This window comes from Pseudomonas sp. GM49 (genome assembly GCF_000282355.1).
In the GTDB taxonomy this organism is placed as follows: domain Bacteria; phylum Pseudomonadota; class Gammaproteobacteria; order Pseudomonadales; family Pseudomonadaceae; genus Aquipseudomonas.
Window position 1 is genome coordinate 1 of sequence record NZ_AKJL01000337.1, and the last position, 41562, is coordinate 41562.

Here is a 41562-nt window from a genome sequence, read left to right on the forward strand (position 1 = left end):
CCGATCGGCTGGCTGGCCGATCCAGGCCATCCGCTGCGCGGCCGGCGGCAGGCTCCAGTGCGGCGCCCCGGGTGGCGCATGCGGACCGTAACTGGCCGGCGGATTGCTTTGCGCATGGCACGTTGCACAGGGCAACCCGGCCGAACCCTTGCCGTCCATGCCACGCACGACATTCATGGCGTGAGGCACCCCGGCATCGAATTGCAGCGGCGAATCACCGGGAATGTGGCAGTTCTGGCAACGGGGGCTCTGGAAGACTTTCTGCACGGTGTCGAACGCCTGCAAGGCCTCGCGGTCATCGGCGAACACGTGCGATGCGTAGGCTATGAGACAGACCAGGATCACCGCCCCAAGCAACCAATGATGTCGTTTCATCTCACACCCCCGACAACTGCAACGGCAGCTCGCGCAGGCGCTGTCCGGTCAGGGCAAAGACCGCATTGGCCACCGCCGGCGCCGTGGGTGGCACACCGGCTTCGCCGATACCGCCGGGTTTGTCGCTGCTGGGCACGATATGCACTTCGACCACCGGCATTTCGTTGAGCCGCAGCACCTGATAGTCGTGATAGTTGGACTGCACCACCTGCCCGTCCTTGAGCGTCAGTTTGCTGTGCAAGGCGAAGCCGAGGCCAAAGGTGATGCACGATTCCATCTGCGCCGCGATGCTCTGTGGGTTGACTGCAATGCCGCAGTCCACCGCGCACACCACTCGGTGCACACGGATGGCGAGGTTGTCCTGGGACACCTCGGCCACCTGAGCCACATAGCTGCCAAATGACTCATGCACCGCCACACCCAGCGCATGGCCATCCGGCAGAGGCGCCTTCCAGTTGGCCTTCTCCACCGCGAGGTTCAGCACACCGAGGTGGCGCGGATGGTCCTTGAGCAAGGTGCGTCGATAGTCCACTGGATCCTTGCCGGCCGCCGTGGCCAGCTCATCGATCAGCGACTCCATGACAAACGCGGTGTGGGTGTGCCCCACCGAACGCAGCCACAACACGCTGATGCCGGTTTTCGGTGAGTGCAGTTCGATCTGGTGATTGGCCAGTCCTTCGATGTAGGGGCTATCGGCCACGCCTTCGACCGAGGTCTTGTCGATCCCGTCCTTGACCATGGTCGCTTCAAGCGAGGTCCCGGCCATGATCGACTGTCCGACCATCACATGCTTCCAGGCCAGCGGCAGGCCGTCGGCGCCCAGCCCGATACGCGCATGGTGCAGGAACGCCGAGCGGTAATAGCCGCCACGGATGTCATCCTCCCGCGCCCACACGGTTTTCACCGGCCCACCGGCGGCCTTGGCGACATACACCGCTTCGCTGACGAAATCCGACGTCGGATTGGCCCGTCGCCCGAAGCCGCCACCGAGAAACTCGGTATGGATCTCGACCTGTTCCGGCTTGAGCCCGGTGATTGTCCCGGCGACCATCTGGTCCAGGGTCTGGAACTGGGTGCCGGTCCAGATTTCGCATTTGTCCTTGGTGATGCTCACCGTACAGTTCAAAGGTTCCATCGGCGCGTGGGCCAGATAAGGCACGCTGTATTCGGCGTCGATGGTCTTTGCCGCTTTCGCCAGCGCAGCCTGGGTATCGCCCGCCTGACCGGCGTTCAGGCCGGGGGTGGTGGCGAGTTTGCGGAAGGTTTCCAGTAGCGCCTGACTGTCGAGCCCGGCGTTCGGTCCCGGGTTCCACTGGATTTTCAGCGCATCGCGCCCCAGCTTCGCCGCCCAGTAATGATCGGCAATCACCGCGATACCCGTCGGCACTTGCACCACTTTATGCACGCCCGGAATCGCCAGCGCTTCGGCGCCTTCAAAGGATTTGACGCTGCCACCGAAGGTGGGTGAACGGGCGACCATGGCGGTCATCAGGCCGTCGAACTGCACGTCCATACCGAACTTGGCCCGGCCGGTGATTTTTTCCGGGGTGTCCAGGCGCCTGGTGGGCTTGCCGATCAGCCGCCAGTCTTTCGCGTCCTTGAGTTTGATCGAGGCCGGGTCCGGCCGTGGCAATTGCCCCGCGTCATCCGCCAACTCGCCATAGGTGGCACGGTGCTCACCGGCAATGACCACTCCCGACTCTGTATGAATCTCCGATGGCGCAACGTTGAAACGTTTGGCCGCCGCTTCGATCAACATCAAGCGCGCCGCCGCGCCGGCCAGGCGATAGCGGTCGAACTCCATCCAGGTCGAGGTCGAACCACCGGTGATCTGCATCCCGCCAAACCCGGCCATGCCGTAATCGGCGGCCGATGCAGGGGAATGCTCGACGCGGATCTTCGACCAGTCGGCGTCCAGTTCTTCGGCGATCAACATGGTCAGGCCGGTCCAGATGCCCTGGCCCATTTCCGAGTGCCCGAGCAGCACGGTGACGCTGTTGTCGTTGCCAATGCGCAGGAAGGCGTTTGGCGCAAACACGTTGCCCTGGTTTTCCGCGCCCATGGCGAAACGGTGGGCACCGGGCATGACAAACGCGACCACCAGCCCACCGCCCAGCACGGCACTGCCCTTGAGAAAACCACGGCGCGATAACGCATTGATGCTGTTCATGGCACAAGCTCCCTTCAACCCGGCCTCAACCCAGCTCGGCGGCGCGTTTGACCGCTGCGCGAATCCGCGGGTACGTGCCGCAACGGCAGATGTTGCCGGACAGTGCCTGATCGATGTCGCTGTCGGTCGGTTTCGGAATTTTCGCCAGCAACGCCGCCGCCGACATGATCTGCCCGGACTGACAATAGCCACACTGGACCACGTCAAGTTCCGCCCAGGCCTGTTGAACCGGGTGCGAACCGTCCGCAGACAGGCCTTCGATGGTGAGAATTTTCTGCCCTTGGGCCACGGCCGTGGCCGGCGTGATACAGGCGCGCCGCGGAGCGCCGTCGACATGCACGGTGCAGGCCCCGCATTGGGCTATGCCACAGCCGAATTTGGTGCCGGTGAGGTGGGCGACATCGCGCAAGACCCAGAGCAGCGGCATGTCGGCGGGGACATCCAGCTCCTGATCCTGGCCATTGATGTTCAGGGTCAGCATGGCGCAGTTCCTCAGACTCACGGTGACCTGAAGGGGCGTCGCTGCGGCCTTGTAAAGCCTGCGCGCGCCTCGGGCTATCCCTTCAGCTAAGCGCAGATTTGCCGGCAGGCCGTGGTGCATCGACCACCGGTCATGAAAAAGCCGCCTCTAAGGGCGGCCATGGAATCGCTCGCCAGCGCCTCGGCCTCACCACACAGACAGTCTTTTTGACTACGTTTACGCAACACTGGGGCAAATTTGTCGATCTACGGTACGGCCAGACGACCAGAGGCTGACTACGCTGAAAGTCCGGAACATGCGCAATCTGCAGAGGAGTTGGCACCATGCAACGCGTACAAAAACTCACGCCCTGCCTGTGGTTCGACGATCAGGCCGAAGCGGCGGCGAAATTCTATTGCTCGATCTTCGATCATTCGAAAATCACTGCCGTCACCTATTACGGCCACGCCGGTTTCGAGTTCCACGGCCGGCCTGAAGGTTCGGTCATGACCGTCAGCTTCGAGCTTGACGGGCAGAGTTTCACCGGCCTCAACGGCGGGCCGATGTTCAAGTTCAGTGAGGCGGTTTCGTTTCAGGTCAATTGTCTGTCTCAGGAAGAAGTCGACCATTACTGGGGCAACCTGTCGGCCGGTGGTGCGCCCGAGGCCCAGCAATGCGGTTGGCTCAAGGACAAGTTCGGGCTGTCGTGGCAGATCGTCCCCGTCGCGATGATGGACATGATCAAAGACCCCGACACGAAAAAATCCCAACGGGCCATGCAGGCGATGATGCAGATGAAAAAACTCGATATTGCGACGTTGCAACGCGCCTTTGACGGCGAGAGCTAATACACTCGGACGCTGACCTGCCGAGGAGTGAGCATGAAGCACGCCGTTGCCAAAAACGCCGACAAGGCCCCGCGCTTCTGGCGCGATGACGCCCTGCCCTTCATCGAGGCCCGCTCCATCGCCGACGGGCGCGAAGTCTGTTACACCCGGCACGCCCACGAGCACTTTTCCATCGGGGCTATCACTGCCGGGCACAGCACCTATCTCCACGAGCAGTCGGCATACGAGGTCAGCGTCGGCACGGTCGTGCTGATGAACCCCGGCGACGTCCACGCCTGCAACCCGATCGAAGACCAACCCTGGTCGTACCTGATGCTGTACGTCGATACGCCGTGGCTGACCGATTTGCAGCATCAGCTCGGGTTCAGCGATGACGCGGCGTTTCGCCGCTTTTCGCTGACCCACACCCGGGACGCCCAGCTGTTTGCCGGCCTCGCGGGCTTGTATGAGGTACTGGTCGATCCACAGCAAGACGTGCTGCGCAAACACAGCGTGGCCGTGGAATTCTTTACTGAAGTTCAGCTACGACTCAACCCGGTCGATCAGCCGCTGCGCGAACCCAATTTCAAGCTGGAGCGTGCTGCCGATTACATCCGCGAGCACTGCACGCAAACCCTGAAGCTCGAAGACATTTGCGAGGCGGCACAACTGTCACCGTCCTACCTGATCCGCGCCTTCAAACAGCATTACGGCATGACGCCCCACGCGTTCCTGGTGAACCGGCGCATCCAGTTCGCCCAGGATCAATTGCGCAGCGGCAAGCTGATTGCGGACGTGGCACTGGAAGCGGGGTTCGCCGATCAGGCGCATTTTCAACGGGCATTCAAACAGCATTTGGCAGCGACACCGGGGCAGTATCGCGGCTGAATCCGAGGCTTTGGCCAGATCTGTGGCTTTGGTTGAGTCTGTGTCTTTGGCTGAATCTGTGGCGAGGGGGCTTGCCCCCGTTGGGGCTGCGAAGCAGCCCCAGCATTCCTTCAGTCATACTCTGCATGCAGGTTTTACGACGGCTTCGCCGCCGAACGGGGGCAAGCCCCCTCGCCACAATTTCCGTGTTGATTGCAGTTACGGCAACAACAGGTACACCGCACTCACCACCAGCAGCAACGCCATGACGCGATTGAACAGGCGCATGCCGGCCGAGTTGTTCAGGAAGCCACGCAGAAAGGTCCCGGCATAAGCCCAGCAACCGACCGACGCATAGCAGATCACCAGATAAATCGCAGCGAATTGCCAGACCAGGCGCGCCTCGCCATCGGCGACAAACGCGCCCATGCCGGCCACGCAGGCCAGCCAGGCCTTCGGATTGAGCCATTGCATGATGGCGCCATACAGCATCGACGGGGCTTGCGCCGATTCGCTGGCTTGCACCTGCCCATTGTCGGCTGCCAGCTTGAAGGCCATGTACAACAGAAAGGCTACGCCCGCCCATTGCACCCCCTGCGTCAGCGCCGGCCACTGTTGCAACAGCTCATGCAGGCCCAGCCCCATCAGCACCAACAGCAAGACAAACCCCAGCGTGGCCCCGGCCACGTGGCGCTGGCTGGCCCGGAAGCCAAACCGCGCGCCAGAGCTCAACGCCACAATGTTGACCGGCCCCGGCGTGATGGAAGCGACCAGCGCAAACGCCGCCATGGACATCATCAGACTCATTGCACACCTTCTTTCCATCGAGTTGAACAAGGCCCTCAAGGTAAAGAGCCGAGCGGCTCGCGTATTGAATAAAACTGCCCTGCATCGCTATGAGTAGTAACCCACGACACTTTTCACTTTGGTCAACGCAATGCGCAGTGAGTCCATGTCCACCGAGCCCAACGCCAGTCGTATCGCGTGCGGCACATGTGCGGAAATCGCAAAGGGCTCGGCCGGCGACACCGACACCTGCTCACGCATCAGTGCCATGGCGATCTGGTCGGCCCGGGCGTCTTCCGCCAACGGCAACCAGATGAAGTAGGAATTCGGGTGACTGATGGTCCTGAGCCCCGCCAGCACCTCGCGGGCCAGGGCTTGCCGGGCCCGGGCGTCCGCACGTTTTTGCGACTCCAGCTGGATGACGGTGCCGTCGTCGAGCCAGGCCGTGGCGATGGCGGTCATCACGCCGGGGGTGTTCCAGGTGGTCGCCATGATGGTGCGCTCGAAGGCGGCGATCCATTGCTCGGGTGCGGCGATGAAACCGACGCGCAACCCGGTAGCGATATTCTTCGACAGACCGGACACATACACCGTCCTCTCCGGCGCCAGCTCGGCCAACGGTGGCGGTACGTTTTCGGCCAGGAACGCATAGGCGGCGTCCTCGATGATCGTCAGGTCATGCTGGCGTGCTATCGCCACCAGTTGCTCGCGCTGATCGGCGTCCATCACCCAGCCCAGCGGGTTATGCAAGGTTGGCATCGAGTAGACGGCCCGCACCGATCGGCTGCGGCAGAGTTTTGCCAGGGCGGGCAGGTCAGGCCCGGTATCCGTGACCGGAATGGGCAAGACTTCCAGATGCAGGGTTTCGGCCAGCGTCTTGAAACCGGGATAGGTCAGCGCATCAGCGGCAATCACATCGCCGGGCTTGAGCAGCGTCATCATCGTCACCGCCAGGCCATGCTGGGCGCCGCTGACGATCAACACCTGCCCGGCCGGCACGTTCAGCCCGCGATCGAGCAGATGGCGCGCGACCGAGGCCCGCTCATGCAAGCGCCCCGCGTGGGGCTGATAGCGCAGGAGCGCCTCCAGATCTCCGGACAACGCCAGTTGACGCAAGGCAGTGCGCAGCAGGTCGGCCTGACCGGGCAACGACGGGTAGTTGAAGTTCAGGTCAAGCATCCCCGCCGCCACCACGTGCTGCGAGATGCCCTGCCCCGGCGGCAGCGAGGTTTCCCTGACAAAGGTCCCGCGCCCGGTTTCGCCGCTGACCAGGCCCATGCCCTCCAGCTCGGCATACACCCGGCTGGCGGTGACCAGTGCCAACCCGTGCTCAGTGGCCAGTTGCCGGTGAGTCGGCAGGCGCGTGCCGGGCGGTAAACGCCCTGAACGGATGTCGGCGGCAAAGGCATCCACCAGCGTCTTGTAGCGAGATCGAGGCATGTCGAGATGTATCCATGACAATTTTTTGATTGTATCGATAGTCGCTCATACGATGAGTTTCGTGCAATCAGACAATGAGCGTGAGCCAAATGGAACGGACTTCGAACCTGCAACACCGGACACTGGAAAGCAGCACCAGCGGCTGGATCAACGGCCTGATCGGCGTGGTGATTTTCAGCGGCTCGCTGCCGGCAACACGGGTGGCGGTACTGGAGTTCGACCCGGTGTTCCTGACGGTCGCGCGCGCCACCATCGCTGCGGTCCTGGCCCTGTGCCTGCTGGGGTTATTCAAGGAAAAACGTCCGGCGCGCCAGCAACTGATACCGCTGACCATCGTGGCCCTGGGTGTGGTTATCGGGTTCCCCCTGTTGACCGCGCTGGCACTGCAATACGTGACGTCCGCGCACTCCATCGTCTTCGTCGGCCTGTTGCCCCTGGCGACTGCGGTGTTCGGCGTCCTGCGCGGCGGCGAGCGGCCACGGGCGGCGTTCTGGATTTTCTCGGTGCTGGGCAGTCTGCTGGTGGTCGGGTTTGCCCTGTCCCAAGGGCTGACCGCTTCCCCCCAAGGCGACATTCTGATGCTGCTGGCCATCCTCGCCTGCGGCCTGGGTTATGCCGAAGGCGCGAAGCTGTCGCGCACGCTCGGTGGCTGGCAGGTGATCAGCTGGGCGCTGGTGCTGTCGCTGCCGGTCGTGGCGGTGCTCAGCTGGATGCGCATGCCGGCTTCGTTCACCGGCATCAGCACGCCGGCCTGGTTCAGCCTGGCCTACGTCTCGCTGTTCAGCATGCTGATCGGTTTCGTGTTCTGGTATCGCGGGCTGGCCCAAGGAGGCATCGCCGCCGTTGGGCAATTGCAGCTGCTTCAGCCGTTTTTCGGGCTGACCCTGGCCGCCACCCTGCTGCATGAACATGTCAGTGTCGGCATGCTGGGTGTCACCGTTGCCGTGATCCTCTGCGTCGCCGGGGCGAAAAAGTTCGCCAAATAATCCCTGGTACGGTGGTTTAGACCCATGACTGTATGGGTCTGGCCACCCGTGAGCTGTGATAAAAATAGCGCTCTTGCTTCAGGAGCCCACCATGGACCTCGCCACCCTCACCCTGTTTCTGCCGGCCTGCTTCGCCCTCAACATGGCACCCGGCCCCAACAACCTGCTGTCGGTCAGCAATTCGACTCGCTATGGCTACCGCACCGCGTGCGTGGCCGGTATCGGCCGGTTGCTGGCGTTCGCCGGGATGATTGCCCTCGCCTCGGCGGGGCTGGCGGTGGTGTTGCAAACCTCTGAGCTGCTGTTCTACGCCATCAAGATCCTCGGCGCGGCCTACCTGTTCTACCTCGCCTGGCAATTGTGGCGCGCCGATCCCGGCGTCGAAAACCTGGTCAGCACAGCGCCCGTGGGCACGCTGGCACTGGCCCGGCAGGAATTCCTGGTAGCGGCCGGCAACCCCAAGGCGATTCTGATTTTCACCGCGTTCCTGCCACAATTCGTCGACTCGACCCACACCATTGCGCCGCAGTTCGTGGTGTTGGGGGCGTTGTTTCTGGTGCTGGAGTGGATCGCGATTGGTGCCTATGCCTACATGGGTTTGCACATGCGTCGCTGGTTCGCCAGGCCGTCGGGCAAGCGGATATTCAATCGCTGCTGCGCCGGGTTGTTGTCGGCGGCGGCTTCGGTGTTGCTGATGGCGCGCCGCGCCTGAGGGATTTGCACTTACTTAATGTGGGAGCAGGCTTGCTCACACAGGGTGAAATCAATTTCCAGTCCGGAATTCGCTGTCGATTTTCCGGTGGAGGTCGCCCATGACGCGATCTATGCTGCGCCCATGAACCTACAAAAAACGCTGCTTCCGCCCCGTGCCGAGATGGTTCGCGCCATGCTCGAGCGAGACACCTCCTACGAGGGGGTGTTTTTCACGGCGGTCAAGACCACAGGCATTTTCTGCCGCCCCGGTTGCACCGCCCGCAGCCCGAAGCCGGAAAATGTCGAGTTCTTTGCCAACGCCGAACAATGCCTGGCGGCGGGTTACCGCGCCTGCCTGCGCTGCAAACCGCTGGACACCGCCGCCAGCGCACCGGACTGGGTGCAGAAACTGTTCAAGTCGGTAGACGCCGACCCTGAGCAGCGCTGGACCGACGCCCAGCTACTGGCCGAAGGCATCGAGCCACTGAAACTGCGTCGCTGGTTCAAGCAGCATTTCGGCATGACCTTCCACGCCTGGCTGCGCGCCCGACGCCTGGGCATGGCCTTGGGCGGGATCAAGCAGGGCGACTCCATCGACGCTGCCGCATTCGACTCCGGCTACGAGTCCCTGAGCGGTTTTCGCGATGCCTTCCAGAAGTCGTTTCACATCACACCGGGCCGCGCGGCCAACAGCGAGCCGTTGTTGTTCACGCGCCTGACCACGCCGCTGGGGCCGATGATCGCCATGGCCGAACGGCGTGGGCTGGTACTGCTGGAGTTTCTCGATCAGCCATCACTGAATCCGGCGGTCGAAGCGCTGCAAAACCGTTTTGGTTATGCCGTGGCGCCGGGGCACAACGCGCACTTGCAGCAGATCGAAGAGCAATTGTCCGCGTATTTCGCCGGCACACTCACTGAGTTCAGCGTGGCCCTGCACATGCCCGGTAGCGAGTTCTCCCGTCAGGTCTGGGCCGAACTGGCGAAAATCCCCTACGGCCGGACCACCACCTACGGCGCCATCGCGGCGATTCTGGGCAAGCCCGGTGCCAGCCGGGCGGTGGGCCTGGCCAATGGGCATAACCGCTTATCGATTGTCGTGCCGTGCCACCGGGTGATCGGTGCCGACGGTTCGTTGACCGGCTACGCTGGAGGCCAGCCGCGCAAGGCGTTTCTGCTCAGGCTGGAAAACGCAGAGGTACAGCTCACTGAGCAATTGGCGTTCTGATCCCCCACAGGTTTTTCATAAGGAAGGAAACTCGATGGACAGGCTCGACAATCAACTGCACCAACTGCATCACGAGGGTTTGCTGATTCTCACCAACGTCGCCGATGCCGCCGGGGCGCGGCTGGTGGAGCAACTGGGCAACAAGGCCGTGGCCACCAGCAGCGCGGCGGTGGCCTGGGTGCATGGTTACCCCGATGGCAACACCCTGCCCCTTGAGCGTCTGGTCTCGACGGTCGAGTCGATTGCCCGGGTAATTTCGGTGCCGCTGACCGTGGACATCGAGGCCGGTTACTCCGACGACCTGGAGCGGGTGGCACAGGTGGTTGACGCCGTGATCGCCGCAGGCGCTGTCGGGATCAATATCGAGGACGGCTCCTCGCCGCCGGAGCTGCTGGTACGCAAGATTGAAACCGCCCGCCAGGTGGCCGATCGCCGTAACGTGAACCTGTTTATCAATGCGCGCACCGATGTGTACCTGCGGGGCCTGGTGCCTGCCGAAGATCGCGTCGCGGAAACCCTCAGGCGCGCTGCGCTGTATCAGGCGGCTGGTGCCAATGGCCTGTTTGCGGCGGGCGTAACCGCCGAGTACGAGATCAAGGCGCTGTGCCACGGCACCTCGCTGCCGCTGAATGTGCTGGGGTTCCCGGGCCTGCCGTCGCCCGAAGCGCTTGAAGCACTTGGCGTACGCCGCCTGACCGCCGGTTCCGGCATCGCCGAATTCCTCTACGGTGCCATGGCCGGCATTGCCCAAAGCTTTCTGCAAACCGGCAAGTTCGATACCCACAACCTGAAGGCTTTCACCTATGGCGAAATCAACGCCCTGTTGAAACCGTCCGGGAAAGCCTGAGCCCATGTCCGACGGCTATCTGGCGGCCAGTAAGTTCCTGGCCGCCATCGATGACGACTGGCGCCGCCACATCGACGCCATCGGCCCATGCCTGCACCAGCCGCATGCTGCGCGTGATCCGTATGAGTCGCTGGTGCGGGCGATTGCCTATCAGCAACTGCACGCCAAGGCCGGCGATGCGATTGTCGGCCGGCTGCTGGCGCTGTTCGGTTCAGGTTCGTTTCCCAGGCCTGAACAGATCGTCGCGACCGATTTCGACCAACTGCGCAGTTGCGGATTTTCCGCGAGCAAAATCACCACCATTCAAGGCATCGCCCAGGCGTCGCTGGACGGCGTGGTGCCCGATTACGCCACGGCCCTGGCCATGGACGATGAAGCGCTGATCGAGCGTTTGATCACGTTGCGCGGCGTGGGGCGCTGGACCGTGGAGATGTTGCTGATCTATAGCCTGGAGCGCCCGGATATCCTGCCGGCCGACGACTTTGGCGTGCGTGAGGGTTATCGACGGCTCAAGGGGCTCCAGGTGCAGCCGACGCGCAAGCAGATGATCGAGATCGGCTCGGCGTGGAGCCCGTATCGGACGGTGGCCTCCTGGTATTTGTGGCGGGTGCCAAACAAATAGACCGCGTTATCGTTCTTCGCGAGCAAGCCCGCTCCCACAGTGTCCGAGTCGTACACAAAAAATATGTATACCGCTAAACCTGTGGGAGCGGGCTTGCCCGCGAAGACGTCAGTCCAGTCAACACAGCATCACAACCCCGACTTCAACCGACTGAACGCCCGAATCAGCGCCCGGTTGAACGCCTTGCCATTGTCGTTCTTGCTGTAAAGCGAAGCCCTGACCGCGGCCGTCGGGTACGTCCCCGGATCATTGCGGATCGCCGGGTCGATCAAGTCGTCCGCCGCCGTGATCGCATTGGCGTAATGGATGCTGTCGGTGATCGGCGCGATCACTTCCGGGGTCATCAGGTAGTCCATCAAAGCCAGGCCGGCCTTCGGATGCGGCGCATCCCTGGGAATGACCATGGCATCGAACCAGATCAACGTGCCTTCCTTCGGAATGCGATATTTCAGTGAGTACGGTTTGTTCGCCGCCTCTGCCTGGCCCGCCGCGATGCCCACGTTGCCGTTCCACGACATCGCCATGCAGGTATTGCCATTGGCAAGGTCGCTGATGTTCAGGTCGTTGTCGAAGTAGCGAATGTACGGACGAATCTTCGCCAGTTGCTGCTCGGCCAGCTTCAGGTCATCGAGGTTCTGGCGGTTGATGTCCAGGCCCATGTACTTCATGACCGCCGCAAACACTTCATTGGGATCGTTGAGCAGGCTGACCCCGCAATCGGCGAATTTCGAGACCACGGCCGGATCGAAAAGCATTGCCCAACTGTCTGTCGGTGCGTCGGGCAGGCGCTGTTTGACAGCCTGCTCCTGATAGCCCACACCGGTGGTGCCCCAGGCGTAGATCCCGGCATAGCGGTTGCCCGGATCGAACACCGCCATGTGCTGGCGGAACTCCTCGCCGACGCCGGCAAAGTGCGGCAGTTGCTGCTTGTCGACCGCCTGCACCGCGCCACTCTCGATGGCTCGGGACAGATGCTGCCCCGCCGTCAGCACCAGGTCGTAACCACTGCGGCCAGTCAGCAGCTTGGTCTCGACGGTTTCCAGGGAGTCGAAGTGGTCGGCCACCACGTGGATGCCGGTTTTCGCCTCGAAGTTCTTCAAGGTGTCCGGAGCCAGGTACTCGCCCCAGATGTACAGATTGACCACCGGTTTGGCGGTATCGGCGGCCTGCACACACAGGGGTGCAAGCACCAGCAGTATTGCTTGAGTCAGTTTGTGCAGGCCCACTTTCACACTCCTTTGCCAGCGTACTGCGGCATGGTGATGCACGCGACGTTGCCGCCACCGAGGAGGATTTCCCGGGAGTTTTCGATGCCGACGATGTTGTGTTCAGGGAACAGCTCGGCCAGGGTCGCCTGCGCCACTTTGTCGTTACGATCACCAAACAGCGGCACCACGATGGTTCTGTTGCCGGCGTAGTAATTGATGTACGACGCGCAGATTTTCGTCCCGGCCTGACGGGTATGGGTGCTGTCCTGCTGGTCCAGCCCTTCGGCTTCTTCGGCCGTCCACTCCAGCACATCCGGTTGCGGCAGCTTGTGCACGATCAACTCGCGGCCACGACTGTCGCGGGTGCTGCGCAGGATGTCGTAGGCCTCCTGATAGATTTCCCACTGCGGGTCATCGCGATTGTCGGTCCATTGCAACACCACTTCGCCAGGGCGCACGAAGCACGCGAGGTCGTCGACATGACCGTCGGTTTCGTCGAACTTGCAGCCCCGTGGCAGCCAGATCACTTGCTCGGCACCGAGGTAGTCGGTCAGGCGGCGGGTGACTTCGTCCTTGCCCAGATGCTGGTTGCGGTTGCGGTTGAGCAAACACTGTTCGGTGGTCAGGATGCTGCCCTGGCCATCGCTCTGGATGCCGCCCAGTTCGGCAATCAGCGGCGCACGATAGCGGTCGAAGCGTTCGATTTCGAGGATTTTGCTGGCGATCTGGTCATCCTTGTCCCACGGGTAGTAGAGACCACCGTCGAGCCCGCCATAGGCATTGAATTCGAAGTCGACGCCGCGCACTTCGCCACTCCGATCGTTGACCACAAAACACGGGCCGCTGTCGCGGAACCAAGTGTCGTTGCAGGTCATTTCCACCACACGCACTTGCGGCGGCAACTGCCGGCGCGCGGTGGCGAACTGTGCCGCAGAGGCGCACACGGTGACCGGCTCGCTCATGGAAATGGCGGTGACGATCTGCACCCAGACTTTCTGCGCCGGCTTGGCACCGTTGCGCCAGACGTCGGTGCGCTCCGGCCAGCCGAGCCAGCAACCGGACTTGGCTTCGAATTCGCCGGGCAGACGGAAACCGTCCTGTTTGGGAGTGGTGTCGAGCAAACGCGCCATGGTCAAACCTCTTCGGCAGGGATTGGAATGACCACAGGCTAAGGGCGTTGGCGACTGGCTCGCCAACGATGATTATTTCGGAATACTTGAATTCAACTCATCAATCTAGCAACTGATCGTTGAACCATTCCAGCATCTGCGCCACCGCCGGACGCTCCAGCCGCACCCGTTCGCACACCAGCGCGTATTGGCCCAGAGCGGTCATGCTCGAGGTAAACGGCCGTACCAGCCGACCGCTGAGCAAATCTTCCTGGGCCGTCAGGTTGTCCCCCATGGCCACGCCCTGCCCTTGCGCGGCAGCTTCGAGTGCCAGTCCGGCATGAGCAAAATACAGCTGCCGGTCGGGGCGCTGATCGCCGGCATGGCTGGTGAGCCACGCGGTCCAGGTCTTGCCGTCCTGATCGTCGTGCAGCAGGCAGTGACGTGCCAGGTCCTTCGGGGTTTTCAGGGTGCCCTGGTTGAACAGGCCGGGGCTGCACACCGGGAAGAACTGCAACGCCGGCAGCGGCCGGACAAAATACGCGCTGCTGTCCACCGGGCCGGTGCCGTAGGTGATCGCCAGATCTATGTCTTCCCCGGGCGCTGTGGCGTCGATCGGTTGTTCGTACAGATGCAAGGTGATGTGCGGATAGCGCGCGTAGAAATCCGTGAGACGGCTCATCAGCCACTTTTGTGCCAGCTCGGCGGTCACCGCCAGACGCAACACCGCCAGGGATGAAGGGTCGCGCAGTTCGTCGCAGGCATCGCCAATCAGTTCGAACGCCTGCTGCAAGCTCTGCATCAGGCGCCCGGCCGCCAGGGTCGGGCGAATCTGCCGGCCCTCGCGCACGAACAGCGATACACCCAGTTGCTCTTCGAGCTGGCGAATCTGATGGCTGACCGCGCTGTCGGTGACACACAACTCAGCCGCCGCCCGACCGAAATGGGCGTGGCGGGCGGCGCATTCGAAGGTTCGCAGGGCTGCCAGGGAAGGTAGTCGTCGCATCAGGTCATGTCCCGGTTTCGAGAGGGACATGCTGACTTGGCCGTTGGTGGGCGTCCAGTAACACCGCGTTATCGTTCATCGCAGGCAAGCCAGCTCCCACAGTGAGCGGTGGTAAACACAACCTTTTGTATTACCGCAAAACCTGTGGGCGGTGGCGACCGCCGACGTGATTCTGGTCCCTGTCCAATAGCACCGACGGTCTAGGCTGTCTTGGGTACGCTCAAGACAGCTGGAGGCTCCCATGCAACTCGAAGGTTCCTGCCATTGCGGCGCGGTGTCGTTCAGTTTGACTAGCGCCCACCCCTATCCTTACCAGCGTTGCTACTGCTCGATCTGTCGCAAGACCCAAGGGGGTGGCGGTTATGCGATCAACCTCGGTGGTGATGCCGCCAGCCTGAAGGTGCGCGGGCGCAAGCATATTGCGATCTACCACGCACGGCTCAAGGACGAAGGTGACAAGCGCGCCCGCAGCAGCACGGCAGAGCGGCATTTCTGCTCGGTCTGCGGCTCGGGTTTATGGCTGTTCAGCCCACAGTGGCCGGAATTGATTCACCCGTTTGCCTCGGCCATCGACACGCCGCTGCCGGTGCCGCCGGAGCACACGCACCTGATGCTGGGTTCGAAGGCGCCCTGGGTTGAGGTCCAGGCGCAGCCAAGGGATAAACAGTTCGATGTGTACCCCGAAGAGTCCATCGCGCAATGGCATGAACGCCTGGGTTTGAGCCATTAGCTTTTGTGTTGCTAATGGCCCCTTCGCGAGCAAGCCCGCTCCCACAGGGGATTTGTGAGCGACACAGATCGAGTGTGGGAGCGGGCTTGCTCGCGAAGGCGTCCGCAAAAACAACACCGAATAATCAGGCCGCAGCAGGCACACCGCTGTGAAAACGGAATTCCACGTCCGGCGACTCGATCAGTTCCTGCTCGGCGGCGCGGACCTTGTCGATCACCTGGGCGATGTCCTTGGCGTCACCGTATTGATAGGCCAGTTTCAGGTAACCCTGGAAATGCCGGGCCTCGCTCTTGAGCAAACCAAAATAGAACTTGCCCAGTTCTTCGTCCAGATGCGGCACCAGCGCTTCGAAACGCTCGCAACTGCGGGCCTCGATGAACGCCCCTACCACCAATGTGTCCACCAGTTTCACCGGTTCGTGACTGCGTACCACCTTGCGCAACCCCGACGCGTAGCGCCCGGCGGACAGCTGGCGCAGTTCGATCTTGCGGCGTTTCATCAGGCGCATGACCTGTTCGTGGTGAACCAGCTCTTCCCGGGCCAGGCGAGACATCATGTTGATCAGATCGACGTGGGAGTGGTACTTGGCGATCAGGCTCAACGCGGTGCTGGCGGCCTTGAATTCGCAGTTCTTGTGGTCGATCAGCAGAGTTTCCTGATCGGCCAGCGCAGCCTGGATCCAGCCGTCGGGGGTGCGGCAGCCAAGGAACTCGTGAATTTCGGGAAGGATCATGGGGCTCACGGAAAAATAGGTTCAAAACGAAGGGCGCCGATTATACCGGCCTGCCCGCAGACCACCAGTCGCCAACCGTTGATATGCATCAAGTCCCCGAATCGCAGGCAGCAACTATAGTTGTGCAACGCCGTGCTTTTTTTATTTTCAGGAGATCCCGCTCATGCAAGCCGTACGCAGCATTCTGGTGGTCATCGACCCCGAACACTCCGAAAGCCTGGCGCTGAAACGGGCCAAACTGATTGCCGGCGTGACCCAGGCGCAGTTGCACCTGCTGGTGTGCGACCCCAAGCATGATCACAGTGGCATGCTGGGTGTGCTCAAGGCCGCGTTACTTGCCGACGGCTACACCGTCACCACCGAGCAGGCCTGGAATCATAGCCTTCACGAAACCATCGTCGATGTGCAGCAGGCGGAAGGTTGTGGTCTGGTGATCAAGCAACACTTTCCCGACAGCGCACTGAAAAAGGCCCTGCTGACACCCGAGGACTGGAAATTGCTGCGCGAGTGCCCTTCCCCGGTACTGCTGGTGAAAACCGCCGGTTCATGGAGAGACAAAGTGATCCTGGCAGCTATCGACGTCGGCAACAGCGACCTCGAACACCGCCACCTGCACGACACCATCATTGATCATGGCTATGACATCGCCACCCTGGCCAAGGCCCACTTGCACGTGATCAGCGCCCACCCGTCGCCGATGCTGTCGTCGGCCGACCCGACGTTTCAACTCAGCGAAACCATCCAGGCGCGCTACCGCGAGCAATGCAAGTCATTCCAGGCGGAATTCGACATCGACGATGAACACCTGCACATCGAGGAAGGCCCGGCGGACGTGCTGATTCCGTTCATGGTCCACAAGCTGCAGGCGGCAGTGACAGTGATCGGTACCGTGGCCCGTAGCGGGTTGTCAGGGGCGTTGATCGGCAATACCGCGGAAGTGGTGCTCGATTCGGTCGAGAGCGATGTGCTGGTGCTCAAACCGCAGGAGATCGAGGATCAACTGGAGGAGATTGCCGACAAGCATTGAGATTTGTGGTGTTTGGCCGGACGCCATCGCGAGCAAGCTCGCTCCCACAGAGGGTTTGTGAACGACGCAAGTCCCCTGTGGGAGCGAGCTTGCTCGCGATGCTTTTAAGGGCTACCCGCCGAAAGCGTCTTTCAGGAACCCCGGCGCTATGTAGCGCTGATAATGCGCCTCGGAGAGCAGGAAAAATTCCCGATCAATGGCATCGCGCAATTCCGGCAGGTTCCAGTCGCGAAACTCCGGCAGCAACACCATTCCGTAGGCTTCCAGGTTGTTGATCACCCGCGCGCCCCGGGCGATCAACTGATAGGCCCAGCAATATTCCGACTGATGGGGCACGAAGCGAATCTTGCGTTGCTCCAGCTGCATTCTCAGCAGTGCCGGATCGAAAATTTCCACCTTGGCGGCCATCACCTGCGACAGTAACTGCTCAAGACGCAGCCACACCGCGCGCTTTTCCTCCTCGTTGTAACCGTTCCAGTGGATCACTTCGTGGTGGAAACGCTTGCAGCCACGGCACACCAGGTCACCGTAAACAGTGGAGCAAAGGCCGACGCAGGGTGTCTTGATGGTCTGATTGGGCATAAGTAGGCAAAACGCGAAAAAGCAGAACAGGCCGGCATGTTAGCCCTTTGTCCGCCATTGATCACCCCTCAAAGTTAAGGGCCCGGAGTGAATCGGGGTTTGCTGAGCGCCACCAAAGTCCAATAAAACCTGACTTACCTTTAATTTTTTTTTGCCGTAGAATCAGCCTGCCTTTTTAGGCGCCAATGTCCGTTAGAAGCTGTTTTCAAAGCGTCACGAGCACAGTCGTTCCTTCAGAGCGGTGTTGGCGAGGGGTTTTTCCAGCGGGGAAAAGCCCAACGCCAACCCTCATCAGCTCCCGTTCTGCAGGCGTAAAACTTTGAAAGCAGCTTCTGTAAGGAATTGTCGGTAATTCTGGCCAAGTGGCTCACAACGCCATGCAGCGCATGAGTACGGCAATTTCGGGATGAGCGTCCCGGACACCCATTTGGGACCACTGATGAGGGTAATAACTGTGCTTGAAGCCTACCGCAAACATATCGAAGAGCGCGCAGCACTGGGTATCGTTCCCCAGCCGCTAAACGCCGAACAAACTGCAGGCCTGGTCGAGCTGCTGAAAAATCCCCCGGCTGGCGAAGAAGCATTCCTCGTTGACCTGATCACCAATCGCGTTCCGCCAGGCGTGGACGAAGCTGCCTATGTGAAGGCCGGCTTCCTGTCTGCCATCGCCAAAGGCGAAGCCAAATCCCCCCTGATCGACAAGAAGCGCGCTGTTGAACTGCTCGGCACCATGCAGGGCGGCTACAACATCGTGACGCTGGTTAACCTGCTGGACGACGCCGAACTGGCTCCAGTAGCTGCCGAAGAACTCAAGCACACCCTGCTGATGTTCGACGCCTTCCACGACGTCGCTGAAAAAGCCAAGAACGGTAACGTTCACGCCCAAGGCGTGCTGCAATCCTGGGCTGACGGCGAGTGGTTCGTGAAGCGCCCGACCCTGGCCGACAAGATCAGCCTGCGCGTGTTCAAGGTCACCGGCGAAACCAACACCGACGACCTGTCCCCTGCGCCTGATGCCTGGTCCCGTCCGGACATCCCGCTGCACGCCCTGGCCATGCTGAAAATGGCTCGCGACGGCATCGTGCCGGACGCACAAGGCGTCACCGGTCCGATGAAGCAGATCGAAGAAATGCGCAACGCCGGCTTCCCGATCGCCTACGTCGGCGACGTGGTCGGTACCGGTTCTTCGCGTAAATCGGCCACCAACTCCGTACTGTGGTTCTTCGGCGACGACGTTCCTTATGTACCGAACAAGCGTGCCGGCGGTTTCTGCTTCGGCAGCAAGATCGCTCCGATCTTCTACAACACCATGGAAGACGCCGGCGCACTGCCAATCGAATTCGACGTTTCCAACATGCACATGGGCGACGTGATCGACCTGTACCCGCATGCTGGCAAAGTCTGCAAGCACGGCACCGACGAAGTCCTGACCACCTTCGAAATGAAGACCCCGGTCCTGCTGGACGAAGTTCGTGCTGGCGGCCGTATTCCGCTGATCATCGGCCGTGGCCTGACCGAGAAGGCTCGCGCCGAGCTGGGTCTGCCACCTTCGACCCTGTTCAAGAAGCCTGAAGCACCGGCTGAAAGCACCAAGGGTTTCACCCTGGCGCAGAAAATGGTCGGCAAGGCTTGCGGCGTGACCGGCGTTCGTCCGGGCACCTACTGCGAACCGAAGATGACCACCGTGGGTTCCCAGGACACCACAGGTCCCATGACCCGTGACGAGCTGAAAGACCTGGCGTGCCTGGGCTTCTCGACCGATCTGGTGATGCAGTCCTTCTGCCACACCGCGGCTTATCCAAAGCCGATCGACGTGACCACCCACCACACCCTGCCTGACTTCATCATGACCCGCGGCGGCGTTTCCCTGCGTCCGGGCGACGGCATCATCCACTCGTGGCTGAACCGCATGCTGCTGCCGGACACCGTCGGTACCGGTGGTGACTCCCACACCCGTTTCCCGATCGGCATCTCGTTCCCGGCCGGTTCCGGTCTGGTTGCGTTCGCCGCAGCCACTGGCGTCATGCCGCTGGACATGCCTGAGTCGATCCTGGTTCGCTTCAAAGGCGAACTGCAGCCAGGCGTCACCCTGCGTGACCTGGTTCACGCCATTCCTTACTACGCGATCCAGGCTGGCCTGCTGACCGTAGAGAAGAAAGGCAAGAAGAACGCCTTCTCCGGTCGCATCCTGGAGATCGAAGGTCTGCCTAAACTGACCGTAGAACAAGCGTTCGAACTGTCTGACGCCTCGGCTGAACGTTCGGCTGCCGGTTGCACCATCCAGCTGTCCAAAGAGTCGATTGCCGAATACCTGCAGTCCAACATCACCTTGCTGCGCTGGATGATCGGCGAAGGCTATGGCGATGCACGTACTCTGGAACGTCGCGCCCAAGCGATGGAAGCCTGGCTGGCCAACCCTGAGCTGCTGGAAGCGGACAAAGACGCTGAATACGCCGAAGTCATCGAGATCGACCTGGCCGACATCAAGGAGCCTGTGCTCTGCGCGCCGAACGATCCGGACGACGCTCGCCTGCTCTCCAGCGTTGCTGGCGAGAAGATCGACGAAGTGTTCATCGGTTCGTGCATGACCAACATCGGTCACTTCCGCGCTGCCGGTAAACTGCTGGAACAGGTCAAGGGTCAGCTGCCAACCCGTCTGTGGCTGTCGCCGCCGACCAAGATGGACGCTCACCAGCTGACCGAAGAAGGCTACTACGGCATCTACGGCAAGGCCGGCGCTCGCATGGAAATGCCAGGTTGCTCGCTGTGCATGGGTAACCAGGCACGTGTAGAGCCGAACTCGACTGTCGTATCGACTTCGACCCGTAACTTCCCGAACCGTCTGGGTGACGGCGCGAACGTCTACCTGGCTTCGGCTGAGCTTGCGTCCGTGGCTTCCATCCTGGGTCGCCTGCCGACCGTCGAGGAGTACATGGAATACGCTGGCAAGATCGACAGCATGGCGGCCGATGTCTACCGCTACCTGTCCTTCGACCAGATCGCCGAGTTCCGTGAAGCTGCTGCGAACGCCAACATCCCGGTCGTTCAAGCCTAACGCTGCAAAGCAATGAAGAACGCCGCCCATCGTGAGATGAGCGGCGTTTTTTTATGCCTGAAAACTCGCCAGTGAAGTGAGAGCTTTTTGTGGCGAGGGGGCTTGCCCCCGTTGGGTCGCGCAGCGGCCCCAGTATTTCCATGGCTAAACAGTGTTTACCGAATTTACGACTGCTTCGCAGCCGAACGGGGGCAAGCCCCCTCGCCACAAAAGCCCATACCCACCGGTCATGCGCTCAACTTGAGCGCCTGCTGCACCGCCCCATCCACACTCAAACCACTCAGAATCACACCGCTTGATTGCACCTGCGGCAACGCCGCCAACGCCGTTTGTGCGTCGTCCTTGAGACGCGCCAGAATCAGCTGCTTGCCCTCCTGATGCACCCGTACAAAAAACTCCTGCAACGCCTCAATGCTGGTGCCATCCAGATCCGGCGACTCCTCCAGACTGAGAATCACCGTATGAATCGGCGTTTGCGAATGCCGGATCAAGCGCAAGGCAGCGCCGAGAATCCGCTCGACGTTGGCAAAGAACAACGCTTCACCCGGTCGGACAATCAGCACCCCCGGCTCTGTCATCGCCGTTGGATGGCGTTGCAGGTCGACAAAGTCGTGACCGCCATCGATGCGCCCCAGAATCTGGATATCCGCCGCCGACATCTGCTTGAGCATCAGTAACACACTGATCGCCACCGCCACCAGCAAGCCGTCAAGCACCCCCAGCACCAGCACCGCGCCCACGGCGCAGATCACCAACAGACGGTCACGGCGCCAGATGAAATACCGTCCCAGCGGCTGCAGGCTCAAGCCGCGTCCCAGGGCATGGATGACGATGGCGGCGAGGATCGGTTCCGGAGTCAGGGCGATGTAAGGCAGCACCGTCAAGACAATGACCAGCACTACCAGCGCCGCCACGATACCGGCCAGGCGCGAAGTGGCACCCGCCGCCTCGTTCGCCGACGTTGCCGAATACCCGGCTCCCGCCGGCATGCCGTGGAACAGGCCGGACAGCAGATTGGAAGCCCCCAGCGCCAGCAAATCGCGGTTCGAGGTGACTCGGTCACCATGCTTGAGCGCATAAGAACTGATCGAGCCATAAGACTCCGCATACAGAATCATCACCATGGCGAACGCCAATTCACCCAGACGCAGCCAGTCGGTGAACGGCAGCACCGGCAACTTCGGCACCTCCAGACTGAGGTCGATTACACCGATCAGCTTCACGTCATAGGCCGGCAGGTTCAGCCACTGCCCCGCCGCAATGCCGATCACCACCACCAACAAACCGCCCGGCAGGCGCCGAAAACGCGCGAACAGCCATAACAAGGCCAATGCCACGGCGCCGACGCCAGCCGCCACCCAGTTCCATTGCGGCAGTTGCTCCAGCAATTGCGGCAGAAAGCGCACCAGGTTGGCATCGGTCAAATGCACGCCGACCACGCTGGCGACCTGCTTGAGAATGATGGTCAGCGCCAGGCCAAAGGCAAAACCGCGCAGCACCGGTTTGGCGATGAACGACGTCACGCTGCCGAGCTTGAACAGCCCGGCCAGCAAGAAAAACGCCCCAGTCACCAGCACCAGGCCGATGGCCAGCGCCGACCGCAGTTGCGGATCGCCATTGGCCAGGGTGGCGGTCGCGGCCGCCAGCACGGCGGCGGAGGATGAAGTGGCCGAGACAATCGCAAAGCGGCTGGTGCCCAACAACCCATAACACAGCAACCCGGCGAACAAGGCGATCACCCCGGCCTGGGGCGCCAGTGCGGCGATGCTTGAATAGGCAACCGCTTCGGGCAGCAACAGGCCGGCAATCGACAAACCTGCCAGCAGGTCCTGCCAGCGATTGGGTTGTTCAATGGGGTTTGGCGGTGAGGCGCTCGACAATCCGGTGTCTCCAGGCGAAAAAAAACCGCTGCACGTATCACGTGCAGCGGCCACTGTAGCTGTCAATCCGGCACTGCGCGAGCAGGCCGGTCGATCACGCGCTCAAGGAATAGATCAACGCGGTAATCGCCACCAGACCCACCGCCGTCACGAAGACGTTGGACGCCTGACCGCGATAGCGTGCCATCGCCGGTACCTTGCGGATGGCGTACATCGGCATCAGGAACAGGATCGCCGCGATCACCGGGCCACCCAGGGTTTCAATCATGCCGAGGATGCTCGGGTTCAGCGTGGCGACGATCCAGCACACCACCAGCATGAACGCGGCGGTCATGCGATCCAGGGTCTTGGCGGACGGACGCTTGCCGCTCTTGACGATCAGGCCCTTGAGGCCTTCGCTGGCGCCGATGTAGTGCCCCAGGAACGACTTGGAAATGGCCACGAAGGCAATCAACGGCGCCGCGAAGGCGATGGTCGGATTGCTGAAGTGGTTGGCCAGGTACGACAGGATCGACAGGTTCTGCGCCTTGGCTTCAGCCAGTTGCGCTGGCGACAGGGTCAGCACGCAACTGAAGACGAAGAACAGCACCATCACCACCATCAACAAGTGGGCGCGGGACAGGATCTGCGAGCTGCGCTCCTCGGCGTGCTCCCCGTAGCGACGCTTCTGGTCCACGGCGAACGCCGAAATGATTGGCGAGTGGTTGAACGAGAACACCATCACCGGAATCGCCAGCCACAGGGTGTGCAACAGCGCCGACGGTGCCGGCACGCTGCTGGCGGTGGTCAGGATGCCGCCGTTCCAGTGCGGAACCAGGTACACCGCCAGAAACAGCAGCGCGACAATGAACGGGTAGACCATCAGGCTCATGGCCTTGACGATCAATTGCTCACCGCAACGCACCACCGCCAGCAGGCCAAGGATCAGCACCAGCGACAGCACGGCGCGCGGTGGCGGCGTGATGTGCAGTTGATGCTCAAGGAAACTGCCCACAGTGTTGGTCAGGGCCACGCTGTAGATCAGCAGGATCGGGAAAATGGCGAAGAAGTACAGCAAGGTGATCAGTGCACCGGCCTTGATGCCGAAATGCTCTTCCACCACTTCGGTGATGTCGGCGCCTTCGCGACCGGACAGCACGAAACGGGTCAGCCCGCGGTGTGCATAGAACGTCATCGGAAACGCCAGCAACGCCAGGATCAGCAGCGGCCAGAAACCGCCGAGGCCTGCGTTGATCGGCAAAAACAGGGTTCCCGCACCAATCGCCGTGCCAAACAGGCCCAGCATCCAGGTGGTGTCTTGGCGATTCCAGCTCGAGAGCGTCGCTGGTGTCGCTTCTACATAGCGTTTGTTGACGCTATTGGCCTGATCATTCATCCGGTGGGATCTCCACATTCCGGTCACTTGCCACCCGGCCAGGGCGCGTCGGAATACCCGACAGGCGGCGCCTTGGCCGAAACAGGGGCGCGATTCTGGAGGATTAGTGAGCAGAAGCAAAGACTTAGGTGAGGAACGGTGGTACCAGATTGACGAAAATCCCCTTGCAGGAGATCCCCTGTGGGAGCGAGCTTGCTCCCACAAGGATCTGCGGTGCACTGCGCTTCATCGCCAAAGCGCAGTCCGCACTTGATAAAGGTCTATCGTCATGTATTTTTAACCGACCTGCATTCCTTCTGGAGTCTTCCCATGCCATTGGTTCGCGTCGACATCAAAAAACATCAGGACCCCACCCGTGCCAAACGCATCGGCCAACTGATCTACGCCGCCATGCACAGCACCATCGGTGTGCCGGAGAACGATAATTTCCAGATACTCGCCGAACACGATGAGCAGCATTTCATCTTTGACCCCGGTTACCTGGGCATCAGCCGTACGGACCAACTGGTGGTGATCCAGATCACCATGAGCGAAGGACGAACCGTCGAGCAGAAAAAACTCCTCTACAAAACCATCACCGAGAGCCTTCATGCAGAACTCGCGGTGCGTCTGGAGGACGTTTTCATTAATCTGGTGGAAGTGAAAAAAGAGAACTGGTCGTTCGGCAACGGGATTGCCCAATACGCCCTCTGATATTCAACCTGCAGCCCCGAGAGTGACCCATGCCCCGAGTTTCCCGCAAACAAGCCGACCTCAACCGCGAGACCATCGTCGATGCCGCCACGCGGCTGTTTCGCGAACGCGGCCTGCACGGGATCAGTGTTGTCGATGTGATGGCCGCTGCGGGCCTGACCCACGGCGGTTTTTACGGGCATTTCGAATCCAGGGAAGCCCTGGCGCAAGAGGCCAGTGGCCGGGCCTTCGAACAGGCCGCGCAACGCTGGCAAGCAAGGGTGGCTGACAATGACAACAAGGACGCTGCCCGCCGCGCCGTGGTCGAAACGTACCTGTCCAGCGAAAGCCGGGACAATCCGGGTGACAGTTGCCCGGTGGTGGCCTTTGCCGGGGACATGTGCCACGAGGCTGCCGAGAGCGGTTTGCGTCAAACGTATTTGCAGGGCCTGAACAACCTGCTCGATTCCCTCGGCTCGTTTCTGGACACAGAGGACGAAGCCGGCAAACGGCAGCAGGCGTTGGTGCAATATTCGATGATGTTCGGAGCACTGATGCTGTCTCGGGCCACCCGCGGTGATCCGTTGTCGGATGAGTTTCTCGAAGCCGTCCGGGCCGCTCTCATCCCGCCGAAGTAAAGCGACCTCAAGCCGCGCAATAAAGGATCGCAGGCTGCGATCGCTGGCGGTTGCCAAGCTATCCTGAAATCAGCAATCTCAAGAGACATTCGAGCCGATTTTACGATGCCCACAGGAAGCCAAGCATGCCTGTAACCGTTCTGGTACTGGTTGAAACCATCAATGATTACCTGCCCATCCTCGAACATCAGGGTTTCCACCTGATTCTCGCCCCGACGCCCGCCGAGCGCGCCGAAGCCATCGCCCGGCACGCCGGGCAGATCGACGCCGTCCTGACCCGTGGCCCATTGGGGCTGTATGCCGATGAAATCGCCGCGCTGCCCAACCTCAAGATCATCTGTGTGATCGGCGCCGGCTATGAACACGTCGACCTGCAGGCCGCCGCCGACCGGGGCATCACCGTCACCAATGGCGCCGGGGTCAACGCCTCGTCCGTCGCCGACCATGCCATGGCGCTGCTGCTGGCGCTGGTGCGCGACGTGCCCCGCTGTGATGCCGCCGTACGGCGCGGCGAATGGCCGAAAATCATGCGCCCTTCCCTCGCCGGCAAACGCCTGGGCATCCTCGGTCTCGGCGCGGTCGGCATGGCCATCGCCAAACGCGCCGCCAACGGCTTCGACATGAGCGTGTGCTACCACAATCGCCAGCATCGCAGCGATGTGCCCTACACGTTCTGCTCGACGCCAACCGAATTGGCGCGCGCGTCGGACTTCCTGATCGTCGCCACGCCCGGCGGCCTGGGCACCAGGCACCTGATCAATCGCCACGTGCTCGACGCGCTGGGCCCCGACGGGTTTATCGTCAACATCGCCCGGGCCAGCGTGATTGTCACCGCCGACCTGATCGCCGCCCTGGAGCAACGCCGGATCGCCGGTGCCGCGCTGGATGTGTTCGACGCCGAACCAAAGGTACCGGATGTGCTCAAGACCCTGAACAACGTGATCCTCACGCCCCATGTCGCCGGGCTGTCCCCGGAAGCCACCCAGGGCACCGTCGAACTGGTGGGCAAGAACCTCGTGGCGTTTTTCTCCGGCCAACCGGTGCTCACGCCGATTGCCTTGCCGCCGGCCATGAGCCGGGTCGCTCATTGATGGCAATTCAAACAGCTGTATCAAAAACAATGATTGGCCGGCAACACGCTCACCTATAAGAGCCGATCGCGGTTGTGGGTGCGGGGTGTGCGCATTAGATTAGCCAATAGTTTCAGGCCTCCAGAATAAGCAGAAGGGATAAGCATGGCGCTTACTGACCAGTCCACCCGTATCCGCACCGGCGAAGAGCTCGATGCCAGCCTGATCGATCCGTACCTCAAGGCCCATATTCCGGGGCTCAGCGGTTTGCCACGGATCAGCCAGTTTCCGGGCGGCGCTTCAAACCTCACCTACTTGCTGGAATACCCCGAACAGGAATTCGTCCTGCGTCGCCCGCCCTTCGGCCACAAGGCCAAGTCGGCCCACGACATGGGTCGTGAATTCCGCATCCTCAATCAACTGCGCGACGGTTTTCCGTACTGCCCGAAAGCCTACGTGCACTGCACCGACGAATCGGTGATCGGTGCCGAGTTCTATGTCATGGAACGGGTCAACGGCATCATCCTGCGTTCCGACCTGCCGCCGGAGCTCGGGCTGGACTCGGCGAAAACCGAAGCCCTGTGCAAGAGCTTCATCGACAAGTTCGTCGAACTGCACCAGGTCGATTACAACGCTTACGGCCTGGGTGACCTCGGCAAACCCGAAGGTTACGTGGCGCGGCAAATCAAAGGCTGGAGCGATCGTTACGAAAAAGCCCTGACCCCCGATGCGCCACAATGGGAAACGGTCAAGGCCTGGCTCAACGACAAGATGCCGGCCGACCATCCGACCTCCAGCATCGTGCACAACGACTACCGCTTCGACAACGTGATCCTCGACCCGAACAACCCGATGCAGATCATCGGCGTGCTCGACTGGGAACTGACTACCCTCGGCGACCCGCTGATGGACCTGGGCAACACCCTCGCCTACTGGATCGAAGCCGATGATCCGGCGCCAGTGCAGATGATGCGCCGCCAGCCAAGCCACGCGCCGGGCATGTTGACCCGCCGCGAGTTCGTCGATTACTACGCCGAACGTTCGGGCATCCGCATCGACAATTTCGACTTCTACTACACCTACGGCCTGTTCCGCCTGGCCGGCATCGTGCAGCAGATCTACTACCGCTTCTACCACGGCCAAACCCAGGACAAACGCTTCGCGCAGTTCATTCACATGAACAAGCTGCTGGAGCAGATGAGCCTGCAGGTCATCCAGAAATCCAGCCTGTGAGCGATGAACCCTGTAGGAGCGAGCTTGCTCGCGAAGATCTCAAACGATAACGCGCACTGACTGGCCTCAACGGAACAGCATTGGCCGCAACCCGGCATTTGACTCGATAACAAGACTTTTCATAAGGGAATCCCATGTCCAAGACTCAGTTGTTCGACCTCGACGGCAAGATCGCTTTCGTCTCCGGCGCCAGCCGTGGCATTGGTGAAGCCATCGCCAAATTGCTGGCCCAGCAAGGCGCCCACGTGATCGTGTCGAGCCGCAAGCTTGAAGGCTGCCAGCACGTGGCCGACGCTATTATCGCTGCTGGCGGCAAGGCCACCGCCATCGCCTGCCACATCGGCGAAATGGAACAGATCAGCCAGGTCTTCGCCAGCATCAAGGAACAGTTCGGCCGCCTCGACATCCTGGTCAACAACGCCGCGACCAACCCGCAGTTCTGCAACGTGCTGGACACCGACCTCAGTGCTTTTCAGAAAACCGTCGACGTCAACATTCGCGGCTACTTCTTCATGTCCGTGGAAGCCGGCAAGCTGATGCGCGAAAACGGTGGCGGCAGCATCATCAACGTGGCCTCGATCAACGGCGTTTCGCCGGGGATCTTCCAGGGCATTTACTCGGTGACCAAGGCGGCCGTAATCAACATGACCAAGGTGTTTGCCAAGGAATGCGCGCAGTTCGGGATTCGTTGCAATGCCCTGTTGCCAGGCCTCACCGATACTAAATTCGCCTCGGCGCTGGTGAAAAACGAAGCCATTCTGAACACCGCCCTGCAGCAGATCCCGCTCAAGCGGGTGGCGGATCCGAGTGAAATGGCGGGGGCGGTGCTTTACCTCGCCAGCGATGCTTCGAGCTATACCACTGGGGTTTCGTTGAATGTGGATGGTGGTTTCCTGTCCTGATTCTATTTCCGAATAAAAAAGGCAGCCGATCAGGGCGATTGGCTGCCTTTTGTTCACACTGTTACCACCGGTCGCTCGGCAATCAAATCAAGCTGGCCGGCTAATAAACTCAACCTTCTCCCTTGCTGAATATTCTGATGAATAATCAAAGAAAACCGTCTGCTCTGGTTTATGGTTAACTCCCGCCGTCATGAGCCAACGCACCATGCCGCCAGAGGCATCAAACCATTCGTTTAAATATGGCATAAACAAGTACTCTCCCTGCGTACCATCGACATATATGCGGGAGACTCCAGGTGAAACCTCCACGCGAAGGTAATAGGGATTCAACCTTGAAATAGTTTGAACCCCGGAAATTTCTTTATCATCTAAAAAATATTTCGCAATAATTTTTCTGCTAACTGGTAAAGCCAGAATCGTATCAAGCCCTTCCATAGCAAGTCCGAGCTCAAATGTCCCGTGTTTTGCAGAGGGACTACTCACATCCCAATAATAAGTCGCTGTATCTATATTCAGATTCGGTGTCACGCTTAAGTCCTGCTCCACAATACCGTCCCCTCTAATCCAGCGCAAACTCACTAAAGCACCATCCAATGGGCTACCCGGCTTAGGAGTTAACGTAATTACGCGCTTTGAATCTTTCAGATAGGGAACTTCATTATTGGATACGTCAATGCCATCAATTTTAACGACAGCCTCATCCGCCAGATTGTTCGACAGCAACTTGCTGACCGCAATTTTTACTGGAATAGACATTCCCTCCCCTACCACAGAAATCTCGAAGGTGCCGCTTCTGTTATATCCAGTCAACTGCCAACGCCAATTGGGCCCTCCTACCCCCTCAAATGGCGGAGCACTTTGTATATCGCCTTCGGATAGCCCCTGTAAGAGCTTACAACTCAGCGTAATATTGTGTCCGGCGATCGGACTGCCTGGTTTAGGGACCAGCGTAACTTCCTGAGCCTGCCCCCTTATGAATACATTTCCACGGGAAGGGACACTTTTCCCACCAATCTTCACCTCAACCTCATCTGCCAGATTGTTCGACAGCAACTTGCTGACAGCCAAGGTAATCGGTGTGGTCATGCCCTTGCCCGACAAGGCCAATTGGAAGGTGCCGCTTTTGGTGTTCCCGGTCACTGCCCAGCTATGGGTAGTTGGCTCACTGCCGAAGGCCGGTGCACTCACCACGTTGGCGACATCGAGGCCGCTTTTAATCGCACAGGTCAGCTTGACCGGAAGGCCGGCCAGCGGACTGCCTGACTTGGGAATCAACGTCACCGTTTGCGCCTTGTCCCGGTAAAACCAATTACCCCCGGCAGGCACGGCGACGCCGTCAATCTTCACATCTGCCTCATCCGCCAGATTGTTCGAAAGCAACTTGCTGACGGCCAAGGTAATCGGTGTGGTCATGCCCTTGCCCGCCAACGCCAACTGGAAGGTACCACTTCTGGTTTTCCCGGTTACTGCCCAGGTATACGTGGAGGTTCGCTCACTGCCAAAGGCCGGTTCACTCACCACGTCGGCTGCACCAAGGCCACTTTTGACAGTACAGGTCAACGTCACCGGAAGGCCCCACAGCGGGCTGTCTGAACGGGGGATCAACGAAACCGTTTGCGCCTTGTCCCGGTAAAACCAATTACCCCCGGCAGGCACGGTGCCGTAGTCAATCTTCACGTCTGCCTCATCCGCCAGATTGTTCGACAGCAACTTGCTGACAGCCAAGGTAATCGGCGTGCTCATGCCCTTGCCCGCCAACGCCAACTGGAAGGTGCCACTTCTGGTTTTCCCTGTTACTACCCAGCTGTAGGTGGTTCGCTCACTGCCAAAGGCCGGTGCACTCACCACGGAGATACCGAAGCCACTTTTGATTACACAGGTCAGGGTGACTGGAAGGCCGGCCAGCGGGCTGTTGGGTTTAGGGATCAACGTCACTGTTTGCGCCTTGTCCCGGTAAAACCAATTACCCCCGGCAGGCACGGCGGCACCGTCAATCTTCACGTCTGCCTCATCCGCCAGGTTGCTCGAAATCACCAGGCTTCGGTGCTCCCACGGCACCAGCACTTCCCTGCTGAAAAACACCAGGGTAATACGACCGCTCTTGCCAGTGTCCGGTGTAATCTTCCAAGTGAACTTGCCATTAACGGGAGCCACCCAAGCGCCAAATTCCGGCGATGCAACAGTTTCCAAACCGCCATTGTCAGCCAGCCCCAGGTTGAGCGCCCTGGCGATCACGGGTGGAGCCTCCACCGTCACTTCGTTCTCCTGCCCGCGGAGCAAAACGAGTTCCGCCCTCCATTCCACTTTCTTGCCGTTGATAAACAACGTGGCTTGTTCCCAAGGGCTTGGTGCAGCGGTTGAGTCTTTTAATTCGGTGCTCATGACGACGTTTCCTTTTCAGCGATGGACATAAAAAACAGTCCATGAACTATCAGGAAAAATCGATGCACCGAGAACTATCATAAATGACAGGTCTATCAGTGAAAAAAAGATGTGTTCTTCACTAAACTAGAAATACCAGGTAGCAGATAGTGTCAGAACAGACAGCAAAAACGATCACCCAGCAATAAAAACCGACCACCTGATACCAACTTTTAGCCGATTTACCATTCAGCATGGCCGCGCCGTTCAACAACGCGGCCGTCACACTGGCTTACTGGGTAATACACCGAGTCGTGGTGGTGACTCGGGTCACCTGCCCATCTTCGCCCCGTACATCGCCCAGGACATCGGTTTTATCCATGGCCTGGCAGGTGCGTTCAGGAGGGGGTGGAGTGATTGTTGGAGGTGGGGGCGGACTGGAGCAGCCGCCGAGAATCGCTGCGCAGAATGCGAGCGGTGCAAAAACGCGTTTCCCAAGAGTGTTCATAGGTTGACCCGCGATAAGTGATCGACACATTTTTGTGACAACAAAACCCGCGCGCAAAATCCACACACCTGTCACAAAAATAAAAAAATGCGAATCACTCATGGCTCAGCCGGTGGTCAACGCCAGTAAAAGCTGGCAGTTCTTACATCACGGGATCAGGGCGCCGACCGATTGCGAAGGGGTGCGAAGGTGACTTGAAGTCACCTGCCGTACTTCCTCAGCCCAGGAGCCGATCCACCGGGTCGACACATGAATGTGCACCCTGCGATTTAGTGCACTTGCACCTTATTGCTGCCCCTTTGGCCGCTACTCACTCGAGAACAGTCCCCGCTCCCGCGCCCAGACAATCGCCTCGCTGCGGCTGTGTACACCGAGCTTGGAATACACCGCCGCCACATGGTTGCGCGCCGTGTTAGGCGCGAGTTTCAGGCGCGCGGCGATTTCCTTGTCGGCCAGGCCTTCGCATATCAGGCCCAGCACATCGCGCTCACGGGCGGTCAGGTCGGTGAAGGAGACACGGGGCAACTTCGGTGAATTGACGTTCTTCACGTTGGCCAGTTTTTCGATCAGCGTGCGGCTGAACCATTTGGCGTCCTTCATTGCTTCCTCGATGGCCGACACCAGTTCCAGCTCGGTGCGCTTGCGCTCGGTGATGTCCATCAGCACCAGCAGGTAGCACGGGTTGCCCTGAATGTTCACAGTGTCCGCCAACACGGTGCAATCGATCAGCCTGGTGTCTTTGCGGCGTACGCGCACATCGATGCGGTTCAGGCTGCCGGTTTTCTCCAGCGCGGCGAACAGCCAGATGCGCGCGTTTTTATCATCGATGAAATCGATCTGCGCAACGCTGATCCCAAGCACTTCCTCACTGGGAAAACCCAGGGTATCGAGGAACGCTTCGTTGACGTCCAGCACCCGTTGATCAGCCGCGCCGCACAGCAGAATCGGCACCGGGGACAGACGAAACACTGTGGCGAAGCGTTGCTCGGCGCTGGCCCGGTCGGTGACATCGTCCATGATCAACACCAGCGATTCCGGTTCGCCACGGCTGTCAACCAATACCAGGCTGCGCACGCGATGGACCCAGGTACGCGCTTTGTCCGCCGCCGACGTCACCTCCACCAGCACATCGCTGAACGTCTCGCCACGGGCCACCCGGTTGATCGGATAGCTGTCGGCAGGCACGACGCCACTATTGAGATAACGCAGGGCAAAGCGTTTGGCATAGGCCTTGGCGTTGCTGCCCAGATCGCTGATTTGCGCTGCGCCGTGCATGGCCAGCGCGGCGTCATTGGCCCACAGTATGCTCTGGTCGGGATCCAGCAGAATCACCCCGTCGGACAGACCGGCGATGATTTGCCTCAGCTGGCGGCGATTGGTTTCCGTGGCCTGGACGTCCTGGCTCATTGCGTCTCCACAAGTAGGATGACCCTGTAGGGTACGACCTCCGGTTTTTTGGATAGTGCAACGAACATTGTGGGAGCGGGCTTGCTCGCGAAATCGGTGTGTCAGGTGAGCTAAATGTCGACGGGTCCACCACTTTCGCGAGCAAGCCCGCTCCCACAGCAATCGCCATCATTTTCGGAACGCTCACGGCCGGTGGTCGTTTGACTAGTGCACGTTCAACGACACCTCCAGCCCCGCCAACTTGTCCGGATTACGCATGATGAAAACCCGATTCACCCGCCCCGTCTCGTCGAAACCAAACGTCACCGACGCGTTGATAACACCATCGGCCTTGATGATGACACCTTGAGCACCATTGATCTCAATGGGCAGCCATTCACACGTTTGCCAATAGGCGTGCAACGACTGGCCAATGAAATCCAGCACGCTTGCGATGCCAACCAGCGTTTCACGGATCGCCGAAGCCTTGCCGCCGCTGTCGGCGCAGAGTTCGACGTCTTCGCTGAGCATCGCGCTCAAGTTCGCCGTGGAGCCACTGGCGATGGCATTGTGGAAGGCGCTCAGCAACTGGTTTTGGCGCACAGGTTCCGGTTGATAGCGGGTTTGCGCACTGCCCAGACTCGCCTTGGCCCGAGACACCAGTTTGCGGCAAGCGGCTTCCTGCACCCCGACCGCATCGGCGACCTGCGGGTAATTCATGTCGAAGATTTCGTACAGCAGGTACGCCGCGCGTTCCTTGGGTGTCAGCCGCTCCAGCAACAACACGAACGCGGTGGACAGCGACGAAGCCAGTTCATGCATGTGCTCGGGTGAATCCTGATGGGCCGTGTGGATCGGCTCCGGCAGCCAGGTACCGATGTAATCCACCCGGGACTTGTGCGCCGACCGTAGCAGGTCGATGCAATGGCGGGTGCAAGCGGTGGTGAGCCAGGCGGCCGGCGTGGAGATGGAGGCGCGATCGGCCTCCAGCCACTTGATGAACAACTCCTGCACCGCATCCTCTGCTTCGGCGCGCGAGCCGAGGATGCGATAGGCCAGACCGAGCAAAAAGGGCCGGCGCTGCTCGAACACAGTGGCGGCGTTTTCAGCGGAGTTCATCAATCAGTGCCTCGACACCTGCAAGCGGTTCCACAGGTTGATCATGCCGATCTCGGCCGTCAAGGCGCCGATCTGCCCATCGCTGAAATGCGCCCTCAACTCACCGCGCAGGCTGGCGTAATCGGTTTTTGCATCCAGCACCGTCAAGGCTTCGGTCCATGCCAGCGCGGCGCGCTCCGAAGGGCTGAAATCACTGACGTGACGCCAGACGATCAGGCGATCCAGACGCTCGTTGGTTTCGTTGGTCTCACGGGCTTCGCGGGTGTGCATCTTCACGCAGAAACCGCATTGGTTGATCTGCGAGGCGCGCAGGTGGATCAAATGCTTGAGGGCTGGATTGAGATCTTGTTGATCGAGAACGACATGGACCTGGGTCAGGCTTTCGAAAACCTGTGGAATCGATTGCAGCAGATTGACCGCTTGGGTGTTGGACGACATCGTGTTGCTCCACTGATTGAGGGGTTCAGCAGGATGACGATTGAGGATTGCGCTTTGTGACGTGCGCTGAATCATTCAGCGCACGTCACTCGTTTCAATCAACCAACTCGCCCTTCGCCACCGCCGCCGAAGCCGCCAGCATCGCCCGCAACAGCACCGCACAGCCGGCCGCGAGGTCATCCGGCGCGGCGTTTTCGATTTCGTTGTGGCTGATACCGCCTTCGCACGGCACGAAGATCATCCCGGCCGGGCCGAGTTCGGCGAGGAAGATGGCGTCGTGCCCTGCCCCGCTGACGATGTCCATGTGCGACAGACCCAGGCCTTGGGCAGCGCCGCGCACGGCTTCGACGCAGCCCTTGTCGAAGTACAGCGGCGGGAAGTCGGCCGTCGGCGTGAGCTCGAAGGTCAGGCCATGTTCGTCGCAGGTGGTTTCGATGACTTCGCGCACTTCGGCGATCATCGAGTCCAGGCGCGCCGGTTCCAGATGCCGGAAGTCCAGGGTCATGCGCACTTCGCCGGGGATGACGTTGCGCGAGCCGGGATAGGCTTGCAGGCAACCGACGGTGCCACAGGCATGGGGTTGATGGCTGAGGGCGGCGCGGTTGAGCGCACCGACGATCACCGCGGCGCCGACCAGGGCGTCCTTGCGCAGGTGCATCGGGGTCGGGCCGGCATGGGCTTCGACGCCGCGCAGTTTCAGGTCGAACCATTTCTGCCCGAGGGCGCCCATGACCACACCGATGGTCTTGCGTTCGTCTTCCAGGATCGGACCTTGCTCGATGTGTGCTTCAAAGTAGGCACCGACTTTGTGGCCGCTGACTTTGCGCGGGCCGGCGTAGCCAATGGCATTCAGTGCTTCCCCCACAGTCACGCCATCGGCATCGACCTTGGCCAGGGTTTCTTCGAGGGTGAATTTTTCGGCGAACACGCCGGAGCCCATCATGCAAGGGGCGAAGCGCGAGCCTTCTTCGTTGGTCCAGACCACCACTTCCAGCGGCGCTTCGGTTTCGATGTTCAGATCATTGAGGGTGCGCAGCACTTCGACGCCGGCCAACACACCGAAGCAGCCATCGAACTTGCCGCCCGTGGGCTGGGTGTCGATGTGGCTGCCGGTCATCACCGGTGGCAGGTCGGGATTGCGCCCGGGACGGCGGGCGAAGATATTGCCGACGGCGTCGATGCTGACGGTGCAGCCAGCCTCCTGACACCATTTGACGAAAATGTCCCGGGCCTGGCGGTCGAGATCGGTCAGGGCCAGGCGACACACGCCGCCCTTGACCGTGGCACCGAGTTTGGCCAGCTCCATGAGCGATTGCCACAGGCGGTCGCGGTTGATGTACTGATGGCTGGACTGCAGAACGTCTACGGCCGCGTTCATGATGATCTCCTCAGGCTGTTCTTGTGTATTTCTTCAGGTGTTTCTTCGGTGGACTCAAAGCCCTCATCGCGAGCAAGCTCGCTCCCACATTGGATCTCCAGTGTTTACAGATCCCCTGTGGGAGCGAGCTTGCTCGCGATGGGGCCATCCTTCACACCGCAGATTTCGCGACTGACGGACTCGGCCGCACCACACTCACCCCGTAATAAATCAGCCCCCCGAGGGCCGAGCCGGTGAACCAGCCGTAGCTGTAGAACCAGCTGAAGACATCGCTGCCCAGGGACAGCAGCGTCAACACCACCGGCACGCCGAACGCGATGAAACCGCTCCAGTTCCATGCCGGATAGACGTCATCGCGGTACAGGCCGGCAAGGTCCAGTTGCTGTTTCTTGATCAGGAAATAGTCCACCACCATGATCCCCGCAATCGGGCCCAGCAAGCTGGAATAGCCGAGCAACCAGTTGGAATAGACCGTTTCCAGGCTGAGGTCGGAAACGATCAGGCCGAGCTTTTTCAGCAGTTCATGGGCCATCAGCGCCAGCCCGACCAGCCCGGTGAGCATCACCGCCTTGGTCCGGTTGATTGCCTTGGGGGCGATGTTCTGGAAGTCGTTGGTCGGCGATACGATGTTGGCCGCAGTGTTGGTCGACAGCGTGGCGATGATGATCAGCGCCATGGCCAGCGCCACCCAGACCGGACTCTGGATATGGCCGATCAGGGTCACCGGATCGGACACCGTCACGCCCACCAGCTTCACCGAGGCGGCGGTCATCACCACGCCCAGGGAGGCAAACAGGAACATGGTCAGTGGCAAGCCGATGATCTGCCCGACAATCTGGTCCTTCTGGCTTTTCGCGTAGCGGCTGAAGTCGGGGATGTTCAGCGACAGCGTGGCCCAGAACCCGACCATCGCCGTCAGCCCGGCGGCAAAGTAACTGGCTACGCTGGCACCTTCGGGACGTTTGGCGGGGATCGCCAGCAATTCAGTCATCGATACGTTGGGCATCGCCCACACCAGCAAACCGGCGCCCACCGCCACCAGGAGCGGGGCCGACAGGGTTTCCAGCCATTTGATCGACTCGGCGCCGCGAATCACCACCCACAGGTTCAGCACCCAGAACACCATGAAGCCGATGACCTCACCGGTGCCGCCCAGGGATCTCCAGCCCTCGAACACCGAGCCGAGGAACAGGTGAATCGCCAGCCCGCCGAACATGGTCTGGATGCCGAACCAACCACACGCCACCAGGGCGCGGATCAGGCACGGAATGTTGGAACCGAGCACGCCGAAGGACGAGCGCAGCAACACCGGAAAGGGAATGCCGTACTTGGTGCCGGGAAAGGCGTTCAGGGTCAGGGGAATCAGTACGATGATGTTGGCAAACAGAATTGCCAGCAGCGCTTCGCCAACCGTCAGGCCAAAGTACGCGGTCAGCACGCCACCGAGGGTGTAGGTCGGCACGCAAATCGCCATGCCCACCCACAGCGCGGTGATGTGCCATTTGTTCCAGGTGCGTTCGCGCACCTTGGTCGGCGCAATGTCGTGGTTGTAACGGGGACTGTCGAGGACATCGCTGCCGGCTTCCAACTCAAACAAGCCGTCGCGCTCGGTCACTTGCGATCTGATCTGTTGCATGGCCGCTCCACTGTTCTTTGAATTATTTTTTGCTCATCGGGTGCTGACGGCATCAATAAACGTGCCGGGTGCCCCGCCTGTGCATCGGGCAGTTCCATAAACACAATGTAACTAACTGATGTTTATCAGTTTTATTCGCTGACTCGACTATTTGTCAGGCCACTCAGGCCGAATGCCAGGCAAGTTGTCCGGACAGTCAGGACTCAAACTGGTGCGTTGATCTTTTTTCAATGGCTGCGCATCAACCATAGACCATACTCAAACAGCTGATTTCACATAAGAAATCTTGACTATTTTTAGATCCTGTCAAGTGCGTCAAAATGGTGAGGTCGCTCACCATTTTGGTGATTCTTGTATTTAAACGTTAAATATCAATCAGTTAATAACTGAATAAGCTTATAAAAAATATTCTTGCCGATTCGAATAACTGCAGCTAGCGTTTAATCCTGACAGCGCTGACAGGAATACACCTGTTGACGCTGGCGTCATATAAAACATCTAGAACCGGCATTAGCCGGTCATTGCCTGCGAGGAACTCGGAATGTCTCTGTTGATCCGTGGCGCCACCGTTATTACCCATGATGAAAGTTATCGCGCCGATGTGTATTGCGCAGACGGCGTGATCCAGGCCATCGGCGACAACCTCGATGTTCCTGCAGGGGCCGAAGTGCTCGACGGCAGCGGCCAGTACCTGATGCCCGGTGGCATCGACCCGCACACGCACATGCAACTGCCCTTCATGGGCACGGTGGCCAGCGAAGACTTCTATAGTGGCACGGCGGCGGGACTGGCCGGCGGCACCACGTCGATCATCGACTTCGTGATTCCCAATCCGCAGCAGTCCTTGCTCGAAGCCTTTCATCAGTGGCGCGGCTGGGCCGAGAAGTCGGCGTCGGACTACGGTTTTCACGTCGCCATTACCTGGTGGAGCGAACAGGTCCGCGAAGAAATGGCCGAACTGGTCAGCCAGCACGGCGTCAACAGCTTCAAGCATTTCATGGCCTACAAGAACGCGATCATGGCCGCCGATGACACCCTGGTGGCGAGTTTCGAACGCTGCCTGGAACTGGGCGCGGTGCCGACCGTTCACGCGGAAAACGGTGAACTGGTGTATCACCTGCAACGCAAGCTGATGGCCCAGGGCATCACCGGGCCAGAAGCGCATCCGCTGTCGCGGCCGTCACAGGTTGAAGGCGAAGCGGCGAGCCGGGCTATCCGCATCGCCGAAACCCTGGGTACGCCACTGTATCTGGTGCACGTCTCAACCAAGGAGGCCCTCGACGAAATCACCTACGCCCGCGGCAAGGGCCAGCCAGTGTATGGCGAAGTACTGGCCGGGCACCTGCTGCTGGACGACAGCGTCTACCGCCATCCGGACTGGCAAACCGCCGCCGGATACGTGATGAGCCCGCCGTTCCGCCCCCGCGGTCATCAAGAGGCGCTCTGGCATGGCCTGCAATCGGGTAATTTGCACACCACCGCCACCGACCATTGCTGCTTCTGCGCCGAGCAAAAAGCCGCTGGCCGCGACGACTTCAGCAAGATCCCCAACGGCACTGCCGGCATCGAAGACCGCATGGCGGTTCTGTGGGAAGAAGGCGTGAACACCGGACGCTTTTCGATGCAGCAATTCGTCGCCCTGACGTCCACCAACACGGCGAAAATCTTCAACCTCTACCCACGCAAAGGCGCGATTCGCGTCGGTGCCGATGCCGATCTGGTGCTGTGGGACCCGCAAGGCACGCGGACCATATCAGCCAAGACCCACCATCAGCAGGTGGACTTCAACATCTTCGAAGGCAAGACCGTGCGCGGCATACCGAGCCACACCATCAGCCAGGGCCGCGTGGTTTGGGCCGATGGGGATTTGCGGGCCGAGCGTGGGGCCGGGCGCTACATCGAACGGCCGGCGTACCCGGCGGTGTTTGATTTGCTGAGCAAGCGGGCCGAGTTGAATCAGCCGGTTGCTGTGAAACGCTGAAAGCGGCCTGCGGCCTATCGCGGGCAAGCCCGCTCCCACAGGGATCTCGGGTGTCCACAAAAACTGTGGGAGCGGGCTTGCCCGCGATAAGGCCCGCACTGACAACACAAAAAACATGCCCGTCAGAGGCAATACCTCAATAACCGTGAGGCCAACACCGTGATCAAGACCCTGGACCACCTCCCGCATCCCCATGAGAATGCGACCGCCCTCGCCGGCCATTTCACCGATCTGGCGCCGCCGCTCAACGAGCGACAGGCCCGGCTCGAAGCCTCGCGCTGTCTGTATTGCTACGACGCGCCCTGCGTGAATGCCTGTCCGAGCGAGATCGACATTCCGTCGTTCATCCGCAACATCCAGCAAGACAACGTGCAAGGCGCAGCGCAGAAAATCCTCTCGGCCAACATCCTCGGCGGCAGTTGCGCCAGGGTTTGCCCGACGGAAATTCTTTGCCAGCAAGCCTGCGTGCGCAACAACGCTCACGAATGTGCGCCGGTCATGATCGGCCTGTTGCAACGCTATGCCGTGGACAATGCACATTTCAGCACTCACCCGTTCCAGCGTGCCGCCACCACCGGCAAACGCATCGCCGTGGTCGGCGCGGGCCCGGCCGGTTTGTCCTGCGCCCACCGCAGTGCCATGCACGGGCATGATGTGGTGATCTTCGAGGCCCGGGAAAAGGCCGGCGGCCTCAACGAGTACGGAATCGCCAAATACAAACTGGTGGATGACTATGCGCAAAAGGAGCTTGAGTTCCTGCTGGAGATTGGCGGGATCGAAATCCGCCACGGGCAGAAACTCGGGGAGAACCTGACCCTCAGCGAACTGCATCAACAGTTCGATGCGGTGTTCCTCGGCCTAGGGCTCAACGCCAGCAAACAACTGGGCCTGGCCCACGAAGACGCGCCCGGCCTGCTCGCAGCCACCGACTACATCCGCGAACTGCGCCAGGCCGATGACCTGACCCAACTCCCCTTGGCCGACCACTGCATCGTCCTCGGCGCAGGCAACACCGCCATCGACATGGCCGTGCAAATGGCCCGCCTCGGCGCCCGTGACGTGAACCTGGTGTACCGGCGCGGCGCCGAAGACATGGGCGCCACCCATCACGAGCAGGACATTGCCAAGGCCAATCAGGTGCGGCTGATGACCTGGGCGCAACCCGAAGAAGTGCTGCTCGATGACCACGGCCGTGTGCGCGGCATGCGTTTCGCCCGCACCCATCTGGTCGAAGGTCGTCTGCAAACCACCGGCGAAACCTTCGAACTGGCCGCCGACGCGATCTTCAAAGCCATCGGCCAGGCCTTCGATGGCAACGCCCTCGCCGATCCACTGGCGCGTGAGCTCAAGCGCCAGGGCGAGCGCATTGAAGTCGATGAACAGCTGCGCACCAGCATCCCCGGCGTGTATGCCGGCGGCGACTGCACCAGCCTCGATCAAGACCTCACCGTGCAAGCCGTGCAGCATGGCAAGCGCGCCGCCGAGGCGATCAATGCTCAACTGATGCTTAACGTGGAGGCTGCATAAATGGCCGATCTGTCGATTGTCTTCGCCGGCATCAAAGCACCCAATCCATTCTGGCTGGCCTCCGCGCCGCCGACCGACAAGGCCTATAACGTGGTCCGCGCCTTCGAGGCCGGCTGGGGCGGCGTGGTCTGGAAAACCCTGGGGGAAGACCCGGCGGCGGTGAACGTGTCGTCGCGCTACTCGGCGCACTTCGGGGCGAACAGGGAGGTGCTTGGTTTTAACAACATAGAGCTGATCACCGACCGCTCGCTGGAGATCAACCTGCGGGAAATCACCCAGGTCAAAAAGGACTGGCCGGACCGCGCGCTGATCGTATCCCTGATGGTGCCCTGCGTTGAAGAGTCGTGGAAACACATCCTGCCACTGGTTGAAGCCACTGGCGCCGACGGCATCGAACTGAACTTCGGTTGCCCCCACGGCATGCCGGAGCGCGGCATGGGCGCGGCGGTCGGCCAGGTGCCGGAATACGTCGAACAGGTCACCCGCTGGTGCAAGACCTATTGCTCGCTGCCGGTGATCGTCAAGCTGACGCCGAACATTACCGACATCCGCGTCGCCGCCCGTGCGGCCCACCGGGGCGGTGCCGATGCGGTGTCGTTGATCAACACCATCAACTCGATCACCAGCGTCAACCTCGAACGCATGGTGGCCAACCCCATGGTCGGCAGCCAAAGCACCCACGGCGGATACTGCGGCTCGGCAGTCAAGCC

General features: G+C 60.6%; 35 protein-coding genes and 1 pseudogene. 18 read left to right on the forward strand and 18 right to left on the reverse strand.

The genetic code is table 11. From position 1 onward, the window contains the following. The 3 genes and pseudogenes from PMI29_RS00580 to PMI29_RS00570 all read right to left on the reverse strand — a co-directional run. Positions 1 to 375: pseudogene (locus tag PMI29_RS00580) on the reverse strand (hypothetical protein); the annotation flags it as partial. 1 nt (position 376) lies between these two features. Beyond that, positions 377 to 2545 carry a xanthine dehydrogenase family protein molybdopterin-binding subunit gene (locus PMI29_RS00575; protein WP_008004585.1) on the reverse strand — a complete coding sequence of 723 codons (2169 nt, stop codon included), beginning with the start codon at positions 2543 to 2545 and terminating at the stop codon, positions 377 to 379. 25 nt (positions 2546 to 2570) lie between these two features. Beyond that, a complete protein-coding gene (locus tag PMI29_RS00570; protein WP_008004588.1) occupies positions 2571 to 3026 on the reverse strand; it encodes a (2Fe-2S)-binding protein in 456 nt (151 codons plus the stop codon). Between the two features lie 323 nt (positions 3027 to 3349). Here PMI29_RS00570 and PMI29_RS00565 point away from each other — a divergent pair, with 323 nt between their 5' ends. Both PMI29_RS00565 and PMI29_RS00560 read left to right on the forward strand, forming a co-directional pair. After that, on the forward strand, positions 3350 to 3853 hold the full coding sequence (locus PMI29_RS00565) for a VOC family protein (RefSeq protein ID WP_008004590.1): 504 nt from the start codon (positions 3350 to 3352) through the stop codon (positions 3851 to 3853). A 33-nt stretch (positions 3854 to 3886) separates the two neighbouring features. Then, positions 3887 to 4720, forward strand: coding sequence for an AraC family transcriptional regulator (locus tag PMI29_RS00560; RefSeq protein ID WP_008004592.1), 834 nt, complete (start codon positions 3887 to 3889; stop codon positions 4718 to 4720). Positions 4721 to 4918: 198 nt separating this feature from the next. On the opposite strand, the gene PMI29_RS00555 is transcribed toward PMI29_RS00560, so the two are convergent. Further along, positions 4919 to 5506 carry a LysE family translocator gene (locus tag PMI29_RS00555; RefSeq protein ID WP_008004594.1) on the reverse strand — a complete coding sequence of 196 codons (588 nt, stop codon included), beginning with the start codon at positions 5504 to 5506 and terminating at the stop codon, positions 4919 to 4921. 87 nt (positions 5507 to 5593) lie between these two features. After that, positions 5594 to 6925 carry an aminotransferase-like domain-containing protein gene (locus PMI29_RS00550; protein ID WP_008004597.1) on the reverse strand — a complete coding sequence of 444 codons (1332 nt, stop codon included), beginning with the start codon at positions 6923 to 6925 and terminating at the stop codon, positions 5594 to 5596. A gap of 89 nt (positions 6926 to 7014) precedes the next feature. On the opposite strand from PMI29_RS00550, the gene PMI29_RS00545 reads away from it, so the two are divergent. The 5 genes from PMI29_RS00545 (at position 7015) to PMI29_RS00525 (ending at position 11298) form a co-directional block, all read left to right on the forward strand. Then, positions 7015 to 7911, forward strand: a complete 897-nt coding sequence (locus PMI29_RS00545) for a DMT family transporter (RefSeq protein WP_008004598.1) — start codon at positions 7015 to 7017, stop codon at positions 7909 to 7911. Between the two features lie 91 nt (positions 7912 to 8002). Continuing rightward, positions 8003 to 8623 carry a LysE family translocator gene (locus PMI29_RS00540; RefSeq protein ID WP_008004600.1) on the forward strand — a complete coding sequence of 207 codons (621 nt, stop codon included), beginning with the start codon at positions 8003 to 8005 and terminating at the stop codon, positions 8621 to 8623. Between the two features lie 123 nt (positions 8624 to 8746). Beyond that, positions 8747 to 9829: a bifunctional transcriptional activator/DNA repair enzyme AdaA gene (locus tag PMI29_RS00535; RefSeq protein WP_033052802.1), complete on the forward strand. Its 1083-nt coding sequence runs from the start codon at positions 8747 to 8749 to the stop codon at positions 9827 to 9829. Positions 9830 to 9863: 34 nt separating this feature from the next. Next, the gene (locus PMI29_RS00530) at positions 9864 to 10676 is read left to right on the forward strand and encodes an isocitrate lyase/PEP mutase family protein (RefSeq protein ID WP_008004602.1); all 813 of its coding nucleotides are present in this window, start codon (positions 9864 to 9866) and stop codon (positions 10674 to 10676) included. 4 nt (positions 10677 to 10680) lie between these two features. Continuing rightward, positions 10681 to 11298, forward strand: coding sequence for a DNA-3-methyladenine glycosylase family protein (locus PMI29_RS00525; RefSeq protein ID WP_008004603.1), 618 nt, complete (start codon positions 10681 to 10683; stop codon positions 11296 to 11298). Positions 11299 to 11426: 128 nt separating this feature from the next. Here PMI29_RS00525 and PMI29_RS00520 read toward each other — a convergent pair whose 3' ends face one another. From PMI29_RS00520 to PMI29_RS00510, 3 genes are all read right to left on the reverse strand, one after another. Next, positions 11427 to 12524, reverse strand: a complete 1098-nt coding sequence (locus PMI29_RS00520) for an extracellular solute-binding protein (protein ID WP_008004604.1) — start codon at positions 12522 to 12524, stop codon at positions 11427 to 11429. Positions 12525 to 12526: 2 nt separating this feature from the next. After that, the gene (aguA, locus tag PMI29_RS00515; RefSeq protein WP_008004605.1) at positions 12527 to 13636 is read right to left on the reverse strand and encodes an agmatine deiminase; all 1110 of its coding nucleotides are present in this window, start codon (positions 13634 to 13636) and stop codon (positions 12527 to 12529) included. A 100-nt stretch (positions 13637 to 13736) separates the two neighbouring features. Then, positions 13737 to 14621: a LysR substrate-binding domain-containing protein gene (locus PMI29_RS00510; protein ID WP_008004606.1), complete on the reverse strand. Its 885-nt coding sequence runs from the start codon at positions 14619 to 14621 to the stop codon at positions 13737 to 13739. 241 nt (positions 14622 to 14862) lie between these two features. On the opposite strand from PMI29_RS00510, the gene PMI29_RS00505 reads away from it, so the two are divergent. After that, entirely contained in the window at positions 14863 to 15351 is a 489-nt protein-coding gene (locus PMI29_RS00505) for a GFA family protein (RefSeq protein WP_008004607.1), read from the forward strand. 124 nt (positions 15352 to 15475) lie between these two features. On the opposite strand, the gene PMI29_RS00500 is transcribed toward PMI29_RS00505, so the two are convergent. After that, positions 15476 to 16084, reverse strand: coding sequence for a tRNA-(ms[2]io[6]A)-hydroxylase (locus tag PMI29_RS00500; protein ID WP_007986374.1), 609 nt, complete (start codon positions 16082 to 16084; stop codon positions 15476 to 15478). Positions 16085 to 16247: 163 nt separating this feature from the next. On the opposite strand from PMI29_RS00500, the gene PMI29_RS00495 reads away from it, so the two are divergent. After that, positions 16248 to 17111 carry a universal stress protein gene (locus PMI29_RS00495; RefSeq protein ID WP_008004608.1) on the forward strand — a complete coding sequence of 288 codons (864 nt, stop codon included), beginning with the start codon at positions 16248 to 16250 and terminating at the stop codon, positions 17109 to 17111. Positions 17112 to 17222: 111 nt separating this feature from the next. On the opposite strand, the gene PMI29_RS00490 is transcribed toward PMI29_RS00495, so the two are convergent. Beyond that, positions 17223 to 17693, reverse strand: a complete 471-nt coding sequence (locus tag PMI29_RS00490; RefSeq protein WP_007937731.1) for a DUF1289 domain-containing protein — start codon at positions 17691 to 17693, stop codon at positions 17223 to 17225. A gap of 454 nt (positions 17694 to 18147) precedes the next feature. On the opposite strand from PMI29_RS00490, the gene acnB reads away from it, so the two are divergent. Continuing rightward, positions 18148 to 20748 (forward strand): bifunctional aconitate hydratase 2/2-methylisocitrate dehydratase, encoded by a 2601-nt coding sequence (acnB, locus tag PMI29_RS00485; protein ID WP_033052801.1) that lies wholly within the window; start codon positions 18148 to 18150, stop codon positions 20746 to 20748. Positions 20749 to 20975: 227 nt separating this feature from the next. Here acnB and PMI29_RS00480 read toward each other — a convergent pair whose 3' ends face one another. Continuing rightward, positions 20976 to 22628, reverse strand: coding sequence for a SulP family inorganic anion transporter (locus tag PMI29_RS00480; protein ID WP_008004610.1), 1653 nt, complete (start codon positions 22626 to 22628; stop codon positions 20976 to 20978). A 94-nt stretch (positions 22629 to 22722) separates the two neighbouring features. Further along, positions 22723 to 24003, reverse strand: coding sequence for a serine/threonine transporter (locus PMI29_RS00475; RefSeq protein WP_008004611.1), 1281 nt, complete (start codon positions 24001 to 24003; stop codon positions 22723 to 22725). 309 nt (positions 24004 to 24312) lie between these two features. Here PMI29_RS00475 and PMI29_RS00470 point away from each other — a divergent pair, with 309 nt between their 5' ends. The 5 genes from PMI29_RS00470 (at position 24313) to PMI29_RS00450 (ending at position 28518) form a co-directional block, all read left to right on the forward strand. Further along, the gene (locus tag PMI29_RS00470; protein WP_008004612.1) at positions 24313 to 24696 is read left to right on the forward strand and encodes a tautomerase family protein; all 384 of its coding nucleotides are present in this window, start codon (positions 24313 to 24315) and stop codon (positions 24694 to 24696) included. A gap of 29 nt (positions 24697 to 24725) precedes the next feature. After that, positions 24726 to 25313, forward strand: a complete 588-nt coding sequence (locus PMI29_RS00465; protein ID WP_008004613.1) for a TetR/AcrR family transcriptional regulator — start codon at positions 24726 to 24728, stop codon at positions 25311 to 25313. A gap of 125 nt (positions 25314 to 25438) precedes the next feature. After that, a complete protein-coding gene (locus PMI29_RS00460; protein ID WP_008004614.1) occupies positions 25439 to 26404 on the forward strand; it encodes a 2-hydroxyacid dehydrogenase in 966 nt (321 codons plus the stop codon). Between the two features lie 144 nt (positions 26405 to 26548). Then, entirely contained in the window at positions 26549 to 27616 is a 1068-nt protein-coding gene (locus PMI29_RS00455; RefSeq protein WP_008004615.1) for a phosphotransferase family protein, read from the forward strand. A 134-nt stretch (positions 27617 to 27750) separates the two neighbouring features. Continuing rightward, complete coding sequence (locus PMI29_RS00450) at positions 27751 to 28518, forward strand: SDR family oxidoreductase (protein WP_008004617.1); 768 nt, start codon at positions 27751 to 27753, stop codon at positions 28516 to 28518. Positions 28519 to 28605: 87 nt separating this feature from the next. On the opposite strand, the gene PMI29_RS00445 is transcribed toward PMI29_RS00450, so the two are convergent. The 6 genes from PMI29_RS00445 to PMI29_RS00420 form a co-directional block, all read right to left on the reverse strand. Continuing rightward, entirely contained in the window at positions 28606 to 30900 is a 2295-nt protein-coding gene (locus PMI29_RS00445) for a hypothetical protein (protein ID WP_008004618.1), read from the reverse strand. 793 nt (positions 30901 to 31693) lie between these two features. Next, positions 31694 to 32794, reverse strand: coding sequence for a helix-turn-helix transcriptional regulator (locus tag PMI29_RS00440; protein WP_008004620.1), 1101 nt, complete (start codon positions 32792 to 32794; stop codon positions 31694 to 31696). A gap of 204 nt (positions 32795 to 32998) precedes the next feature. Then, positions 32999 to 33892, reverse strand: a complete 894-nt coding sequence (gene sigJ, locus PMI29_RS00435) for an RNA polymerase sigma factor SigJ (RefSeq protein WP_008004622.1) — start codon at positions 33890 to 33892, stop codon at positions 32999 to 33001. A 3-nt stretch (positions 33893 to 33895) separates the two neighbouring features. Then, complete coding sequence (locus PMI29_RS00430) at positions 33896 to 34330, reverse strand: carboxymuconolactone decarboxylase family protein (protein WP_008004623.1); 435 nt, start codon at positions 34328 to 34330, stop codon at positions 33896 to 33898. Positions 34331 to 34424: 94 nt separating this feature from the next. Further along, complete coding sequence (locus tag PMI29_RS00425) at positions 34425 to 35708, reverse strand: Zn-dependent hydrolase (protein ID WP_008004625.1); 1284 nt, start codon at positions 35706 to 35708, stop codon at positions 34425 to 34427. 151 nt (positions 35709 to 35859) lie between these two features. Continuing rightward, on the reverse strand, positions 35860 to 37344 hold the full coding sequence (locus tag PMI29_RS00420) for an NCS1 family nucleobase:cation symporter-1 (RefSeq protein WP_008004628.1): 1485 nt from the start codon (positions 37342 to 37344) through the stop codon (positions 35860 to 35862). A gap of 541 nt (positions 37345 to 37885) precedes the next feature. Here PMI29_RS00420 and hydA point away from each other — a divergent pair. The 3 genes from hydA to preA form a co-directional block, all read left to right on the forward strand. Further along, positions 37886 to 39325 carry a dihydropyrimidinase gene (gene hydA / locus PMI29_RS00415; RefSeq protein ID WP_008004630.1) on the forward strand — a complete coding sequence of 480 codons (1440 nt, stop codon included), beginning with the start codon at positions 37886 to 37888 and terminating at the stop codon, positions 39323 to 39325. 159 nt (positions 39326 to 39484) lie between these two features. Continuing rightward, the gene (locus PMI29_RS00410; protein ID WP_008004633.1) at positions 39485 to 40852 is read left to right on the forward strand and encodes an NAD(P)-dependent oxidoreductase; all 1368 of its coding nucleotides are present in this window, start codon (positions 39485 to 39487) and stop codon (positions 40850 to 40852) included. Continuing rightward, a partial coding sequence (gene preA, locus PMI29_RS00405; protein WP_008004635.1) for an NAD-dependent dihydropyrimidine dehydrogenase subunit PreA occupies positions 40853 to 41562 on the forward strand: 710 nt, incomplete at its 3' end.

Bases quoted from the DNA above. Each gene is read 5' to 3' on its own strand.
- PMI29_RS00575 (WP_008004585.1), bottom strand. From the start codon at position 2,545: ATGAACAGCATCAATGCGTTATCGCGCCGTGGTTTTCTCAAGGGCAGT.
- PMI29_RS00570 (WP_008004588.1), bottom strand. From the start codon at position 3,026: ATGCTGACCCTGAACATCAATGGCCAGGATCAGGAGCTGGATGTCCCC.
- PMI29_RS00565 (WP_008004590.1), top strand. From the start codon at position 3,350: ATGCAACGCGTACAAAAACTCACGCCCTGCCTGTGGTTCGACGATCAG.
- PMI29_RS00560 (WP_008004592.1), top strand. From the start codon at position 3,887: ATGAAGCACGCCGTTGCCAAAAACGCCGACAAGGCCCCGCGCTTCTGG.
- PMI29_RS00555 (WP_008004594.1), bottom strand. From the start codon at position 5,506: ATGAGTCTGATGATGTCCATGGCGGCGTTTGCGCTGGTCGCTTCCATC.
- PMI29_RS00550 (WP_008004597.1), bottom strand. From the start codon at position 6,925: ATGCCTCGATCTCGCTACAAGACGCTGGTGGATGCCTTTGCCGCCGAC.
- PMI29_RS00545 (WP_008004598.1), top strand. From the start codon at position 7,015: ATGGAACGGACTTCGAACCTGCAACACCGGACACTGGAAAGCAGCACC.
- PMI29_RS00540 (WP_008004600.1), top strand. From the start codon at position 8,003: ATGGACCTCGCCACCCTCACCCTGTTTCTGCCGGCCTGCTTCGCCCTC.
- PMI29_RS00535 (WP_033052802.1), top strand. From the start codon at position 8,747: ATGAACCTACAAAAAACGCTGCTTCCGCCCCGTGCCGAGATGGTTCGC.
- PMI29_RS00530 (WP_008004602.1), top strand. From the start codon at position 9,864: ATGGACAGGCTCGACAATCAACTGCACCAACTGCATCACGAGGGTTTG.
- PMI29_RS00525 (WP_008004603.1), top strand. From the start codon at position 10,681: ATGTCCGACGGCTATCTGGCGGCCAGTAAGTTCCTGGCCGCCATCGAT.
- aguA (WP_008004605.1), bottom strand. From the start codon at position 13,636: ATGGCGCGTTTGCTCGACACCACTCCCAAACAGGACGGTTTCCGTCTG.
- PMI29_RS00510 (WP_008004606.1), bottom strand. From the start codon at position 14,621: ATGCGACGACTACCTTCCCTGGCAGCCCTGCGAACCTTCGAATGCGCC.
- PMI29_RS00505 (WP_008004607.1), top strand. From the start codon at position 14,863: ATGCAACTCGAAGGTTCCTGCCATTGCGGCGCGGTGTCGTTCAGTTTG.
- PMI29_RS00500 (WP_007986374.1), bottom strand. From the start codon at position 16,084: ATGATCCTTCCCGAAATTCACGAGTTCCTTGGCTGCCGCACCCCCGAC.
- PMI29_RS00495 (WP_008004608.1), top strand. From the start codon at position 16,248: ATGCAAGCCGTACGCAGCATTCTGGTGGTCATCGACCCCGAACACTCC.
- PMI29_RS00490 (WP_007937731.1), bottom strand. From the start codon at position 17,693: ATGCCCAATCAGACCATCAAGACACCCTGCGTCGGCCTTTGCTCCACT.
- PMI29_RS00475 (WP_008004611.1), bottom strand. From the start codon at position 24,003: ATGAATGATCAGGCCAATAGCGTCAACAAACGCTATGTAGAAGCGACA.
- PMI29_RS00470 (WP_008004612.1), top strand. From the start codon at position 24,313: ATGCCATTGGTTCGCGTCGACATCAAAAAACATCAGGACCCCACCCGT.
- PMI29_RS00465 (WP_008004613.1), top strand. From the start codon at position 24,726: ATGCCCCGAGTTTCCCGCAAACAAGCCGACCTCAACCGCGAGACCATC.
- PMI29_RS00460 (WP_008004614.1), top strand. From the start codon at position 25,439: ATGCCTGTAACCGTTCTGGTACTGGTTGAAACCATCAATGATTACCTG.
- PMI29_RS00455 (WP_008004615.1), top strand. From the start codon at position 26,549: ATGGCGCTTACTGACCAGTCCACCCGTATCCGCACCGGCGAAGAGCTC.
- PMI29_RS00450 (WP_008004617.1), top strand. From the start codon at position 27,751: ATGTCCAAGACTCAGTTGTTCGACCTCGACGGCAAGATCGCTTTCGTC.
- PMI29_RS00445 (WP_008004618.1), bottom strand. From the start codon at position 30,900: ATGAGCACCGAATTAAAAGACTCAACCGCTGCACCAAGCCCTTGGGAA.
- PMI29_RS00440 (WP_008004620.1), bottom strand. From the start codon at position 32,794: ATGAGCCAGGACGTCCAGGCCACGGAAACCAATCGCCGCCAGCTGAGG.
- sigJ (WP_008004622.1), bottom strand. From the start codon at position 33,892: ATGAACTCCGCTGAAAACGCCGCCACTGTGTTCGAGCAGCGCCGGCCC.
- PMI29_RS00430 (WP_008004623.1), bottom strand. From the start codon at position 34,330: ATGTCGTCCAACACCCAAGCGGTCAATCTGCTGCAATCGATTCCACAG.
- PMI29_RS00425 (WP_008004625.1), bottom strand. From the start codon at position 35,708: ATGAACGCGGCCGTAGACGTTCTGCAGTCCAGCCATCAGTACATCAAC.
- PMI29_RS00420 (WP_008004628.1), bottom strand. From the start codon at position 37,344: ATGCAACAGATCAGATCGCAAGTGACCGAGCGCGACGGCTTGTTTGAG.
- hydA (WP_008004630.1), top strand. From the start codon at position 37,886: ATGTCTCTGTTGATCCGTGGCGCCACCGTTATTACCCATGATGAAAGT.